At 58.0% G+C, this 57,671-nt stretch carries 42 protein-coding genes and 1 pseudogene (2 of these 43 only partly in view); 22 read left to right on the forward strand and 21 right to left on the reverse strand.

The annotated features are described in order from the left end of the window. On the reverse strand, positions 1–844 hold the 5' portion of the coding sequence (gene pssA / locus ACQR3R_RS07930; RefSeq protein ID WP_428271447.1) for a CDP-diacylglycerol--serine O-phosphatidyltransferase. 500 nt of this gene lie to the left of the window's left edge; only the first 844 of its 1,344 coding nucleotides appear in the window; its start codon is at positions 842–844; its stop codon lies beyond the left edge, outside the window. 162 nt (positions 845–1,006) lie between these two features. On the opposite strand from pssA, the gene ACQR3R_RS07935 reads away from it, so the two are divergent. Both ACQR3R_RS07935 and ACQR3R_RS07940 read left to right on the forward strand, forming a co-directional pair. Then, positions 1,007–1,483, forward strand: a complete 477-nt coding sequence (locus tag ACQR3R_RS07935; protein ID WP_428271448.1) for a DUF1348 family protein — start codon at positions 1,007–1,009, stop codon at positions 1,481–1,483. A 306-nt stretch (positions 1,484–1,789) separates the two neighbouring features. Continuing rightward, positions 1,790–2,569 carry a TSUP family transporter gene (locus ACQR3R_RS07940; RefSeq protein WP_428271449.1) on the forward strand — a complete coding sequence of 260 codons (780 nt, stop codon included), beginning with the start codon at positions 1,790–1,792 and terminating at the stop codon, positions 2,567–2,569. Here the strand turns inward: ACQR3R_RS07940 and nudC are convergent. Further along, positions 2,537–3,367, reverse strand: coding sequence for an NAD(+) diphosphatase (nudC, locus tag ACQR3R_RS07945; RefSeq protein WP_428271450.1), 831 nt, complete (start codon positions 3,365–3,367; stop codon positions 2,537–2,539). The genes ACQR3R_RS07940 and nudC overlap by 33 nt on opposite strands. A gap of 6 nt (positions 3,368–3,373) precedes the next feature. Further along, positions 3,374–4,186 carry a crotonase/enoyl-CoA hydratase family protein gene (locus ACQR3R_RS07950; protein ID WP_428271451.1) on the reverse strand — a complete coding sequence of 271 codons (813 nt, stop codon included), beginning with the start codon at positions 4,184–4,186 and terminating at the stop codon, positions 3,374–3,376. Positions 4,187–4,810: 624 nt separating this feature from the next. Here ACQR3R_RS07950 and glgA point away from each other — a divergent pair. The 13 genes from glgA to ACQR3R_RS08015 all read left to right on the forward strand — a co-directional run bounded on the left by glgA (position 4,811) and on the right by ACQR3R_RS08015 (position 23,829). Next, positions 4,811–6,331, forward strand: coding sequence for a glycogen synthase GlgA (gene glgA, locus ACQR3R_RS07955; RefSeq protein WP_428271453.1), 1,521 nt, complete (start codon positions 4,811–4,813; stop codon positions 6,329–6,331). 18 nt (positions 6,332–6,349) lie between these two features. Beyond that, a complete protein-coding gene (gene treZ, locus ACQR3R_RS07960; protein ID WP_428271454.1) occupies positions 6,350–8,146 on the forward strand; it encodes a malto-oligosyltrehalose trehalohydrolase in 1,797 nt (598 codons plus the stop codon). Further along, on the forward strand, positions 8,143–10,221 hold the full coding sequence (gene malQ, locus ACQR3R_RS07965) for a 4-alpha-glucanotransferase (protein ID WP_428271455.1): 2,079 nt from the start codon (positions 8,143–8,145) through the stop codon (positions 10,219–10,221). The genes treZ and malQ overlap by 4 nt, the downstream gene beginning before the upstream one ends. Next, a complete protein-coding gene (locus ACQR3R_RS07970) occupies positions 10,218–12,995 on the forward strand; it encodes a malto-oligosyltrehalose synthase (RefSeq protein ID WP_428271456.1) in 2,778 nt (925 codons plus the stop codon). The genes malQ and ACQR3R_RS07970 overlap by 4 nt, the downstream gene beginning before the upstream one ends. Before the next feature lie 21 nt (positions 12,996–13,016). Then, entirely contained in the window at positions 13,017–13,355 is a 339-nt protein-coding gene (locus ACQR3R_RS07975) for a DUF2934 domain-containing protein (protein WP_428271458.1), read from the forward strand. Positions 13,356–13,455: 100 nt separating this feature from the next. Then, positions 13,456–15,615 carry a glycogen debranching protein GlgX gene (gene glgX / locus ACQR3R_RS07980; protein WP_428271459.1) on the forward strand — a complete coding sequence of 720 codons (2,160 nt, stop codon included), beginning with the start codon at positions 13,456–13,458 and terminating at the stop codon, positions 15,613–15,615. Next, the gene (locus ACQR3R_RS07985) at positions 15,608–16,606 is read left to right on the forward strand and encodes an acyl-CoA dehydrogenase (protein WP_428271460.1); all 999 of its coding nucleotides are present in this window, start codon (positions 15,608–15,610) and stop codon (positions 16,604–16,606) included. The genes glgX and ACQR3R_RS07985 overlap by 8 nt, the downstream gene beginning before the upstream one ends. Then, a complete protein-coding gene (locus tag ACQR3R_RS07990) occupies positions 16,603–17,361 on the forward strand; it encodes a PIG-L family deacetylase (protein WP_428271461.1) in 759 nt (252 codons plus the stop codon). The genes ACQR3R_RS07985 and ACQR3R_RS07990 overlap by 4 nt, the downstream gene beginning before the upstream one ends. Next, a complete protein-coding gene (locus ACQR3R_RS07995; protein WP_428271462.1) occupies positions 17,358–17,957 on the forward strand; it encodes an SAM-dependent methyltransferase in 600 nt (199 codons plus the stop codon). The genes ACQR3R_RS07990 and ACQR3R_RS07995 overlap by 4 nt, the downstream gene beginning before the upstream one ends. A gap of 169 nt (positions 17,958–18,126) precedes the next feature. Next, on the forward strand, positions 18,127–18,885 hold the full coding sequence (locus tag ACQR3R_RS08000) for a PIG-L family deacetylase (protein WP_428271463.1): 759 nt from the start codon (positions 18,127–18,129) through the stop codon (positions 18,883–18,885). A gap of 117 nt (positions 18,886–19,002) precedes the next feature. Continuing rightward, a complete protein-coding gene (locus tag ACQR3R_RS08005) occupies positions 19,003–19,803 on the forward strand; it encodes an endonuclease/exonuclease/phosphatase family protein (RefSeq protein WP_428271464.1) in 801 nt (266 codons plus the stop codon). A gap of 220 nt (positions 19,804–20,023) precedes the next feature. Continuing rightward, a complete protein-coding gene (locus ACQR3R_RS08010) occupies positions 20,024–22,528 on the forward strand; it encodes an autotransporter outer membrane beta-barrel domain-containing protein (RefSeq protein WP_428271465.1) in 2,505 nt (834 codons plus the stop codon). A gap of 245 nt (positions 22,529–22,773) precedes the next feature. Beyond that, a complete protein-coding gene (locus ACQR3R_RS08015; RefSeq protein WP_428271467.1) occupies positions 22,774–23,829 on the forward strand; it encodes an autotransporter outer membrane beta-barrel domain-containing protein in 1,056 nt (351 codons plus the stop codon). Positions 23,830–24,124: 295 nt separating this feature from the next. On the opposite strand, the gene glgB is transcribed toward ACQR3R_RS08015, so the two are convergent. From glgB to ACQR3R_RS08035, 4 genes and pseudogenes are all read right to left on the reverse strand, one after another. Then, positions 24,125–26,356, reverse strand: a complete 2,232-nt coding sequence (gene glgB / locus ACQR3R_RS08020; RefSeq protein ID WP_428271468.1) for a 1,4-alpha-glucan branching protein GlgB — start codon at positions 26,354–26,356, stop codon at positions 24,125–24,127. Positions 26,357–26,358: 2 nt separating this feature from the next. Continuing rightward, positions 26,359–27,996, reverse strand: coding sequence for a putative maltokinase (locus ACQR3R_RS08025; RefSeq protein WP_428272603.1), 1,638 nt, complete (start codon positions 27,994–27,996; stop codon positions 26,359–26,361). 15 nt (positions 27,997–28,011) lie between these two features. Next, positions 28,012–29,700: pseudogene (treS, locus tag ACQR3R_RS08030) on the reverse strand (maltose alpha-D-glucosyltransferase); the annotation flags it as partial. Between the two features lie 100 nt (positions 29,701–29,800). After that, a complete protein-coding gene (locus ACQR3R_RS08035) occupies positions 29,801–31,798 on the reverse strand; it encodes a maltotransferase domain-containing protein (RefSeq protein WP_428271469.1) in 1,998 nt (665 codons plus the stop codon). A gap of 216 nt (positions 31,799–32,014) precedes the next feature. On the opposite strand from ACQR3R_RS08035, the gene ACQR3R_RS08040 reads away from it, so the two are divergent. After that, positions 32,015–32,182 carry a hypothetical protein gene (locus ACQR3R_RS08040; RefSeq protein ID WP_428271470.1) on the forward strand — a complete coding sequence of 56 codons (168 nt, stop codon included), beginning with the start codon at positions 32,015–32,017 and terminating at the stop codon, positions 32,180–32,182. 1 nt (position 32,183) lies between these two features. Here ACQR3R_RS08040 and ACQR3R_RS08045 read toward each other — a convergent pair whose 3' ends face one another. Then, positions 32,184–32,684, reverse strand: a complete 501-nt coding sequence (locus ACQR3R_RS08045) for an MgtC/SapB family protein (protein WP_428271471.1) — start codon at positions 32,682–32,684, stop codon at positions 32,184–32,186. A 129-nt stretch (positions 32,685–32,813) separates the two neighbouring features. On the opposite strand from ACQR3R_RS08045, the gene ACQR3R_RS08050 reads away from it, so the two are divergent. The 3 genes from ACQR3R_RS08050 to mapR all read left to right on the forward strand — a co-directional run bounded on the left by ACQR3R_RS08050 (position 32,814) and on the right by mapR (position 36,156). Beyond that, on the forward strand, positions 32,814–33,047 hold the full coding sequence (locus ACQR3R_RS08050) for a DUF3203 family protein (protein ID WP_428271472.1): 234 nt from the start codon (positions 32,814–32,816) through the stop codon (positions 33,045–33,047). A 195-nt stretch (positions 33,048–33,242) separates the two neighbouring features. Continuing rightward, entirely contained in the window at positions 33,243–34,670 is a 1,428-nt protein-coding gene (gene ccoG / locus ACQR3R_RS08055; protein ID WP_428271473.1) for a cytochrome c oxidase accessory protein CcoG, read from the forward strand. 76 nt (positions 34,671–34,746) lie between these two features. Then, positions 34,747–36,156: a GntR family transcriptional regulator MpaR gene (gene mapR / locus ACQR3R_RS08060; RefSeq protein WP_428271474.1), complete on the forward strand. Its 1,410-nt coding sequence runs from the start codon at positions 34,747–34,749 to the stop codon at positions 36,154–36,156. 393 nt (positions 36,157–36,549) lie between these two features. Here the strand turns inward: mapR and ACQR3R_RS08065 are convergent, their stop codons facing one another. The 7 genes from ACQR3R_RS08065 to tpx all read right to left on the reverse strand — a co-directional run bounded on the left by ACQR3R_RS08065 (position 36,550) and on the right by tpx (position 49,290). Next, the gene (locus ACQR3R_RS08065; protein WP_428271475.1) at positions 36,550–37,296 is read right to left on the reverse strand and encodes an SDR family oxidoreductase; all 747 of its coding nucleotides are present in this window, start codon (positions 37,294–37,296) and stop codon (positions 36,550–36,552) included. A gap of 77 nt (positions 37,297–37,373) precedes the next feature. Beyond that, positions 37,374–39,470, reverse strand: coding sequence for an EAL domain-containing protein (locus ACQR3R_RS08070; protein WP_428271476.1), 2,097 nt, complete (start codon positions 39,468–39,470; stop codon positions 37,374–37,376). 142 nt (positions 39,471–39,612) lie between these two features. After that, positions 39,613–41,094, reverse strand: a complete 1,482-nt coding sequence (locus ACQR3R_RS08075) for an efflux transporter outer membrane subunit (RefSeq protein WP_428271477.1) — start codon at positions 41,092–41,094, stop codon at positions 39,613–39,615. Further along, the gene (locus ACQR3R_RS08080; RefSeq protein WP_428271478.1) at positions 41,091–44,198 is read right to left on the reverse strand and encodes an efflux RND transporter permease subunit; all 3,108 of its coding nucleotides are present in this window, start codon (positions 44,196–44,198) and stop codon (positions 41,091–41,093) included. The genes ACQR3R_RS08075 and ACQR3R_RS08080 overlap by 4 nt, the downstream gene beginning before the upstream one ends. Next, positions 44,195–47,299, reverse strand: coding sequence for an MdtB/MuxB family multidrug efflux RND transporter permease subunit (locus ACQR3R_RS08085; RefSeq protein ID WP_428271479.1), 3,105 nt, complete (start codon positions 47,297–47,299; stop codon positions 44,195–44,197). The genes ACQR3R_RS08080 and ACQR3R_RS08085 overlap by 4 nt, the downstream gene beginning before the upstream one ends. Then, positions 47,296–48,597 carry an MdtA/MuxA family multidrug efflux RND transporter periplasmic adaptor subunit gene (locus tag ACQR3R_RS08090; RefSeq protein ID WP_428271480.1) on the reverse strand — a complete coding sequence of 434 codons (1,302 nt, stop codon included), beginning with the start codon at positions 48,595–48,597 and terminating at the stop codon, positions 47,296–47,298. Before ACQR3R_RS08090 ends, ACQR3R_RS08085 begins: the two co-directional genes overlap by 4 nt. Before the next feature lie 192 nt (positions 48,598–48,789). Further along, complete coding sequence (gene tpx, locus ACQR3R_RS08095) at positions 48,790–49,290, reverse strand: thiol peroxidase (RefSeq protein WP_428271481.1); 501 nt, start codon at positions 49,288–49,290, stop codon at positions 48,790–48,792. 480 nt (positions 49,291–49,770) lie between these two features. Here tpx and ACQR3R_RS08100 point away from each other — a divergent pair, with 480 nt between their 5' ends. After that, entirely contained in the window at positions 49,771–50,196 is a 426-nt protein-coding gene (locus ACQR3R_RS08100) for a YciI family protein (protein WP_428271482.1), read from the forward strand. A 99-nt stretch (positions 50,197–50,295) separates the two neighbouring features. On the opposite strand, the gene ACQR3R_RS08105 is transcribed toward ACQR3R_RS08100, so the two are convergent. The 6 genes from ACQR3R_RS08105 to ACQR3R_RS08130 form a co-directional block, all read right to left on the reverse strand. Continuing rightward, a complete protein-coding gene (locus tag ACQR3R_RS08105; protein WP_428271483.1) occupies positions 50,296–51,804 on the reverse strand; it encodes a bacteriocin immunity protein in 1,509 nt (502 codons plus the stop codon). Between the two features lie 92 nt (positions 51,805–51,896). Then, positions 51,897–52,172: a bacteriocin immunity protein gene (locus ACQR3R_RS08110; protein WP_428271484.1), complete on the reverse strand. Its 276-nt coding sequence runs from the start codon at positions 52,170–52,172 to the stop codon at positions 51,897–51,899. 2 nt (positions 52,173–52,174) lie between these two features. After that, on the reverse strand, positions 52,175–52,363 hold the full coding sequence (locus tag ACQR3R_RS08115) for an HNH endonuclease (protein ID WP_428271486.1): 189 nt from the start codon (positions 52,361–52,363) through the stop codon (positions 52,175–52,177). A 70-nt stretch (positions 52,364–52,433) separates the two neighbouring features. Next, positions 52,434–53,063 carry a DUF6392 family protein gene (locus ACQR3R_RS08120; protein ID WP_428271487.1) on the reverse strand — a complete coding sequence of 210 codons (630 nt, stop codon included), beginning with the start codon at positions 53,061–53,063 and terminating at the stop codon, positions 52,434–52,436. Positions 53,064–53,253: 190 nt separating this feature from the next. Continuing rightward, positions 53,254–53,529 carry a bacteriocin immunity protein gene (locus tag ACQR3R_RS08125; protein WP_428271488.1) on the reverse strand — a complete coding sequence of 92 codons (276 nt, stop codon included), beginning with the start codon at positions 53,527–53,529 and terminating at the stop codon, positions 53,254–53,256. Further along, positions 53,519–55,786: an S-type pyocin domain-containing protein gene (locus tag ACQR3R_RS08130; protein WP_428271489.1), complete on the reverse strand. Its 2,268-nt coding sequence runs from the start codon at positions 55,784–55,786 to the stop codon at positions 53,519–53,521. The genes ACQR3R_RS08125 and ACQR3R_RS08130 overlap by 11 nt, the downstream gene beginning before the upstream one ends. A 734-nt stretch (positions 55,787–56,520) precedes the next feature. Between ACQR3R_RS08130 and ACQR3R_RS08135 the strand changes: the two genes are divergently transcribed. Together ACQR3R_RS08135 and ACQR3R_RS08140 are read left to right on the forward strand one after the other, a co-directional pair. Continuing rightward, positions 56,521–56,817, forward strand: coding sequence for a DUF6124 family protein (locus ACQR3R_RS08135; protein WP_428271490.1), 297 nt, complete (start codon positions 56,521–56,523; stop codon positions 56,815–56,817). Positions 56,818–57,140: 323 nt separating this feature from the next. After that, on the forward strand, positions 57,141–57,671 hold the 5' portion of the coding sequence (locus tag ACQR3R_RS08140; RefSeq protein ID WP_428271492.1) for a hypothetical protein. The gene runs 261 nt beyond the window's last position; the window shows 531 of its 792 coding nt (coding positions 1–531); its start codon is at positions 57,141–57,143; the stop codon falls past the right edge of the window.

Genomic DNA, 57,671 nt, shown 5'->3' on the forward strand with positions numbered 1-57,671 from the left:
GGTTGATTTCGCGGGTGACCGACAATGGCAGGTTGAAATACGGCGTGCAGATGGTCAGTTGATGCTGGGCGCTGGCGATCAACTCGCCGATCACCCGGCTCAACGGATTGTTCTTGCCCACCCCGAGCAAAGGGCTGACGGACAAACCACTTTTGTCGGTGATACCCGTGGTGGTGTCGTAGGTCGCGTGTTTCAAACGGCTGCGCAGATCGCCAATATCGTTACGCAGGCTGCGAGTGGTCGGCAAGTTTGGCAAATCCAGGCGGTGCACCGCTTTTGAGGCGATAAGACCGTGCTGGATCAGGTGCTGCATCGAATCGGCCAATGCGCTGTTCTGCAGCAGGTGATAACGGTCATAACGGTACTTGTCGAACTTGTGCAGATAAACGTTGTTCAGGCTCGCACCACTGTAGATGACGCAGTCGTCGATCACGAAGCCCTTCAAATGCAGCACGCCAAACAGCTCGCGGGTTTGTACCGGCACCCCGTAAACCGGGACCTCGCTGGCGTGAGTGCGAGTGGCTTCCTGATACCAGGCCGAGTTGCCCGGTTGCTTGCCAGCACCGATCAAACCGCGCTGGGCACGCAGCCAGTCGACGACCACCACGACATCAAGTTGCGGACGCGCCAGTTTCGCAGCATGCAAGGCATCCAGCACTTCCTGGCCGGCCTCGTCCTGTTGCAGGTACAGCGCAACGATGTAGATGCGTTGTTTGGCGCTGGCGATTTGTTCCAGCAGGCAACGACGAAACTCGGCAGCGCCGGAAAGGATCGTGACGGCATCGGCGGTCAGCGGAAAACTGCGCAGTTTGGGCAGCAGGGAGCGTTTGAAAAGCGACGGCATAGGGCTCGCAATGGGTCGAATCCGAAGAACCCGAGAGCTTACACCATGCACGGGATCGGGTCTTCCCACCGCACGGCTCCTCGCCTGCAAAGCTTTATAAAAGCTGCTTGGCTTGAACCCGCACTCCGCCTATTTTAATCGCACCTACCGAGGATTCCTGACATGCCTGACGCTGACGTTCGCCCGCCATTGCCGCCGTTCACCCGTGAGTCGGCCATCGAAAAAGTACGCCTGGCCGAAGATGGCTGGAACTCCCGCGACCCACAACGCGTGTCCCTCGCCTACACGCTGGACACTCAGTGGCGTAATCGCGCCGAGTTCGCCCACAACCGCGAACAGGCCAAAGCGTTTCTGACCCGCAAATGGGCCCGAGAGCTGGAGTATCGATTGATCAAGGAACTCTGGGCGTTTACCGACAACCGCATCGCCGTGCGGTTTGCCTACGAATGGCACGACGACTCGGGCAACTGGTTCCGTTCCTACGGCAACGAAAACTGGGCGTTCGATGAGAACGGTTTGATGGCCCAGCGCTTTGCCTGCATCAACGACCTGCCAATATCGGAAAGCGAGCGCAAGTTCCGCTGGCCGCTGGGACGCCGGCCGGATGACCATCCAGGTTTGTCCGACCTAGGTCTGTAATCGACATTCGGCACCCACCCGGCAAATCTGACGGCGTGTTGAGTCATTGGCGTGCCCTGGTATCGATAGGTTCCAAGGGCAAGAGCCGCGAACGTGCCAGTAGGCAAGCGCCGGGTTTATCGGTGTTTGGCCGAATGTGCACTGTCGGCACAGAGCACGATTTGTTTAAAAACTGTTGGCCCAGCAACACTTGGCTCAGCCCTGCGTCACGCCCGCACGAGTCGCCGCCTGGTCTGGATGCAGGTAATATGTCGGCCCTTCCCGCAGCCGCTGGCTGCTTCGCGCCCAATTAAGTAAGCCGATTACATGCCTTTCGAACTCAGCGTTGACCTCACTACCTTGGCCGTTCTGGTGCTTGTCGCCTTCATTGCCGGATTTATCGACGCGATTGCCGGTGGCGGCGGACTGTTGACCACGCCTGCACTGCTGACCGCGGGCCTGCCGCCGCATCTGGTACTGGGCACCAACAAGCTGAGTTCTACATTTGGCGCGGCCATTGCCAGCCTCACGTTCTACCGACGCAAACTGTTCCACCCCCGGGAGTGGGTCCGCGCCATTCTCGGCACGCTGGTCGGTGCGCTGACCGGTGCCGGCGTGGCGCATTTCATGCCCGCCGAATGGCTGAACAAAATGCTGCCGGTGATCGTGTTTGCCTGTGGCCTTTACTTGTTGTTCGGCGGCACGCCAAAAACGCCGGTGGACAGCAACGCGCCCATCAAGAAGAAGTGGCAATCGACCCAAGGTTTCACCCTGGGTTTCTACGACGGCATCGCCGGTCCCGGCACTGGTGCGTTCTGGACGGTCAGCAGCATGCTGATGTACCCCATCGACCTGGTGAAGGCCAGCGGCGTGGCGCGCAGCATGAACTTCGTCAGCAACATCGCAGCGCTGTCGGTGTTTGTGTTTTCAGGGCAAGTGGACTGGATCATAGGCCTGAGCATGGGCCTGTCGGTGATGGTCGGTGCATTCTTCGGCGCTCGCTCCGCCATCAGTGGCGGAGCCAAGTTCATTCGCCCGGTGTTCATTACCGTGGTATTGGGCCTGACTGTGCGTTTAGCCTGGCAGCACTGGTTCAGCGTGGCCTAAGCGCCGCGCGACGTAGACATCGATCAGGTAGCGCGCAATCGAGCGTGACGCTGGCAACGGTGGCAGTTGGTGCACGTTGAACCACTGGGCGTCTTCGATTTCATCTTCCTGGCAAACAATCTCGCCGCCGGCGTATTCGGCATGAAAACCCAGCATCATCGAGTGCGGGAACGGCCAGCATTGGCTGCCCAGGTACTGAATATTCTTGACCTCGATCTGCACTTCTTCGCGCACCTCGCGAATCAGGCACTCTTCGGCCGACTCCCCGGGTTCGGCAAAGCCTGCCAGCGTGCTGTAGACCCCGCTGACAAAACGCGGTGAACGCGCCAGCAGTACTTCGTCGCCACGGGTAATCAGCACGATCATGCTCGGCGATATACGCGGGTAGTAACGCAAATCACAGGCTTCGCAATACATCGCCCGTTCCAGCGGCACCTGATGCGCGGGTTGCCCGCAGTTACCGCAGAAACGATGTTCGCGCGCCCAGGTACCAATTTGCGCGGCGTACCCCAACACTTTGTAAAGGGTGTGATCGCCGTCGAGCATAAAGGCCCGCAAACCTTTCCAGTTGCAACCCGGCACCTCTGCGGGGCTGCGCAGCTCCAGCAAATAAACCGGTTCGCCATCCAGATGGCCGATGCCGTGTTCAGCCAGAATTGCCAGGTCTTGTCGCTTTAACCAGTCGCGGGGAAACAGTGCGCCGTTATCGTCGAACAAAAAACCTTCGGGGCTGCGCGCTACCGCCCAACCGCCGGGCTGATCGGTGTCGAGTACTGCAGTGGTCCAGCGTGAAGTCATGTTTAATCAGTCCAGAAATTCGGGTTTCTGTTTACTCATATGCGCGGCCATGGCCACGCGCAAGTCGGTGGATTGCAGCATGGCAGCATTCCAGGTGGCGACGTATTCGAGGCCATCATCGATGCGATGATCTCGCATGTAGCTGATCATCTCCTTGGTGCCGGTAATCGCAATCGGCGACTTGCTGGCGATATCGCGTGCAATGCCCATGACACCTTCAAGCAGGATGGCGGCGTCCTGGTAGACGCGATTGACCAAGCCCATGCCGCGTGCTTCCTCGGCACCAAAGTTGCGCCCAGTGTAAGCCAGTTCACGCAGCATGCCGTCACCGATAATTCGCGGCAAGCGTTGCAGCGTGCCCACATCGGCGGCCATGCCGATGTCGATTTCCTTGATCGAGAATTGTGCGTCTTCAGCGGCGTAACGCATATCGCAGGCGCTGATCAGGTCGATGGCACCGCCCAGGCAATAGCCCTGAATAGCCGCCAGCACCGGTTTACGGCAGTTGTCGACGGCGTTGAAAGACGCTTGCAGGGCGAGAATCTTGCGGCGTAGCAACCGCGCATTGCGACCGACGTCCTTACCCAGTTCGTTGGCGACACCGGCCAGCATCATCAGGTCGATGCCCGATGAAAAATGCTTGCCTGCACCACTCAGCACCACTACCCGCACTTCGTCGGTGTCATCTACCCACTGGAATATATCGATGATTTCACTCCAGAACGCTGCATTCATCGAATTGATCTTTTCCGGGCGATTAATCTGCACATGGGCGATTTTGTCAGCCAGTTCGACGGTGAACGCGGTGTACTGAGACATGCTTATTATCCTTCGGCGGGTAAAAACGAGGCCGGAACTATACCAAGCGCTGGCGTTGCCCCGAGGCAGCGGTTCGGCCAAATCCGGGACTGAACGCGGCGCACCACTACAGTGCAAACAAATTGTCACACAACGCACTTTATTGTGACTTGCCGGTCACTTTATGAGACACCTATAAAAATAATGCTGCACTTCGTCGGTGCGTTTCCCCCTCAAAGCACAACACTCGTAACCTCTGGAAATAGATTGTCGAACAATTTGCCCGTCGGGGCTGGCCCGCTCTAGGTTCTGGCCTAGACTCATTTTCGCGGGGTGAAACCGGTCGGTCACAAAGGGCGAAAATAGTCGAAACTTTTGCCAGCCGCCGTAGGTCAGCTTAGGGGTAGGTGCAGTACGACTGGTGCAATCCTTGCAATGATAAAGCAAGCCATTCGGCTTCAACGCGTTGGCAGCGTTTGCTCACCAACGCGTAGCGCGTTTGCGCCCGGCCACAGGAATTGGCCACCAAACACCGCTGGTGCCAGACCAAGAATTAGATCAACAAAATGGGAGATACATATGATCAGTGCGGCTTTAGATGTTCAGGGAGAACGTGCTCATCAGCAGGTCGGCGAAACGAACGCCGTGAGTGCGCCAAGCTCCCAATCGATTCACGTGCCCAGTACCAAAGCGCTTACCCCGGTTGTCAGCCAGAACCCCAACCGCAAGCGCGTCTTATTTGTCACCTCGGAAATCGCCGACCTGGTCAAAACCGGTGGTTTGGGCGACGTTTCCGCCGCACTGCCGCGAGCGATGGCTCATTTGCACGACGTACGAGTGCTGATCCCCGGTTATCCGCAAGTGCTGCACAGCGAGAACCCGATTCATATCATCGGTGAACTCGGCGGGCACGCAGCGTTGCCTCCCTGCAAGATCGGGCGCATGGACATGCCCGACGGTCTGGTTATCTATGTGTTGATCTGCCCCGAACTCTACGAGCGCGAAGGCTCGCCCTACGGCGCCAACAATGGTCGCGACTGGCCGGACAACCATATCCGTTTCGCGCGCCTGGGCCTGGCCGCTGCCGACATCGCTGCCAATCTTGCACAAATTCACTGGTGCCCGGACCTGGTGCACGCCCATGACTGGCCTGCAGGTCTGGCGCCCGCCTATATGCACTGGCGTGGGCAGCGCACCCCTACCCTGTTCACCATTCATAACCTGGCTTATCAAGGTGTGACCAGCCTGGGCTCGTGCCCGGAACTGGGGATTCCGAACCATGCGCTACAGCAGGAAGGCATGGAGTTCTACGGCAAGATGTCGTTCCTCAAGGCCGGCATGGCGTATTCGAGCCACATCACCACGGTCAGCGCCACTTATGCCCAGGAAATCACCACGCCGGCTTTCGGCTGCGGTCTCGACGGATTTCTCGCCGCCAAGACGCAGCAAGGCCTGCTGAGCGGTATCCCCAACGGTATTGATGAAAGCTGGGACGCCGCCACCGACCCGCACCTGTTCTGCCCATTTGGCATTGGTGACTGGGAAGGTAAAGCGGTCAACGCCGCCCACGTTCGTGAACTGTTCGGCCTAAACGACTCTGAAGGCCCACTCTTCGCCGTGGTGTCGCGACTTGTGTATCAAAAAGGCCTGGACCTGACCGAGGCGGTGTCCGAATACATTGTCAAATCCGGTGGCCAGATTGCGATCATCGGTCGTGGCGAGCCGGAAGAAGAACAAGCCATGCGTGAATTGGCCCTGCGTTTCCCCGGGCAAATTGGTGTACGCATTGGCTTTAACGAAACTGACGCCCGTCGCATGTTTGCCGGCAGCGATTTCCTGCTGATGCCATCACGTTACGAGCCGTGCGGTTTGAGCCAGATGTATGCGCAGCGCTTCGGTTCGTTGCCGGTGGCACGTAATACAGGCGGTTTGGCAGACACCATTGAAAACGGCGTCACCGGTTTCCTGTTCGACGAATCGTCGGTTGAGAGCTACCAGGAAGCCCTGAGTCGCGCCTTCAAAGTCTTCGCTTTCCCAGGCCTGCTCAATGCCATGCGTTGCCGTGCCATGGCAGCACCGTTCAATTGGTGCAAAGCGGTTGAACCGTATGCCGAACTTTATGAGCGACTGGTGGCTAAAGCACTGGGGAAATCGAACAAACAGTAAGCAAAGAGGTTTTCAAAGATGCCGTTACGGACCCTTGAAACCTGGCCCCACGGCGCAATCATGCTGGACGCAGAACACACGCGTTTTGCCTTGTGGGCGCCAGATGCGTCATCTGTCAGTGTCGAGTTGGACTCGGGACAATCCTTACCGCTACCGCCGCAGGCCAATGGTTGGTTTGTGATCAAGACCCGATGCCCTGCAGGCACGCGTTACCGCTACAAAATCGACGGCGAACTTGAAGTGCCTGATCCCGCCTCCCGGGCTCAGGCCGGTGATTTACATCAGCAAAGCGTAGTGGTCGATCCCCTCGCCTATCGATGGAAACACACAGCCTGGAAGGGCCGCCCATGGAACCAGGCCGTCATCTACGAATTGCATGTGGGTGTGCTGGGTGGCTTTTGCAACGTCGAACAACATCTTTCGCGGCTCGCCGAACTCGGTGTTACCGCTATCGAATTGATGCCGCTGGCGCAGTTTCCCGGTGATCGCAACTGGGGCTACGACGGTGTTCTTCCCTACGCGCCTCAGTCATCTTATGGCACTCCCGAGCAGCTCAAGCACCTGATCGACACGGCTCACGGTGTCGGTCTGGCGGTTATTCTCGACGTGGTCTACAACCACTTTGGCCCGGATGGCAATTACCTTCATCACTATGCCAAGGGTTTCTTTCGCGAAGACAAACATACGCCTTGGGGCGCCGCCATCGACTTTCGCCGGCGCGAGGTGCGTGACTTTTTTATCGATAACGCGCTGATGTGGTTGCAGGAATACCGCTTTGACGGTCTTCGCCTGGACGCCGTTCATGCCATCAAAAGCCCTAACTTCCTGGAAGAGCTGGCCCTGCAGGTTCGTCGACAAACCGATCCGACGCGGCATGTTTGGCTGACGGTCGAGAATGAGCACAACGAGGCCAGCCTTCTCGAAGAATGCTACGACGCGCAGTGGAATGACGATGGTCACAACGCCTTGCACGTGCTGCTGACGGGCGAGACGGATGCCTACTATGCCGATTACGCCACTCACCCCACCGAGCAATTGGCTCGTTGCTTGAGCGAGGGCTTCGTGTTTCAGGGCCACGTGACTCAACACGGTACTTCTCGGGGCGAGCCTAGTGGGCACCTTGCGCCAACCTCGTTCGTGCTGTTTCTGCAGAACCACGACCAGATCGGTAACCGCGCGTTTGGCGAACGCCTGCACCAATTGGCCCACCCTCAAGCCGTGAAAGCGGCCACCGCGCTGCTGCTCCTGTCGCCGATGATCCCGCTGATGTTCATGGGCGACGAGTTTGCCGCCGAGCAGCCGTTTCTGTTTTTCACCAGTCATCATGGCGAATTGGCGGAATTGGTCCGCGAGGGCCGACGCAGCGAGTTCGCAGCCTTCAACGCGTTCGCCGACCCGGACAAGCGAGAGCGGATTCCAGACCCGAATGCGCGTCAGACCTTCGAGGCATCAAAGCCTGCTTTGACGTCCTCCGGGGATTGCGCCATGCACGACTTCTATCGCCACCTGCTGAAGATTCGCCATCAACAGATCATCCCGCATTTGTCTGGCGCGAAAGCATTGGGCGCCGAGGTATTGGCAAAAGGCGCCGTCAGCGCGCGCTGGCGGCTGGGCAATGGCAGTCAACTGCGCATTGACCTGAACCTCAGCGACACGCCAGTGGTCCACACCTCACAGGCAGGCGCTACGCTGTTGTTCGAACACCCGCCACAGTCTGCCGACCTACTGGAAAAGGGCAAACTTGCCCCGTATTGCGCGCTTGTCAGCCTCACGGCCGCGGCCCTTTTGCAACCCTTGGATGGAGAGCGCCAATGAGCGATGCGCAACTTGAAATACTGGCCAGCCGAGCTGGCTTGGCAGTCGACTGGATCGACGCCAATGGTCGCCCACAGAAAGTCGCTCCACCGGTATTACGCGCCGTTCTTACCGGCCTCGGCCACCCGGCCGGCAGCGCCCAGGAAATCGACGCCAGCCTGCTCGAACTGCAGCAGGTGCAACAGACTCGACATTTGCCTCCGTTGCTGACTGCAGACTTTGGCGTCGGCCTCGATCTGGCGCGTTATTTTGAGCCCGAAACCCCGTGCGAAGTCCTCCTCGAAGACGGTTCGCGACTCAACCTCAAACTGGACAGCGCCGCCGTCCTGCCCGGCATGATCCCCATCGGTTACCAGCACGTGAGCATCAACGGCCAGGCATTCACCCTGGCCGTGGCGCCAAACCGCTGCTACAGCGTTGGCGACGCCGTCGACAGCCCGATTCCCCGAGCGTGGGGCCTGAGCGTACAACTGTATTCGTTGCGTCGGCCCGGCGATGGCGGGTTTGGCGATACCCAAGCACTGGAGGAACTGGCCAGGGTTGCCGGCGAACGCGGCGCGGAAGCGCTGGCGATCAGCCCGCTGCACGCGATGTTCAGCAGCGATACGCACCGCTACAGCCCTTACTCACCGTCCAGCCGTTTGTTCCTGAACAGCCTTTACGCCTCACCGGGCGCAATTCTGGGAGAACGAGCACTGCGCACGGCGATTGATGCAACGGGCCTGGCAGCTGAGTTGAAGCGTCTCGAAGCACTGCCCCTGATTGACTGGCCGGTTGCCGCAGAAGCCAAACATCGAGTGTTGCAAGCTCTATACGAAGGCTTCGTACAGGGTGAACACCCGCTGCACGCTGACTTCAGCAGCTACCGTCATGCATCCGGCGAAGCGCTGGAAAACCATTGCCGTTTCGAAGCCATTCAAGAATCGCGTGCCGCAAAAGGTGAAAATCTGGACTGGCGCGAATGGCCGGAGCAATGGCGTGACCCACGCAGCGTCGCGCTGGCCGAATTTGCCGAAGAAAACGCGTCACGCATCGGGTTCTTCGCGTTCTGCCAATGGCTGATTACGCGCTGCCTGGAACGTGCGCAAGCCGCTGCGCGCAGCAGTGGCATGCGCATTGGTTTGATCGCCGACCTGGCGGTGGGCGCCGACGGTGGTGGCAGCCAGGCCTGGAGTCGTCAGGACGAATTGCTGGCATCGCTGACGGTCGGCGCACCGCCCGACATTCTCAATCGCAGTGGCCAAGGCTGGGGCATATCGGCGTTCGCGCCTGAAGGCCTGGTACGTAATGGGTTTCGCGCATTCATCGAAATGCTGCGCGCCAATTTCGCCCACGCCGGTGGCCTGCGCATCGATCACGTCATGGGCCTGCAGCGCTTGTGGGTGATCCCCAATGGCTCGCCCCCGCGCGATGGTGCCTACCTCTATTACCCGATTGACGACATGCTGCGGCTACTCGCGCTCGAATCCCATCGTCATCAGGCCATCGTCCTCGGTGAAGACCTGGGCACCGTGCCGGACGGCCTGCGTGAAAAGCTCATTGCCCGCTCGATCCTGGGGATGCGCGTGCTGTTGTTCGAACAGGACAACACGCACTTCAAATCCATACTCGACTGGCCGGACAATGCCTTAGCCACCACCAGCACTCACGATCTGCCCACGCTCAACGGTTGGTGGCATGGTCGTGACATCGACTGGAACGCCCGGCTAGGCCTGGTTGAAGCCAGCGGCGAAATAGAATGGCGCCACCATCGCGAAAGAGAACGCGAAGGCCTGCGGCGGGTGCTGAGCGAAGACCCTCAGAACTTCCGCGAAGAATCCCATGAAACCGATCAGGTGCTCGACGCCGCCACACGGTTCCTGGGCCACACCCGTGCGCCGCTGGTATTGCTGCCGCTGGAAGATGCACTGGGCATCGAACAGCAGGCAAACCTGCCAGGCACAACCAACACGCACCCTAATTGGTCGCGGCGCTTACCCGCAGAAAGCGAAGCATTGCTAGATGACCCGGACGCGGCGCGGCGCCTGGAACTGCTCGCGTGTGCGCGACTGCAGGCTGCCGAGCGTGACCAATGAACCGGGCGCTCACTCAACCGTTGCGCGCTACGCTGCGACTGCAATTTCATAAAGGTTTTACCCTGGATCAAGCGGTGCCGTTGGTGCCCTATTTTGCCAGTCTGGGCATCAGCCATCTCTACGCCTCCCCGTTGCTTGCTGCACGCGCCGGCTCCATGCACGGCTACGACGTGGTGGACCCGACCACCGTCAACCCGGAACTGGGTGGCGAAGCCGCGTTGCGCCGTTTGATCGGCACGTTGCGCGAACACGGCATGGGGCTGATCCTCGATATCGTGTCCAACCACATGGCCGTCGGCGGCAGTGATAATCCCTGGTGGATGGACCTGCTCGAATGGGGCCGTTTGAGTCCTTACGGCGAGTTTTTCGATATTCAGTGGCACTCACCCGACCCGCTGATGGAAGGCCAATTATTGCTGCCGTTCCTGGGCAGTGATTACGGGGTCGCCCTGCAGGACGGCACGCTGGCGCTGCGTTTCGATGCGCAACGCGGTGTGTTTTACGTCGAGCACTACGATCACCACTTCCCGATCAGCCCAACGAGTTACGGCGAATTGCTGGCAGCCGATATCGACGAACTCAAATCACTCGCAGATCGCTTCAGCGCGTTGAGCTACCAGACCGACGCTCATGGCCTTTCGGTGCCGTTGAAGCAAGCGCTGCGGGAGCTGGCGTGCGACCCGGCCATGCTGCAGGCAATTGAAAACAACCTGAAGGCTTACGACTCGCTCACCCCGGAAGGTTTCCAGCGTTTGCATCAATTGCTGGAGCACCAAAGCTATCGCCTCGCGAGTTGGCGTACGGCAGCGGACGATATCAATTGGCGGCGTTTTTTCGATGTGAATGAGCTGGGCGGCCTGCGAGTCGAGCGGCCAGCGGTGTTTGAAGCCACCCACGCGAAAATCTTCGAACTGGTGGCTGAAGGCTTGGTCGACGGCCTGCGCATTGACCATATCGACGGTCTCGCCGATCCGCGTGGTTATTGCCGCAAACTGCGGCGCCGGGTCGACAGCCTGTCACCGGATCGGCACTTGCCGATTTACGTCGAAAAAATCCTCGGTGAAGGCGAAACCCTGCACCGTGACTGGTCGGTGGACGGCACCACCGGTTACGAGTTCATGAACCAGTTGTCACTGCTGCAACACGACCCACAGGGCGAGCAAACACTCGGTGACCTGTGGAGCCGTTACAGCGAGCGGCCAGCCGACTTCCGCCAGGAAGCACAGCTGGCACGCCAGCAAATTCTCAACGGTTCGTTGGCCGGGGATTTCGAGAGTGTCGCCCAGGCGTTGCTGCAAGTAGCGCGGGATGACTTGATGACCCGCGACCTGACCCTCGGCGCTATCCGCCGGGCACTGCAAGAGCTGATCGTGCATTTCCCTGTTTACCGCACCTACATCAGTCCTCGCGGGCGCTTCGCTGAAGATGATGTGTTTTTCCAGCAAGCCATGGACGGTGCCAGGCAAACGCTGGGCGAGGCGGATTGGCCGGTGCTCGATTGCCTGGCGGGTTGGCTGGGCGGTGAACCCTGGCGCAAGCGGCCGGTTGGACGGCCGCGCAAAATGCTCAAGCACGCCTGCGTGCGTTTTCAGCAACTGACATCGCCCGCTGCCGCCAAGGCTGTCGAAGACACCGCTTTTTATCGCTCGGCGGTGTTGCTGTCGCGCAATGACGTTGGCTTCAGCACCGAGCAGTTCAGTGCGCCGCCCGAAGACTTTCACGCGGCATGCCTCAACCGCTTGCAAACGTTCCCGGACAACTTGCTGGCCACCGCCACCCATGACCATAAACGCGGCGAAGACACCCGTGCGCGGCTGGCCGTGCTGAGTGAGCGCAGCGCCTGGTATGCCGAGCAGGTGCCGCTGTGGCGCACCCTCGCCCGCCCACTTCGTGTTGACGATCAGATGCCGTCCGCTGGCGATGAACTGATTCTTTATCAAGCCATCCTCGGTAGCTGGCCTCTGGCGTTGCGCAGCGACGATTTGCCGGCCTTGGCGGACTACGCCAAACGCGTCTGGCAATGGCAACAAAAAGCCCTGCGCGAGGCTAAACTTTTAAGCAGTTGGAGCGCCCCCAACGAAGCTTATGAAAACGCGACGCAGGCGTTTATCGAGGCCTTGTTGTTAAACCCCGAAGGCGAATTGCTGCGTGCTGCGCTCGGCAAAGCGGTACGCACCATCGCCGCTGCCGGTGCGTTGAACGGTTTGGCGCAAACCTTGCTGCGCATGACCGTGCCAGGCATACCGGACCTTTACCAAGGCAATGACTATTGGGATTTCAGCCTGGTAGATCCGGACAACCGCCGGCCGGTGGATTACGCCAATCGACAGCAGGCCCTACACATGCCTCTTGATCTGCCGGGGCTGTTATCGAACTGGCGTGACGGGCGCATCAAGCAAACCTTGATTGTACGCACGTTGAACTGGCGTGCCGAGCATGCCGAGCTGTTTCAGCGAGGGACGTATCAGCCCTTGAAAATAGTCGGCAGCGAAGCACATCGCGTGCTGGGATTTGTTCGCGAATGGCAAGGCAAACGGGCGATCGTGATCGTCCCGATACGCTGCGCCGAGCTGCTGAAAAACAGTGCCGAGCCCAAGATTGACGCGCCGCTGTGGGGCGATACGCGGGTGATATTACCGTTCACCACCCCGGGCGAAAATCTGAAGGGACTTTTTTCAGGCGTCGCAGTCACACAAAACAGGGAGCTGAACATCAGCGCCGCGCTGGGGGATTTCCCGGTCAACCTATTTATCCAACTCTTCACCCAAGCTTGAGTTCAGTTCAGGAGTATTGCGATGAGTACCGACGACAAACGCGTTCGCGAATTTGCCTATCAGATCTGGGAGTCGGAAGGACAACCGGAGGGGCAAGATGCCCGCCATTGGGAAATGGCGCGCAAACTGGCTGAAGCTGAGGCGCTAGCCCCCAGCAAATCACCAAAGACTGCCGGCAGCAAAACCGCGGGCACCAAACCCGCCGCCAGCAAAACCGCTAATGGCAAAGCTGCCGAACCCAAAGCTGTGAGCAAGGCCAAGCCAAAGGCCAAGCCATCCGCCGCTGCTTCGGTGGTGCCACCCGGCGAAAAAGCTGCCGAGAAGAAGCCTCGCGGAGCGCGAAAACCGCCAGCCGTCTAACGCTCACTTTTTCGACCTGACTGAGTTCGTGGCGAGTTCGCTCGCCACAGAGGGCGCGTTCGCCCTGGAAAAACCAACACCCCCATTTGCAGGAGCATCTATGACAAGTCCAAAGAAAGCCGCGCCCGAGTCTCATGTCGAGGCCTCCAGAATTCGAGAAGGCCTGCCCTTCCCGCTGGGCGCGACGTGGGACGGCCTGGGGGTCAACTTCGCCTTGTTTTCCGCCAACGCCACCAAGGTTGAACTGTGCATCTTCGATGATGCTGGCGAAGTCGAGCTGGAACGAATCGAATTACCGGAATACACCGATGAGATCTACCATGGCTATTTGCCCGATGCGCACCCGGGGCTGATCTACGGTTATCGGGTGTACGGCCCTTATGACCCGGCCAATGGTCATCGCTTCAACCACAACAAGCTGCTGATCGACCCCTACGCCAAACAATTGGTGGGCGAACTGAAATGGTCCGAGGCATTGTTCGGCTACACCATTGGGCACGCCGATGCCGACCTCAGCTTCGATGAACGCGACAGCGCACCGTTCGTACCCAAATGCAAAGTGATCGACCCGGCTCACACCTGGGGCCACGATCATCGAGTGAGCGTGCCGTGGGACAAAACCATCATTTATGAAACCCACGTTCGCGGCATCAGCATGCGCCACCCTTCCGTCCCCGAAAACGTGCGTGGCACCTTCGCCGGATTGATGGTCGATGACGTGCTGGAACACATCCGCAAACTGGGCGTGTCGAGCGTCGAATTACTGCCGATTCATGCCTTCGTCAACGACCAGCATTTGCTGCACAAGGGCATGACCAATTACTGGGGCTACAACAGTATTGCGTTCTTTGCCCCAGACCCGCGTTACCTGGCAAGTGGCAAGATCGCTGAATTCAAAGAGATGGTCGCGCACCTGCACGAAGCCAACCTTGAGGTGATTCTCGACGTGGTCTACAACCACACCGCGGAGGGCAACGAGCAAGGCCCCACCCTCTCGATGCGCGGTATCGACAACGCGTCATATTACCGCCTGATGCCCGATGACAAGCGCTTTTACATCAACGATTCCGGCACCGGCAACACGCTGGACCTGAGTCACCCGTGCGTGCTGCAAATGGTCACCGACTCGCTGCGCTACTGGGCCACGGAAATGCACGTGGATGGCTTCCGCTTTGACCTCGCCACCATTCTAGGGCGTTACCACGACGGCTTTGACGAACGTCACAGTTTCCTCGTGGCCTGCCGTCAGGACCCGGTATTGCGCCAGGTGAAAATGATCGCCGAACCGTGGGATTGCGGTCCTGGCGGTTACCAGGTGGGCGGCTTCCCGCCAGGTTGGGTCGAATGGAACGACAAGTTCCGCGACACCGTGCGCGCCTTCTGGAAAGGCGATGACGGCCAACTCGCAGACTTTGCCAGCCGCATGACCGCTTCCGGTGAGATGTTTAACCAACGGGGTCGACGCCCGTACTCATCCGTCAACTTCATCACGGCGCATGACGGTTTCACCCTTAATGACCTGGTGTCGTACAACGACAAACATAACGAAGCTAACGACGAGAACAACCAGGACGGCAGCAACAACAACCTGTCCTGGAACCATGGCGTTGAAGGCCCCACTGACGACCCGGAAATCAATGCGCTGCGCCAGCGCCAAATGCGCAACTTCTTCGCCACGCTGCTGCTGTCCCAAGGCACACCAATGCTGGTGGCCGGTGACGAGTTCGCGCGGACCCAGGACGGTAATAACAATGCCTACTGCCAGGACAGTGAGATTGGTTGGGTCAATTGGGATTTGAGTGAAGATGGCAAAGCCTTGCTCAAATTCGTCAAGCGTTTGATCAAGTTGCGCCTGGCCTATCCGATCCTGCGTCGCGGGCGCTTCCTGGTTGGCAGTTACAACGAGGACATCGGCGTCAAGGACGTGACCTGGCTGGCCCCGGACGGCAGCGAAATGAGCATCGAGCAGTGGGAAGATGCGCATGGACGGTGCCTCGGCATGCTGCTCGATGGCCGGGCGCAGGAAACCGGTATTCGCCGCAAGGGCGGCGACGCAACGCTGTTGCTGGTGGTCAACGCGCACCATGACATTGTCAATTTCACCTTGCCGGAAGTACCGGATGGCGGTTTCTGGACGTGCATGGTCGACACCAATCAGCCATCGATCCGTGGCCAGGAACGCTTCGAGTTCGGCCATGAATATTCGGTGACCGGCCGTTCGTTGCTGCTGTTCGAACTGCAACATGAGGAAGATGAGTGAAATGGACCTCCAGGCGTTTCTTCAGCGTACGGCGCCTGACTACGTCGATACGCAGACGGTAGGACGCTGCTTGCGACAACTGCTCGAAGCGGGGCTGGATCAGCTCCCGCTACCGGGCAGTGGCCAGACGCTGCAACGTTTCCGCCGTCTGGCCGAGGTTGGCGGGCACGACCTCGGACTGTGCAAACTGTACGAAGGCCATACCGATGCGCTGGCAATCATGCAGCAAGTCGGTTTTGCGCCCTTACCGGGTGGCACGTGGGGTATGTGGGCGGCCGAACCGCCGCAAGCACGGGTTGAGGTCAGTGCTCAAGGCCCCACTACTGTTTTGAACGGGCGTAAAGCCTGGTGCTCCGGCGCACACGTGTTGAGCCACGCGTTGCTAACGGCTTGGGATGCTGAGGGTTGCCAGCAATTGGTCGCGGTGACGTTGCAACAACCGGGTGTCACCTTTTCTGACCAAGGCTGGCAAGCGGTGGGCATGGGCGCCACTGGCAGTGTCGACGTTTTATTCAAGGACGCTGCAGCGCTGACAGTCGGCAAGCCTGGCGCTTATCTGCAACGCCCAGGCTTTTGGCAAGGAGGTATTGGTATCGCGGCATGTTGGTACGGTGCCGCACGGAGTATTGCCGAACGCCTGCGCAGTCACTGTGCACACCGTGAAGAACCTCATGCCCTCGCCCACTTGGGTGCGGTCGACTGCGCATTGCACGCGGCCGCCGTGGTCCTGCGCGACAGTGCCCGAGTCATTGATGAACAACCGCAGGCCGATGCCGAGCTGTTGGCCCGGCGCGCACGCGCAGTGGTCGAACAGGCCTGCGAACAGGTCATTCATCACGTCGGCCGCGCCCTTGGCGCCGGCCCTTATTGCAAGGACCGCCAGTTCGCTCGATTAATCGCCGACCTGCCGGTATTCCTGCGCCAAAGCCATGCCGAACGTGACCTCGCCGCCCTCGGCCAACAATCAGTCAGCGAGCGGTGGACATTATGAAACCCAATCCGATTATCGGTCAGGGCACGCCCCTGCATTTATGGCAAACCTCCAGTCATCTGGCGCAGTTACCCGTCGTTGATATTCTCGAGTTGGTACCTGAAGGCAGCCGCGCGGTAATCATCGCGCCGCACCCGGACGACGAAGTACTCGGATGTGGCGGTTTCCTACAGTTGCTGGCCGACGCCGGTCGCCCATTGCAGTTGATCTCAGTGACCGATGGCAGCGCCAGTCACCCGGGCTCCGGACGTTGGCCGGTAGAACGCTTGAGTGCGGTGCGCCCGCAAGAATCGGTCGAAGCCTTACGCAGATTGGGGATGCCGTTGCACAGCCTTAAATGGCTGCGCGGCGGTTTCGCCGACAGTCAGGTCGCGGCACGGGAAACCGCGCTGTGTGAATTCATCGAGCGTCATCTGCGCCCCAATGACGTGGTGTTCACCACGTGGCGTGAAGACGGGCATTGCGACCATGAAGCCGTCGGCCGCGCCAGTGCCAAAGCGGCTGAACGCGTAGGCGCAGTGCTGCACGAGTTGCCGGTCTGGACCTGGCACTGGGCAACCCCCGAAGACAGTTTCGTGCCTTGGCACCGGGCGCGAAAAATCGCGTTGACGCCAAAACTGGTGGCACGCAAGCGACACGCCATTCATGCCTTCGCCAGCCAACTGGAAGGTGACCCGCACATTGGCCTGCCACCGGTGCTTGCGCCTTATGTGCTTGATCGGCTGCTGCAACCTTTCGAAGTGGTGTTCATATGAGCGTCGAGGATCGCTATTTTGACGGTTTGTTTGCCGGCAATGATGATCCGTGGGCGTTTCGTCAGCGCTGGTACGAGCAACGTAAGCGTGCAATCACCTTGGCCGCCCTGCCCCGGGCGCATTATCGGGCGATATTCGAGCCGGGGTGCGCCAATGGTGAGCTGAGTGCAGAACTGGCCACTCGCTGCGATCGCCTGGTGTGTTGCGACACTGCCGCAGCCGCCGTCACGCTGGCGCGCACCCGTCTGAGCCTGTTCGACCACGCCGAAGTGCGTCAAAGCCGCTTGCCACAGGATTGGCCGAGCGAACAATTCGACCTGATCGTGCTCAGCGAGGTCTGCTATTACCTGGACGCTGATGACCTGAAACACCTTGTCGAGAATGCTTCACAAGCGCTGACGGCTGACGGCCAATTGCTGGCGTGTCACTGGCGACCTCCTATTGAAGGTTGCCCGCTTAACGCCAGGCAAGTGCACGACATGCTGCATGAATACCTGCATTTGCCGCGTTTGGTGTTGCATCAGGAGGCTGACTTCCTGCTGGAAATCTGGAGCCGCGAGCCGCGTTCGGTGGCTGCGTTGGAAGGCTTGCGATGAACGAATGCTGCATTGGCCTGCGGTTTATTGACCACGCCAGATGAAAAAAACGGACCGGATCGAACATCGGGGCGACGAATAGCGTTACTTGAGCAATACTACGCCCGCGGCAATCCATGGTGTGGAGCGCTGCATGTTTGCAATAAACATAAACAAGGACGTCCGCCCGATGAAGCCCGTATCTATCAGCGAAGCCCATTCGCCCATCCAGATCTGGAACAGCGCCCCGCAACTCGACAATATCCCTGTCATCAATACTGAAACCCTGATTTGCGCCAACGCTCGCGCGGTCGTGATTGCGGCGCATCCCGGCGATGAAGTGGTGATGTGCGGAGGCTTGTTGCAACTGCTCAGCAGTTTGAACCATCCCCTGCAATTGATTTCGATTACCGATGGCAGCGCCAGTCATCCGGGGTCTCAACAATGGTCACAAAAACGCCTTAGCGTGTTTCGCGCCCAGGAAAGCGAGGAAGCCTTGCGTCGGCTCGGCCTGCCGATGCACAGCTTGAAGTGGATACGCGGCGGTTTTCCCGAGAATGCCTTGGCCCGGCGCGAATTGGAGTTGACCCAATTCATCACGCGATATTTACGCGCTGGCGATGTGGTGTTCAGTTCATGGCGCGAGGACGGTAACGACGATCAAAATGCGTTGGGTCGCGCCAGCGCCAAAGCGGCCGGCGACGTCGGTGCCGCGTTCAACGAAGTGGCTGTTTCAGCCTGGCATTGGCCGACCCGGGAAGCCACGCTGATCCCATGGCATCGAGCACGTAAACTACGTCTCGACACGTGGACCGTCGCCCGCAAGAGCCACGCCATCCATGCCTACGCCAGCCAACTCGATGGCGATCCTGCAATTGGCCTCGCCCCGTTGCTGCCGCGAGTGTTGTTGGACCGCATGCGATTGTCGTACGAAATCGTCTTCGTCTGAGCGCTTCGCACCCACGTATGCTGCCGTGGCCCCCCTGCAATAATGCAACCTGCTGGAACTGCACGCTCGCGGATCAGTCGCATGCTTAAGCAAGCCTGATTCATAAAAGGAGCGAACGTGACCAGCGAATCTACGCGGCAGGCCGTCGAGTCTTCGCCTCTGAACACTCCGCCGGCCATTCACAGGTTGAGGGTGTTGACGGTCAATACCCACAAGGGATTTACCGCATTCAACCGACGATTCATCTTGCCGGAGCTGCGTGAAGCGGTACGCAGTACCTCGGCCGACCTGGTGTTTTTGCAAGAAGTGGTCGGTGAGCATGAGCGACATTCCTCACGGCTCAACAATTGGCCGCAGACCTCTCAATACGAATTCCTGGCCGACAGCATGTGGAGCGATTTTGCGTACGGCCGAAATGCGGTCTACCCGGATGGTCACCATGGCAACGCATTGCTATCAAAATATCCGATTCGCGAATACCGCAATCTAGACGTCTCGATCACGGGGCCGGAGCGTCGAGGATTGCTGCATTGCGTGCTCGATGTGCCCGGCCACGCTGAAGTTCACGCAATATGTGTGCACTTGAGCTTGCTCGAAAGTCATCGTCAATTGCAGCTTGAATTGTTGTGCCAGTTGCTTGAGTCATTGCCGGAAAACGCGCCAGTGATCATCGCAGGGGATTTTAATGACTGGCAGCTCCAAGGGAATGCCACCCTCGCCCGTCGCGACTACCTGCATGAGGCGTTCGAACGCCATCATGGCAGTCCTGCAAAAACCTATCCGGCGCGTTTTCCACTGCTGCGCCTGGACCGGATTTATCTGCGCAACGCTAGCAGCCATGAGCCACGAATCCTCGGCAACAAACCCTGGACACATCTTTCTGACCACTTGCCGTTGGCGGTGGAAGTGCATCTCTGAAACGCAATTCTTGGCGCCTACCTGTCATTTGTGACAGTAGCTGCACAGTAAAACTGTTGATACGGTGGTGGCGACCGCAAGTGTTTTTTTGCGGATTTACGAGTCAGTAGCCTCGTTGACGAAGTTTTGAAGTCTCGCCAATCGCGCTGCCGAAGATACCTGTGCCACTTCACTCATGACGAGCGGAGCTCACGGTGTCGTTCACCAAGCGGAGAAGTGCATGAAGCTTCCGAACGAGTCGCCCCTGTCACGTAACACGGCCTGGACCGTTTCATTCGTGCTGTGTCTGGGCTGGTCGCAGATCAGCTATGCCAGTTGTACGCTAGTCCCCACTTCCGGCAACGACAGTTTCACCTGCGACAGCGGTACCAGTGGGACCTTGTCCGACCCAAACGGCAATAACACGCTGACCTTTCCCACCAACGGCACCGGACGCATCAACGGTAATGTCACATTTGGCGCGGGTAACGACGCGATCGAAATGAACTCCGGCACGATTGCCGGCAATGTCGATCAGGGCGACGGCGCCGACCGCATTCGCATTACCGCAGGCACAATCACCGGTTCAGTCAACCAGGGCAATGGCATCGATGATTTCGTGATGACGGGCGGTACTATTCAGTCGCTGGCACAAGGCGATGGGCGTGACACCTTTTTGATGACGGGCGGCACGATTACAGGAGCCTTCGAGGACGGTGATGTCGCCAAGCTGACTGGCGGTAAGATTGGCCGGGTCGACATGAAGCTCGATAATAATATTTTCGATATGTCAGGCGGCGACATTATCGGCAACTTGGTGACTGGGTTTGGCACCGATACCATCATCGTGTCCGGCGGCACCATCGGCGGCAATATCAGCGTCAGTGGCGGCAACGACAGCATTACCGTCACCGGCGGCGAAATTTTTGGCGAAGTCCGCGCCAGCACTGGCAACGACACATTGCTTTGGGATGGCGGCGGCATCATTCATTCGGCCGTCCTGATGGGCGAAGACAATGACCTTGTGACGCTGGCCAATCTGAATGAAAGCATTCTTTCGCAAACGCCCCGAATCGACGGTGGCAATGGCAACGACCTGCTCATTTTCGACAACACCACATCGGCCGGTGCGGCGCGGTACACCGGCTGGGAAACGGTCAACCTCAGCAATAACTCACGCTTCGACCTTGATGGCCCATTCGTCATGGGCGACGGCGGAACCGGCACCGGGGTGTTCAATGTCGATGGCACGAGCACGCTGACGTCTGCCCAAGGCAGCATCACGCCATTCACAGCAGGCCAATTAGTGACCCTGAACAACGCCGGCACGATCGATCTGACCAGTGGAAATTCCCGCACTAACGACACGTTAACGGTGCAGGGCAACTATGCAGGCAGCAATGGTCAACTGCTGCTGCAAAGTGCGCTCGGCGTTGACAACTCCCCCAGCGACAAACTGGTGGTCACCGACGGCACCCTGACCGGCAGTACCCAGATCAGCGTCGCCAATGTCGGCGGCGCGGGTGGCCTGACGCTGCAAAACGGCATTCAGGTGGTGCAGGCACAAGGCAGCGCTGTCAGCGATAACGGCGCCTTCTCCCTGAAAGCCCCGGTATCGGCAGGCGCCTACAGTTACTACTTGTTCAAAGGTGGCGTAACCGATGGCACCGCCAACAGTTGGTACCTGCGCTCGGCCGTTGTCGCACCTCTTGCGGCCGACATTCCGGTGCCGGTGGCGGCCCTGGGAACACCCACATTGCCCGCCGCCGTCGCTGGCGCTGCACCCATCCCGCTGTATCGCCCCGAAGTGCCGGTCTGGTCTGTGCTACCGCCCGCCGTTGCGCAAATGACCCTGGCCGCGCTGGGTACCTTTCATGACCGCCAAGGCGATCAACGCCTGCTCACCGAAACCGGAACCTTCGGCGCCGGATGGGGCCGTGTCTACGGTAAAAATTTCGATCAGACATGGGCCGGCACCGTGACGCCGAGACTGGATGGTTCACTCACCGGGTTTCAGGTCGGCAACGATCTCTACAGCTCGCAAACCTCAGGTGGACAAACCCAGCGCACCGGTTTTTTCGTGGGCCATACGCGCCTCCAAGGTGACGTCGATGGCTTCAACGAGGGCTTTCAAAGCCGTAGTGCCGGCAACCTGGACCTTGAAGGTGACAGTTTTGGCCTGTACTGGACGCTCATCGATCCTACAGGCTGGTACGTGGATACCGTGCTGATGGGCACTCGACTGGATGGCGACAGCCACTCCGATCGAGGCCTGAAGATCAACAATCGCGGTCATGCCATCACCGCCTCGGCCGAGGTCGGCTATCCGATTGCGCTGCAGGGCAACTGGGTGATCGAACCCCAGGCACAAGTGATTCATCAGAAAGTCTCCCTCGACAGCCAGAACGATGGCGTCTCGCGGGTTTCGTTTGATTCCGACGGTGCCTGGACCGGTCGACTCGGCGCACGCCTGAAAGGACGTTATGAGGTCAGCGGTCGTCCATTGGAACCTTATCTGCGGGCCAACCTTTGGCATACGTTGTCGGGCAATGACACGGTGACATTCGACGGGACCGACCCGATCAAAACCCAGCAGAAAGCCACCTCGGCTGACGTCGGCGCAGGCGTGATACTCAGCTTGGCCTCTGACGTAAGCGTGTATGGAGGCATTGACTACAGCAGTAATCTGGACAGTAATCAAATGCGCGGGCTGGCCGCGAACGCCGGCATAAGAATCAGCTGGTAGCTTTAAATCAGTCACTTGGAGCGCCTGAAATACACCGACCATTTATCGGCCATTTTCTTGACGCACAAGCAGCTGTCTTCTTAGCTAGACCTTACTACCCCCGGAAATTTCATCAGGGACAAGCCTCTGGACACCCGCTAAAACGGGAGGGCCAGTGGCTTGCCCTTACCCATTCGGTCGCCCCTCATTCGGGGTAGGAGAGACGCCAAAGCGAGATAACGCATGCGATTGCAAGGCAGACCCCCATGAAAACCTCACTCACCCAACAAGAGATCAAAGTCACCTTCTGCACCGTTTCCAGCTCACTCCTGCTGTGCTCATCCATGGAGCTACAAGCTTCACCTGCCGAAGAGCAAACGTCTCCCTGGTACCGTCAAGAGGTACCGACGCTCACCTTGCCCATTGCAGCCACGCGCTACTCCGGCTACTTCAGCCCGGCCCCTGATGTGCGAAGCTCAAGCCTGACCGTCGAAGCGGCAGCGCCCTCTGCGTGGGATCAGGTGTATGGGCAGGCTCAAACCGATTACCTGGCACTGGATTCGACGGCATCCAGTATCACGGGGGTCAAAGGCCCCGCGCTGCTCACCCTGCAAAGTGACAGTGGCCACACCCAGCGCCTGGGCTTGATCGGCGGCATCAGCCAGTTCCAGGTCAATAGCAATGGCGCGATAACCAGCCCGGCCTTCACCGATCCCAATACCGACACGCTCAACCTGCAAGGCGAAAGCCTGGGCGCCTATTGGAGCCTGACCGGTGCGCAAGGCTGGCATGTGGACTTGACGGCCAGTGGCGGAAGAGTCAACGGTTTCAGCCGTAATGACCAAGGCGTTCGGCAAGCGACCGAGGGCAGCGCGATGACGTTGTCGGTCGAAGGCGGTTTCCTGATCGGCCTGGGTGAAAACTGGGTGGTCGAGCCGCAGGCGCAACTGATCAATCAGCGCATTACCCTGGATACGCCCTACGCCGGTTCCGGCAATGCTTCGTCCACCGACCTGACGTCGTGGAGCGGTCGCGTTGGCGCGCGACTCAAAGGCAGTTACGACCTCAATGGCCTGCCGGTTGAACCTTACGTGCGAACCAATTTATGGCATACCGTCTATACCGGCAGCACCGTGACCCTGGACCAAGTCGACAAAATCAGCAGCGGTCGTAATTCATCGACGGTCGAGTTGGGTTTGGGATTGGTTGCCAGGGTCACACCGGCAGTCAGCCTGTACGTGAGCGCCGATTACAGCAGCGACGTCGATGACAATGATTTGAACGGGTTGATCGGCAGTTTGGGTGTGCGGATGCGCTGGTGAAGCCGAATCAGGACAAATCGCTTTTGTGGGTGGTCGGCCCAAATCAATGGCGTTTACGCAGGACCTGTAGGAAACCGGCTTGCCGGTGATGACGATTCCGAAGACGCCATCGCTGGCAAGCCAGACTCCTACGGATCGGCGGCGAAGACCGGAGTTGATCACCTCAACACAAACCTTAGGCGGTGCATGCCGAAATTGATGGCGTTTACGCATGACCTGTAGGAAACCGGCTTGCCGGTGATGACGATTCCGAAGGCGCCATCGCTGGCAAGCCAGGCCCATTACAGGTGTCAGATCAGCCTTCAGGTCGCAGGATCAACACTGCCAACGGCGGCAGGTTCAGCACCAGCGACAGCGGTTGACCATGGCTGGGTTCATCCTCGGTAAACGCCCCGCCACTGTTGCCGTAATTCGAACCGGCATACGTCGCCGCATCGCTGTTGATCACCTCGGTCCAGCGCCCGCCAAATGGCACACCAATGCGATAAGACTGGCGCGGCACCGGCGTGAAGTTGGCCACCACCAGCGCAGGCCGGCCATCCTTGCTCCAGCGCAGGAACGCGTAAACACTGTTGATCGCATCATCGCCGATCAGCCACTGGAACCCTTGAGGGGCGTCATCCTGCTCGTGCATCGCCGGCTCTTCGCGGTACAGCCGATTGAGGTCGCCGACCAGTTTCTGTACGCCCTTGTGTTCCGGGTATTGCAGCAGGTACCAGTCAAGTTGCTGGTCGTGATTCCACTCGCGCCATTGGCCGAATTCGCAGCCCATGAACAATAGTTTTTTGCCTGGGTGCGCCCACATGAAGCTCAGGTACGCCCGCAGGTTGGCGAACTTCTGCCAACGGTCGCCGGGCATCTTGTCGATCAACGAATGCTTGCCGTGCACCACTTCATCGTGAGAAATCGGCAGGATGAAACGCTCGGACCAGGCGTACACCAGGCCAAAACTGAGTTCGTTGTGGTGATGCGCGCGGTACACCGGATCCTGTTGGATGTAATGCAGCGAATCGTGCATCCAGCCCATGTTCCACTTGTAGTTGAAGCCCAGGCCACCTTGTTGCGTGCTCTGGCTGACGCCCGGCCACGCGGTGGATTCCTCGGCGATCACCAGCGCGCCCGGCGCTTCCAGGGCGACCACGTCATTGAGGTGCCGCAGGAAGTCGATCGCTTCGAGGTTCTCGCGACCGCCATGACGGTTGGGTACCCATTCGCCAGCCTTGCGCGAGTAATCGCGATACAGCATCGATGCCACCGCATCAACGCGCAGCCCATCGACATGGAAATGTTTAAGCCAATGCAGCGCCGAAGCCAGCATGTAACCGTGGACTTCGGTGCGACCGAGGTTATAGATCAGCGTGTCCCAGTCCTGATGGAAACCTTCCAGCGGGTTGGCATACTCGTACAGCGCGGTGCCGTCGAACTGCGCCAAACCATGGGTATCGGTTGGGAAATGCGCCGGTACCCAATCGAGAATCACCCCGATATCCGCCTGGTGACAGGCATTGACGAACGCTGCGAAGTCATCCGGCGAACCGTAACGGGCACTGGGTGCAAATTGCGAGAGCAACTGATAACCCCAAGAACCACCAAACGGGTGCTCCATGATCGGCATCAGTTCGATGTGGGTGAAACCCAGCTCCTTGACATACGGAATCAGGCGCTCGCCCAACTCGTGCCACGTGTATTGGCGAGCGACTTCGCCCAAATCATCCAGCTCGCATTGCCAGGAGCCGGCGTGCAACTCGTAAATCGACAGCGGCGCGGTTGAGCGCTGGCGTTCACCGCGCGACTGCATCCATTCGTGGTCCTGCCAATCAATGCGTAGCGGGGAAGCCACTTTCGAAGCGGTATCCGGTGGCAAGGTAGTAGCCAGCGCCATCGGGTCAGCCTTCAGCGGCAAAATCCCGTGAGCGCCCAGAATTTCGTATTTGTAGGTCTCACCTGCCTGCAGGCGCGGAATGAACAGCTCCCAGACACCGCTCGGATGGCGCAGCCGCATCGGATGCCGACGACCGTCCCAGTTGTTGAAATCACCCACCACTGAAACCCGTTTCGCGTTCGGCGCCCAAACGGCGAACCGCACCCCGTCGATGCCATCGACGCTTGTCAGCTGTGCACCCAGGCAACTGCTGAGATCACGGTGATTACCTTCAGCGAACAGGTACAAGTCCATCTCGCCAAGTAACGGGCCGAAGCTGTAAGGATCTTCACTGGTTTGCTCGCCACCGGCCCAACGGGTTCTCAGCAGATAAGGCTGCGCGCGGTCGAAGTGGCCAACAAAAAGCCCGGGGGTTTGTGTGGCTTCAAGGTTGCCAAGCTCCTCCCCGGAATCTTTGGCAATGACCTGTACGCTCAACGCGTCCGGCAAGTAAGCGCGAATGTATTGGCCACCGGCGTCATCGCCATGCGGGCCGAGTATTGCAAAAGGGTCGGGATGTTCGGCGCGTACCAGTGCGTCGATGTCCTTCCATGCGGGCAATAATGCCTCTTCAGCGTGACCCTGTTCCTTGTTCGAGAAACTCATGACTACTCTCCATCAAGTTCGGAAAAGGGTTTAAGCCCACTTAATAATCCATATAAACCATGCAACGGCACGGGCAACCAGGTCGGGCGGTTTTCCGCCTCATACGCGATCTCGTAAGCCGCTTTCTCAAGACCGAACAACGCCAGCGCTGCGTCCTCGCCTTCCGGATCTTGCCACGCATGAGCAAGACTAGCTGCCGCCAGCCGATAAGCGTCGACAAACGCCTGACGCGCCTCACTCAGGTAACGGTCAGCGACACGTTGGCGCGCAGCACGCGCATCGACGCTGTTGTCCACGTTATGCACATTGATCGCCATCGCGGCAGCGTAGTCAAAAGAACGCAATACGCCACTCACATCTTTGTACGGACTGTGCTTGCCACGTCGTTCATGCAGCGGGCGTGCCGGTTCGCCCTCAAAGTCGATCAAGTAAGCATCACCCTTGATCACCAGCACCTGCCCCAAGTGCAAATCGCCGTGCACCCGGATCCGCAAACCGCCCGCGGCCTTTTTGCCCAGCGCCTGGACATGGCCAAGGATGGCTTTTTTGTTGTCCAGTAAATGACTGACCAGCGCCGTATCCGTCGGGTTCAGTTCACTTTGATGCTGTTTAAGCAACTTCAGTGCGTGCTCCACCTGCGTGGCTACATCCTTGGCCGAGGCCAATGCGTCTTTTTGCGTGGTTACTTGCGGTGCAAAATCTGGATTGTCGGTCGGCGCGGCCAGTACTTCGTGCATTTCACCCAGGCGCTGGCCCAGCATGCCGGCAAAATCCTTCAGCTCACCCAACGCGTTGTAATGTTGTTCCTGCTCGGACATGGCGTCGGCGAGTTCGTCGCGCAGCGCACGCTCCAGGTTATTTTGCGTCCATTCCCACGCATCGCCCTGATTGCTCAGGTAACCTTGGGCGATCATCAACAAATTATCTTCGCCTGTGGAATCACGACGGATAACCGAACCGAGCAACGGTGAGATATTGCGGAAATTGGCTTGTGTCAGGTACGCGCTCATCTCCAGTTCCGGGTGCACGCCCGAGGCGATCTTGCGGATCAGTTTGAGCACCATGCTGCTGCCGACGACGACCGAACTGTTGGATTGCTCGGCAGACAGGTAGCGCACTTCCGACTCCGGGCCAAGACCCAGTTTTGCCAACTCGGCGGTCGGTTCAAAACGAATTTCGCCGTCGTCGCAAGACAGTACCGTACTGTTCTGCATGCCTTGCAGCACGGCCCGGATAAACGTCTCCAGACTGAATGCATCGGTGATCAAACCAACCTGACGCACACGCCGTACACGTGACAGCGCCAATTGCTGCGGCAACGCAGCACTCACCTGGTCTTCAGAAATAAAGCCAAACGGCAATTGATAGCGACTGGTTTGGCCGGCACTGGTGACGTCTATTTCGCTTAGCAATACAGGATGCTGCGCGTCACCGAAGCGCACGCCGTAGGCAATTTTGACCTGCTCGATGACCGCGTCCTTGCCCGCAAACCAGCGACGATTTTGCAGCCAGTTCGGCAAAATAGCCTGCTCCAGCGCGCCTCGCGACGGGGCTTCGAGGAGTTCCTCCATGCGTTTTTTCAGAACCAGGGTGGTGAAATCGGGCAAGCTTTGTGCAGGTTCCACGTGCCAACTCGGCATCTGGTTTTCTGCTGCCAGTACGAACCAATAGAAGCCATACGGCGCCAGTGTCAGCAGGAAATTCAATTGGCCGATGGGTGGAAAAGCGTTACCGCCGAGCATTTCCACGGGCACCATCCCGACATAAGCCGACAGGTCCAACTCGGCGGCTTGCGCACTGCGCGACACGTTGGCCACGCACAGAATGATTTCGTGTTTGCCATCCGCCCCGGTGAATTCGCGAGTGTAGGCCAGAATCCGCCGGTTGCTTGGCGAGAGCATTTTTAAGGTTCCGCGCCCAAATGCCTTGGATTGCTTGCGCACGGCGAGCATGCGCCGGGTCCAGTTCAGCAGCGAATGCGGGTCGCCGGCCTGGGTTTCAACGTTGACCGACAAGTAACCGTATTGCGGGTCCATGATCGGCGGCAATACCAGGCTCGCCGGATCGGCACGGGAAAAACCACCGTTACGGTCGATGGACCATTGCATCGGCGTGCGCACACCGTCGCGATCGCCGAGGTAGATATTGTCGCCCATGCCGATCTCGTCGCCGTAATACATCGTCGGCGTTCCCGGCATCGACAACAGCAGGCTATTGAGCAGTTCGACGCGGCGGCGATCACGTTCCATCAACGGTGCAAGACGGCGACGAATGCCGAGGTTGATCCGCGCCCGCCGGTCCGCTGCGTAGTAGTTCCAGAGATAGTCGCGCTCCTTGTCCGTGACCATTTCCAGCGTCAGCTCATCATGGTTGCGCAGGAAAATCGCCCACTGGCAGTTCGCGGGTATCTCCGGTGTCTGGCGCAGAATGTCGGTGATCGGAAAACGATCTTCCTGCGCCAGTGCCATGTACATCCGTGGCATCAACGGAAAATGGAACGCCATGTGGCATTCGTCACCGTTGAGGCCTTTGGCATCGGTGTCGCCGAAATACAATTGCGTGTCTTCCGGCCATTGATTGGCCTCGGCCAACAGCATGCGGTCGGGGTAATTGGCATCGATTTCGGCACGGATCTGCTTGAGCACACTGTGTGTCTCCGGCAGGTTTTCATTGTTGGTGCCATCGCGCTCGATCAAGTACGGAATCGCGTCCAGGCGCAAGCCATCAATGCCCATGTCCAGCCAGTAACGCATCACCGACAGCACGGCTTTCATGACTTGAGGGTTGTCGAAATTCAGGTCTGGCTGATGCGAGTAAAAACGGTGCCAAAAGTACTGGCCGGCAACCGGGTCCCAGGTCCAGTTGGATTTTTCGGTGTCGAGAAAGATGATGCGCGTGCCGTCGTATTTTTGATCGTCATCGGACCAAACGTAAAAGTCCCGTGCCGCAGAGCCTGGCTTGGCTTTGCGTGCGCGCTGAAACCAGGGGTGCTGATCCGAAGTGTGGTTGATGACCAACTCGGTAATGACCCGCAAGCCACGTTTGTGCGCCTCTGAGATAAACCGTTTGGCGTCGGCCATGGTGCCGTAATCGGCATGCACGCCACGGTACTCGGCAATGTCGTAACCGTCATCGCGTCGCGGCGACGGGTAAAACGGCAGCAGCCAAATGGTGTTGACGCCCAGATCGGCGATGTAATCGAGTTTGGCGATCAGGCCGGGAAAGTCGCCAATCCCGTCATTATTGGAGTCGAAAAAAGATTTAACGTGAACTTGATAGATCACCGCGTCCTTGTACCAGAGCGGGTCTTTGATGAAGGTGGCTGCCTTGGGTTTCTTCGCCATTTGAAACTCCTGCTGAAATCGGGTTAACCGCCCTGGCCGAGGGCCTTCCCACGTCGTGCCTGGGAAGGCCGCCAGAGGAAGCTTTAGGTCCGTTCGTGTCTCAAGAGGTCGTGATTCGCCAGATCCCGAACGGCTGATGCGCCGGGTCGATGCGCATGAACTGATACTTGCCATACCAAGTCCAGCGATGGCCGCTCATCAAGTCTTCACCTTGGGTGTGAGCGTCATCGGGCAGGCCCATTTCCCACAATGGCAATTCAAAATTCGCCTCTTGCACGTTATGCGGGTCGAGGCTAACGGCCACCAGAATGAAGTTGCTGCCATCGGCGCTGCGCTTGCCGAAGTACAGAATGTTGTCGTTCCAGGCGTTGTAGAGCTTCAAACCCAAATGCGTGTGCAGCGCCGGATTTTGCCGACGAATGCGATTGAGCTGAGCGATTTCGGCGATGATGTTGCCCGGCGCGGTGTAATCCCTGGGGCGAATTTCATACTTCTCGGAGTTGAGGTATTCCTCTTTACCCGGCACCGGCGCCGCTTCGCACAATTCGAACCCTGAGTACATGCCCCACAGGCCCGAGCCCATGGTTGCCAGGGCTGCGCGAATCAAAAACCCGGCGCGCCCGGATTCGTGCAGGAACGCAGGATTGATGTCGGGGGTGTTGACGAAAAAATTCGGGCGAAAGCATTCGCGCCACGGTGACTCGTTCAACTCGCTGAAATAGGTGGCGAGTTCATACTTGGTATTGCGCCAGGTGAAATAGGTATAGCTCTGGGAATAACCGACCTTACCCAGACGCGCCATCATCGCGGGCGTGGTGAAGGCTTCGGCGAGGAAAATCACCTGCGGGTACAGCGCTCGCACATCGGCGATCAGCCACTGCCAGAACGGCAACGGTTTGGTGTGCGGGTTGTCGACGCGAAAGATGTTAACGCCCTCCTCGACCCATCCGACCACGATGTCGCGCAACTCCACCCACAGGCTCGGGATAGCATCGGCCGCGTAGAAATCGACGTTAACGATGTCCTGGTATTTCTTCGGCGGGTTTTCGGCGTACTTGATCGTGCCGTCCGGGCGCCAGTTGAACCAGCCGGGATGCTGCTGCAGCCATGGGTGATCCTGCGAACACTGAATAGCGAAATCGAGGGCTATTTCCAGTCCATGGTCCGCCGCTGCGGCCACCAGCCGCCGGAAATCCTCACGCGTGCCCAGCTCTGAATGAATCGCCTCGTGGCCGCCCTCGGCACTGCCAATCGCGTAGGGGCTGCCCGGATCGTTGGGGCCTGCGGTCAGTGAGTTGTTCGGCCCCTTGCGGTGGCTGCGGCCGATGGGATGAATCGGTGGGAAATACAACACATCGAAACCCATGTCCTGAATCATCGCCAGCCGCGAGTGCACGTCATTGAACGTGCCGTGACGCGCAGGATCGTCAGTGATCGAGCGCGGAAACAACTCGTACCAACTGGCGAACTCCGCGAGCTCACGCTCTACGTCCAATGGGTATTGCGGGCTGATACTCAGGTAAGCCCGATGATCAGCCTGGGTCATCAGGTCGGCGCTATTGGGGTGCAGAAACAACGCCACCTGCTCGGTTTCGAGCAGCCCGGACAACTCATGGTGCAACGTTGCGAGTGCTTCGCTGAGTGGCCCCTCGCTACGCTCTGCGGCTTGCTGTACCTGGGTGCGCCCTTCCTGCAGTTCAAGGCTGATGGGTACGCCAGCGGTGTGCTTCTTCTCCAGCTCATAGCAAAAACTGGCGAATTGATCGATCCAGGCCTCGACGCAAAAAACGCAGCGGCCCTGCTGCTCTACGCGAAACTGGCCTTGGAAGCCGTTATTCCCCAGCTCGCCCATGACTTCGCTGCGCCAGGTTTCTTCGCCTTCCATGCGCCAACGCACGCGGACGGCCAATTTATCGTGGCCATCGGCAAACACCTTGCTGGTGACCACCACATCCCGCCCAACCACGCCTTTGACGGCAAACTGCCCGCCATCCAGGACCGGCATGGTGTCTTCAATCGCGATACGCGGTAGCAGCAATGCCTGCGACAGCGGCATATGAGGGTTGTAATCAAGCTCTGAAGGTTTTTCAGCAGTCATCGAGCATCTTTCCTTTACGCCCCATGGACGCTCTAGTACTTGGCCGTCATTCGCGCGAAGCCTGCGGCCCGGGAATAAATTCACTTAGTTTCCGAGCAGCAGGCGCCGCTAAAAGTTCACCGGCATTTACCTGCACCTCTGGGGAATCAAATCCTGTGCAGGGTGGTCAACAAACTTAAGCACGACTTACGCCATGTACCACTGGAGGCTTGACCGATGACCATCCCAATCCCGGCTGAGACGCCTGATCCCAACATCGATAACCCGACAATTCCGCCGTCCGAACCTGAACCGGTTCCCGAGCAGGAACCGCCGGGAACCACACCGCCGCCGCGCGAAGAGCCACCGACCACCATGCCGCCGGTGATCGTTAAACCGTTGTGATTTACGGTGTGTGATCCTTGTCGAGGATCTTCACGATCCTCGGCATTACACTGAACACCAACAGTGCCAGCAGTGTGCTGAGCACGGCGGTTGACTCACGCCCCATACCGGCCGCCACCCCAATCGCGGCGGTCATCCACAACCCGGCGGCAGTGGTCAGGCCTTTTACATGGCCTTCGTCGCCCCCGGTGTTTTTAAGAATGGTGCCAGCGCCGAGAAATCCGATGCCGGCGATCACCCCTTGCACCACACGGCTCATGGCGTCCGCCTGCGAACCCGACATCTGCGGCACCAGCACAAACAGCGCAGCGCCCAGCGCCACCAGCATGTGTGTGCGCACCCCGGCAGCCTTGCCCTTGTGTTCACGTTCAAAACCGAGGATGCCGCCCAATATCGCCGCTATCAGCAGTCTTACGGTTATACGTGTCAGTTGTGCAGCGTCCCCGATGTCGGCGAATTCCGCCTGCAGGGTTACCCAGACTTCATGCCACCACGCATTCATCGTGCAATCCTTGTGATTGTTAGGTATCGACAGAAGCATGGACCGCGTCGACCATTAATCGGTTGCACAGAACGATAGCGGTGGAATGCGCCCTAACGAATTAGAACCCGTAGAAAAAAGGACATCACCATGACTGTGCGCATCGAACAACAGACCTGCTTTTTCACGACCGAAAATGGCGAAGAGATTCGTCTGTGCCCCGATGTCACCATCATTACCGACTCGGACAAAGCCATGTCGGCCGTGGAACTCAATGGCAAACGCCTCTACATCACCGAAGCAGAAGCCGACGCGTTAACCGTAGCAGGCGCGGTGGATGGGCGTAAGCATTTGAAGGCCACCGACAGTGATTCGGTCATTTGAATGACCCGCATCAACACACAGCGCGAGCGCCTGATATAGCCGTTCACGCCTTGCTTATGCAGGTGCTTCAAGTTGTCGCAGCCAGCGGATCAGCGCTCATCTGATCCGCTTTTTATTGCTGTACCTGAGTCTGTTATGCAATCAGATTGACGCTCATAGTGCCTCGGCCTGATGGAGGCTGATGAGCGAAAGACCATGAGCGATAGAATTCCCGTCCGAACCCTGGAACCCGCGGCATTCATAAAAAACGAGCCTTTGCTTGTCAGGAAAAAGGCCAAGTCCACCGATTCGATGATCCACACCCGCAGTTTTACCGGCCTGTTTCGCACCTTGCGACTGAGCGGTACGGGACTGCTGTTTTTGTTGTTTTTTGGTACGGTGTGGTTGAACTGGGGTGATCGCCAGGCAGTGCTGTGGGATCTTTCCGAAAGCAAATTCCACATCTTCGGCGCAACGTTTTGGCCGCAAGACTTCATCCTGCTGTCCGCGCTGCTGATCATTGCCGCATTCGGTCTGTTTGCGATCACCGTGTTCGCCGGCAGAGTGTGGTGCGGTTACACCTGCCCGCAGAGTTCCTGGACCTGGGTGTTCATGTGGTGCGAAAAGCTCACCGAAGGCGAGCGTAACCAGCGCATCAAACTGCAGGCAGCGCCATGGGGGCTCAACAAGTTGATGCGCCGCGCCGCCAAACACACCTTGTGGCTGGCCATCAGTTTGCTCACCGGCCTGACCTTTGTCGGCTACTTCACGCCGATCCGGCCACTGGCCGAAGAACTGCTGACCTTGCAAATGGCGGGCGTCAGTCTGTTTTGGGTGCTGTTTTTCACCGGCGCCACCTATATCAACGCCGGCTGGCTGCGTGAGGCGGTGTGCATGCACATGTGCCCGTATGCGCGGTTCCAGAGCGTGATGTTCGATAAAGACACCCTGACCATTTCGTACGACGTGGCACGTGGCGAAAACCGTGGGCCGCGTAAGCGTGAGGTCAAGCCTGCAGACGTGGGCCTGGGTGACTGCATCGACTGCCAGGTCTGCGTGCAGGTTTGCCCGACCGGCATCGACATCCGCGACGGTTTGCAGATGGAGTGCATCGGTTGCGCCGCGTGTATAGATGCCTGCGATTCGATCATGGACAAAATGGGCTATTCCCGTGGGCTGATCAGTTACACCTCGGAGCACGAATTGCAGGGTGGCAAGACGCGTTTGCTGCGGCCGCGATTGATTGGCTATACGGCGGTGCTGCTGGTGATGATCGGCGCCCTTGCTTTGGCGTTGGTCGAGCGGCCGATGGTCTCGCTGGACGTCAGCAAGGACCGCGGCCTGTTCCGTGAAAACAGCCTGGGCCAGATTGAAAACATCTACACCCTGAAAGTCATCAACAAGACCCAGCAACGTCAGGATTATCGTTTGACGTTGCTCGACGGCGATGGCTTCCAGTTGCAGGGCAGGACCGAGCTCAGTCTGGCCCCGGGCGAAATTGTCGATGTGCCGGTGTCGGTGGCGATGACTGCCGAAAAACCTGCCGGCAGTTCGCAAACGATTTATTTCAAAATCGTCGACAGCGATGAGCCTGACATTTACAGCGTGGCCAAGAGCCGGTTTGTTGCACCCATGAATCGTTGAGCCATTAAACTACCTGTGGTGAGGGAGCTTGCTCCCTCACCACAGGTAGTCCACACCGTTGACCCTAGGCACCTCGATGAAACGCTACGAAAAATTCGCCGACGACATCGCTGAACTGATCCGCTCCGGCGTCCTAGGCCCAGGCCAGCGCGTGCCTTCTGTGCGCTACGCCAGCCAGACTTACGGCGTCAGCCCGTCCACCGTGTTCCAGGCGTATTACCTGCTGGAGCGCCGTGGGCTGATTCGTGCACGGCCGCGTTCGGGCTACTTCGTCAACACCCATGCGCCCAGTCCGTTCTCGGAACCGGTGATCAGCAGCCAGGTCAACGAGTCCACCGAGGTCGACGTCAGCGAGTTGGTGTTCTCGGTGCTCGACTCGATCAAGGACCCCACCACCGTGCCCTTCGGCTCGGCGTTCCCCAGCCCCGGACTGTTTCCGCTGCAACGCCTGTCACGTTCGCTGGCCAGTGCCTCGCGTGAAATGGACCCGCGCATGGTCGTCACCGACATGTCGCCGGGCAACCCGCAACTGCGTCGACAAATTGCCCTGCGTTATATGGTCGGCGGCCTGATGCTGCCCATGGAAGAACTGCTGATTACCAACGGCGCGCTGGAAGCACTGAACCTGTGCTTGCAAGCGGTGACCGAGCCCGGCGATCTGGTCGCTATCGAGGCTCCGGCATTTTATGCCTGCCTGCAAATACTGGAACGGCTGAAGCTTAAAGCCGTGGAGATCCCGCTGCACCCACGCGACGGCATCGACCTTGGCGTGCTCGCGCAAACCCTGGAACGGCACCCGATCAAGGTGTGCTGGTGCATGACCAGTTTCCAGAACCCGATGGGCGCAACCATGCCCGAGGCCAAGAAACAGCAATTGGTGGAACTGTTGCGCAGCCATCAGGTGCCACTCATTGAGGACGATGTCTACGCCGAGTTGTATTACGGCCAGCAGGCCCCGAAACCGGCCAAGGCATTTGATACCGAAGGTCTGGTGATGCATTGCGGTTCGTTCGCCAAGAGCCTGGCCCCGGGTTATCGCATCGGTTGGGTGGCGGCCGGACGCTTTGCGCAGAAAATCGAGCGGCTGAAACTCATGACGTCGCTGTGCGCGTCAATGCCAGCGCAGGCCGCCATCGCCGATTATTTGCAGCACGGCGGCTACGACCGGCACCTGCGCAAATTGCGCTATGCACTGGAAGAACAACAAAGCGCAATGCTGGCCGCGATCGCCCGGTATTTTCCAGCGCAAACTCGCGTCAGTCAGCCAGCAGGCGGGTATTTCCTGTGGCTGGAGTTACCGCAGCAGATGGATTCGTTGAAGTTGTTTCAGATGGCGTTGGCACAAGGCATCAGCATCGCGCCGGGGCCGATTTTTTCGCCGACGCAACGCTTCAGGAATTGTATTCGGTTGAATTACGGCAGCCCTTGGGATGAGGCGTCGGAAAAAGCGATGGAGACGTTGGGGCGGATTGTGCGGTCGTTCTGACAGTCGTTTTAACTGTTCCGGCCTCATCGCGAGCAGGCTCGCTCCCACAAGGTTCGGTGGTGTCCATTACGAGTTCACAACCATCCAATGTGGGAGCGAGCCTGCTCGCGATGCGGTCTGCTCCCACAGGATTCGGTGGCGTTCACACAATACGAGTTCACAGCCATCCAATGTGGGAGCGAGCCTGCTCGCGATGCGGGTCGCTCCCACAAGATTCGGTGGTGTTCACACAATACGAGTTCACAGCCATCCAATGTGGGAGCGAGCCTGCTCGCGATGCGGTCTGCTCCCACAAGATTCGGCGGTGTTCACACAATACGAGTTCACAGCCATCCAATGTGGGAGCGAGCCTGCTCGCGAAGACGTCAGGTCACGCGATGCAGTTCCGGAGGCTTAACGCCCACCACCCAGGTCCACAAAGGTGCCGGTGGCATACGACGCCTTGTCCGACAGCAACCACACGATCGCTTCCGCCACTTCATCCGGCCGGCCGCCACGCGCCATCGGGATGCCTGACTCCAGTTTGCTGACGCGATCCGGGTCGCCGCTCAACGCATGGAAATCGGTGTAGATGTAACCGGGACGCACGGCGTTGACCCGAATACCCTCGCCGGCCACTTCCTTGGACAAACCGATGGTGAAGGTGTCGAGCGCACCTTTGGAAGCAGCGTAATCGACGTATTCGCTAGGGGAGCCCAAACGCGAGGCCACCGAAGACACGTTGACGATGCTGCCGCCCTGCCCGCCATGCTTTGGCGACATGCGCAGGATGGCGTGCTTGGCGCAAAGAATAGGCGCCAGGACGTTGGTTTTGAGAAGTTTGAGAATACGAAATTCGGACATTTCATCGACGCGGGACTTGTGCCCGACGGTACCGGCGTTGTTCACCAGCGCAGTGACCCGGCCCAGTTCGGTGTCTACGCGGTGGAACAGAGCGATGACCTCGTCTTCGATGCTGACGTCAGCGCGAACAGTAATGGCTTGCGCTCCCAACGCCCGAACTTGCTCGAGCACGCTCTGCGCAGCCTTTTCATCGGACTGGTAATTGATGCAGATCCGATACCCTTGCTCGGCGGCCAATAGCGCCGTGGCGGCACCGATGCCGCGGCTGCCGCCGGTGATGACGATGACTTTGTCCATGCAGGCTTTCCCCAATTCAAGCGTAAGCAGTCGGGGCCAAATATAACCGCCATCGCAGGCTTTTGCATGGGGTCAGATCAAACACACGCTTTTGTAGCGACAGCCAACTGCTCGCCACGGTGGATATCAATCATGAAACGGTCGGCCGGCAATGGATGCCCCAGCAAGTAACCCTGTAGAGAATTACAGCCCAGTTGTGTCAGGAACTCCTGCTGAACACCGGTCTCTACGCCTTCGGCGACAATTCGCAACCCCAATGCCTGGCCGAGCGCGACGATAGCGGACACGATGGCTGCGTCATCGCTGTCACGCTCCAGATCACGAACAAAACCACGGTCGATCTTCAGTTCATTGGCCGGGAGTCGCTTGAGATACATCAAGCTCGAATAACCCGTGCCAAAGTCATCGATAGACAAGTCAACGCCCATTTCCGACAACTCCTGCAGCACCGTCATGCTCGCATCGGCATCGCTCATGGCGGTGGTTTCGGTGATCTCAAGGGTCAGGCTGTTGGCCGGCAGATGGTGAGTGGCCAAGGCCTTGGCCACACTTTGGACCAGCCCCGCATGGCAGAACTGCAGCGCAGAAAGATTGACCGCAATACGCCAGTCGGTATAACCCAGCACATACCATTCGCGCATTTGCCGACACGCTTCATTCAGCACCCATTCGCCAATCGGAATGATCAGGCCGGTTTTCTCCGCCAGGTCGATAAATTTGTCTGGCAGCAATATGCCTTCGGTGGGGTGTTCCCAACGCAGCAACGCCTCGGCGCCGACGGGTCGGCCATTACTGGCGTTGAACTTGGGCTGGTAATAAAGGCTGAACTGCTGATGGTCGACGGCGTTGCGCAAGTCTTGCAACAGTTGCAACTGCTTGCGCGCATTACTGTTCATCGAAGCGTCAAAGAAGCTGTAGCCGTTTTTGCCCGCACCTTTGGCGTGGTACATCGCCGCGTCAGCGTTCATCAGCAATTCATGCGCGGTTTCGCCGTTACCGGGGTAAAGCGCGATGCCGACGCTGGCGGAAATCTGCAAGTCATGTTCCGCGACCCGGAACGAGCGTGCGATCAGGCCCACTTGACGCGCCGCGAGGTTCAGGGCGTCATTTTGTTCGACGAGTTGCACCAGTAATACAAACTCGTCGCCACCGATACGCGCCAACGTGTCATGACTGCGTAAATCCTCTCGCAGCCGCATGGCAACTTCTCGCAACAACAGGTCGCCCATGTGATGCCCGAACGCGTCGTTGACCGGTTTGAAGCCGTCCAGATCGATGAACATCAAGGCAAAACAACCACCCTGCGCTTTCACCACCAACATTGCCTGATCAATGCGATCAGCCAGCAATACCCGGTTCGGCAGGCCGGTCAAGGTGTCGTGCAAAGCGAGTTGCGTTAGCTCACGGTTGGCTTCTGTCAGCGACAGCGCAAGGCTCGCGGTGCGGGCCTCCATGCGTGCATCCAGAATCGAAGTCAGCAAGGCGATGCTCAACACCGCGAGCGTGGTGATCAGCACCACATTGTCCAGGCCCTTGCCACTCAGGCCGGAGGCCGCAGCGCCGCAGAAACTGCCATCGACGAAGCGTGCAGCGGCCATCCCCGTGTAATGCATGCCGACGATGGCGAAGCCCATGATGACCGCCGCGCCGCCTCGAATCAGGCCAACATAAGGCGTGTGCTGGCGCAGCCTGAAAGCAATCCACAAGGCCGCGCCAGACGCACCTACCGCGATCAACAACGAGGCGCTGAACAGGGTCGGGTCGTAATCAATGCCGGGTTGCATGTGCAGCGCAGCCATGCCGGTGTAGTGCATGGTGCTGATGCCGGCGCCCATGACCACCGCGCCCAACAGCAGTTGCCACGCCGGTAATCGGGGTTGGCTGACAAGCCAAAGGGCAAAACCGCAGGACAGAATCGCAATCAGCAGCGAAAGAATGGTAGTCGCAATGTCATAACCGAGATCAAACGGCAATTTGAACGCGAGCATGCCAATGAAATGCATCGACCAAACGCCAACACCCATGGCGAAACCACCGCCCGCCGTCCACAACTGAACCGCTCGGCCCTTGGCCGTGGCAATCCGTTCGGTAAGGTCGAGCGCTGTGTACGAGGCAAGGATTGCGACACACAGTGAAATGATAACCAACGTGGGTGAATAGCTACCGATAAGCATGTGACTTCCCGCGACTGCCCTGCGTACTGCTTCCATTCTCGTAGGGCAAATTGGGCGATTGTACTGATTCCGTAGATGAACGCACTTACAAAATAATCAAAACGCCACCAACTCTCGGAAACGGTTATTTGATGGCCGTTGCTTACTCGCTTTCGCGGGCATGCAATTCGCCATCCCAGCCACCACCCAGTGCGGCGATCAACTGCACGCTGGCAATCAAGCGGCTTTGCGTCAGGCTGAGAATACTGCGTTCATTGTTCAATGCCGTGGCCTGAACGACCACGACGTCGATGTAGGCAATCAATCCAGCCTTGTATTGATTCTGGGTCAGGCGCAACGAGTCGCGGGCCGCATCGAGCGCTTGTTGCCGTACGCCGTATTCGGTTTCCAGGACCTTGAGCTGAACCAGGTAATTTTCAACTTCGCGGAAGCCATCCAGTACGGTCTGGCGATACTTGGCGACGGTTTCATCGTAGGACGCCTCGCTGCGATCGACTTCCGCCGAGCGTTGCCCGCCATCAAACAACGTGGTTGCCAATTGGGGGCCTACCGACCAGAAACGGTTAGGCAGGCTGATCCAGTTGGCATAGGTACTGCTGCTATAACCACCGTTCAGGCTGAGCGTCAGGTCCGGGTAATACGCCGCTTTGGCGACGCCGATATTGGCGTTCGCCGCCATCACCGAGCGCTCGGCAGACGCAATGTCCGGGCGACGTTCCAGCAATTGCGAAGGCAAGTTCAGCGGCACCTCTGGCAACACCGGGATGTTCTTGGTTTCCGCCAGGCTGAATTCCGCGGGTGGTAGCCCGACCAGTACCGCAATTGCGTTTTCGAACTGGGCACGCTGCCAGATCAGGTCGACCATGTCGGCTTCGGTGCTCTTGAGCTGGGTCTGCGCCTGAGCCACCGCGTCCTTGCCCGAAACACCCGCACGATACTGGTTTTCGGTCATTTTCAATGAACGTTGATAGGCGTCGACAGTGGCTTCCAGCAAGCGCTTCTGCTCGTCGATGACCCGCAATTGCAGGTAGTTTTGCACCAGCTCCGATTGCTGGCTCAAGCGCATGGCGGCCAGGTCGGCAAAGCTTGCCTCGGCGTTGGCGGTATCGGCTTCGAGGCCACGGCGCAATTTGCCCCAGACATCGGCCTCCCAACTAACACCGGCCTGTGCACTGTAGGTGTCACGAATGCCGCTTGAAGAACTGCTCAAACTGGAACTGCTGCTGCCTGTGCCTTGGCTGGAGCGGTTTTTCCCGACGGTGAGGTCCACCGTGGGGAAAAACGCGCCACGCGCACTGCGGACCAAGGCTTGCGCCTGACGGTACTGGGCTTCGGACTGGGCCACAGTCTGGTTGGCGCTGTTGAGTTTCTCGACCAGGCCATTCAGTTGTTGATCGCCGTACAATTCCCACCACGCACCGCGTGCCAGCGAGTCGCCGGGATTGGCCTGACGCCACCCGGCCGCTTCCTTGTACTGCGCCGGCGCCGCCGTTTGCGGACGCTGGTAATCCGGGCCGACGGCACACGCACTGAGCATGGCCACGCACAGCGACAGGCTCAACAGTCGAGAACCACGGGCCATGAACACGGGTGCAGCCAGTTTGAAAAGCGAACGGTCAGTCATAGCGGAGTTTCCAGAGCAGCATCGGTACGCACTCCACGCCAGTGATTGAAGCGGTGGCGCAGCTTGTCGAGATAGAGGTAAACCACCGGGGTGGTGTAAAGGGTCAGCACCTGGCTGACGATAAGACCGCCGATGATGGTCAGGCCCAATGGCTGACGCATTTCAGCACCTTCGGCACGGCTCAGCAGCAGCGGCAACGCACCCAGGATCGCTGCCAGTGTCGTCATCAAAATCGGACGCAGGCGCTGCAGGCAAGCGCTGCGAATCGATTCCAGCGGGCTCATGCCCTGATGCCGTTCGAGTTGCAAGGCGAGGTCGATCATCAAAATCGCGTTTTTCTTCACCACGCCGATCAACAGGAACAACCCGAGCAACGATATCAGGCTGAACTCGCCGCCCAGCGCATAGATCGAGAGCAACGCACCGACGCCCGCCGATGGCAACGTGGACAGAATCGTCAGCGGATGAATGTAGCTTTCGTACAACACGCCCAGCACCAGGTACACCGCCACCAACGCGCCAAGAATCATCCACGGCTGGCTCTTTTGCGTCGCCGCAAAGGCATCGGCGGTACCGGCCATTTTGATGATCACGTCTTCCGGCATGCCAAGCTTGGCAATGGCCCGCTCAATGGCCGCAGTCCCCTGCTCCACCGTCACGCCTTCCGCCATGTCGAACGAAATACTTTCGGAGGCGAATTGGCCTTCATGGCTGACGCGATCGTCCTGCAGGCTGTTTTCGTAATGGGCAATGGTCGACAGCGGGATCCGCGCACCGTCGGCCGTGATCACCTGCACCTGCTTGAGGGTAATCGGGTCTTGTGCGTATTTCGGGTTGACCTCCATCACCACCTGATACTGGTTGAGGCTGTCGTAAATCGTCGAGATCTGCCGCTGGCTGTACGCGTTGTTGAGCACGGCGGTGACCATGTCCATGTCGACGCCCAGGCGTTTGGCCTGGTCGCGATCAACGATCAACGTCACTTGCTGCGCGCCGCGACCTTCACGTGCATCTATCGCTGTCAGCTCCGGCAAGGCCCGAAGTGCGGTGACGACTTTCGGGTACCACAGCCGCAACTCGCCCAGATCAGCACTTTGCAGGATGTACGAATATTGCGATGTGGTCTGTTCTCGACCGCCACCAAACTGCAGGTCCTGGTCGGCCATCAACATCAACTGCGCACCGGCGACTTTGGGCATTTCCTTGCGCAAGCGTTCGATGACTTTTTGCGCAGAGACACCTCGCTCCTTGATCGGCTTTAGGCGCACCAGCATGAAGGCGTTATTGGTGCCGTTGGTGCCCCCGATGAACCCGGCGACACTTTCGACCGCATCATCCTTGAGCACCGCACGCCGGAAGATTTCCATCTTCGGCTGCATCACACTGAAGGACAACCCATCGTCACCCCGCACAAATCCGATCAACTGGCCAGTGTCTTGCTGCGGCATAAATGTCTTAGGAACAACAACATACAGCGCAATGTTAACGCCGACTGTCACGATCAGGCTGAGCAACGTCAGCCGTCGATGACGCAGCACCCAATCGAGACTGGTGGCGTATTTGCCAACCATCCATTCATTGGCCCGGCGACTGCCGCGCTGCAAACGGTTTTCCTGGCCGGGCGTATGCGGCTTCAACCAACGCGCGCACAGCATTGGCGTCAGCGTCAGCGAAACCACCAGCGAAACCACGATGGAGGCCGCCAAGGTGATGGAAAACTCGCGAAACAGGCTCTCGATAATCCCGCCCATGAACAGGATGGACAAGAACACTGCCACCAGCGAGACGTTCATCGACAACAAGGTAAAACCCACTTCCTGCGCGCCAAGGTAAGCGGCTTTCATCGGCGGCACGCCCTCATCGATATGCCGGGAAATGTTCTCCAGCACCACGATGGCATCGTCCACCACCAGCCCGGTGGCCAGAATCAGCGCCATCAGCGACAGGTTGTTCAGCGAAAACCCATAGAGGTACATCACCGCAAACGTCCCGACCAGCGAGACCGGTACCGCAAGGGTTGGGATCAACGAGGCACGAAAGTTACCCAGAAACAGGAACACCACCAGAATCACCAGTGCAACGGCGATCAACAAGGTCATTTCCGCTTCATGCAGCGTTGCCTTGATCACCGGCGAGCGGTCCATGGCCAGGTTCAACTTGACGCTGGCCGGGAGCACCGCTTGCAGCGCGGGCAATTGCGCCTTGATCTCGTTGACTGTCTCGATGATGTTGGCGCCAGCCTGCCGGTTGATCACCAGCAGCACGGCCGCGTCATTGTTGAAGAAACCGCTGTTGTAGCGATCTTCGACGCTATCGCTGACCTTGGCCACATCCTTCAGGCGCAGCGCTGCACCGTCGGCGTAGTGAATGATCAGTGATTCGTAATCCTTGGCTTTTTCCAGTTGATCGTTGGCCTGGATCTGCCACAAACGCTGGTCATCCTCGACCGAGCCTTTCGGCCGGCGCACGTTGGCGTTGGCGATGGTGTTACGCACATCATCGAGCGCAACGCCGTACTGGTTGAGTGCCTGCGGCTCAAGTTCAATGCGCACCGCCGGCAATGAACTGCCGCCGATTTGCACTTCGCCCACGCCCTGCACCTGCGACAGGCTCTGCGACAGGATGGTCGAGGCCAAATCGTAGAGTTGGCCTTTTTCCAGCACGTCCGACGTCAGCGACAGCACCATGATCGGTGCCTGCGACGGGTTGACCTTCTTGTAGGTCGGCATGCTGCGCATACCGCTCGGCAGCAAGTTGCGCGAGGCATTGATCGCGGCCTGCACTTCACGCGCCGCGCCGTTGATATCGCGGTCAAGGTCGAACTGCAAAATGACCCGGGTCGAGCCTTGGCTGGAACGGCTGCTCATGGTGTTGACCCCGGCGATAGCGCCGAAGGAACGCTCCAGCGGTGTCGCTACGGTAGAGGCCATGACCTCGGGACTCGCACCGGCCAGGCTGGCCTGGACCACAATCACCGGGAAGTCCATTTGCGGCAGCGGCGACACCGGCAACAAACCGAAGCTCACGCCGCCCAGCAACATGATCGCCAGGCTCAGCAACATGGTCGCGACCGGGCGCTTGATGAAAGGTCCGGACAGGTTCATGGCTGCTCTACCACTTCCACGCGTTCAGTCTTGTGGCCCCAACGCCGGCCGAGGCGGTCGAAATACAGGTAGATCACCGGCGTGGTGAACAACGTCAGCACCTGACTCACCAACAGCCCGCCGACCATTACCAGGCCCAGTGGCTGACGCAACTCGGCGCCAGAACCCGTGGCCAGCATCAATGGCACGGCACCAAACAAGGCTGCGAGTGTGGTCATCAGGATCGGCCGGAACCGCAGCAACGCGGCTTGATAGATCGCCGTTTCGGGGTCCATGCCCTGATTGCGCTCAGCGTCGAGTGCGAAGTCGATCATCATGATCGCGTTCTTCTTGACGATGCCGATAAGCAAAATGATGCCGATGATCGCAATCATCCCCAGGTCATTGCCGCTCAGCAGCAGCGCCAGCAAGGCGCCGACCGCGGCCGAGGGCAATGTCGAGAGAATGGTGATGGGGTGAATGTAGCTCTCATAGAGCACGCCGAGCACGATGTACATGGTGACCACTGCCGCCAGAATCAGCAGCAAGGTGCTCGACAACGATGCCTGAAAGGCTTCGGCTGCGCCCTGGAACTGGGTTTGCACGCCAATCGGCATACCGATGTCTTTCTGCACCTGATCGATAATGTCTACCGCATGCCCCAGTGCCACACCGGGCGCCAGGTTGAACGACATCATTACCGCCGGGAACTGGCCGATATGGGTAATCGCCAGTTGTGCCTGGCGCTGCTCGACATGCGCCAGGCTGGACAGGCGTACTTGCCCGCCATCGGTGGTCTTGACGTGAATCTGGTTCAGCGCATCCGGGCCGATCTTCTCGCCGGACTGAGACTGCAGCACCACTCGATACTGGCTGGCCTGCGTGTAAATGGTCGAAATCTGCCGCTGACCAAAGGCGTCGTACAGCGCATCGGTAATGTTCGATACCGACACACCCACGCGTGATGCCGCATCGCGGTCGATCACCAGGAACACTTGCAAACCCTTGTCTTGCAGGTCACTGGCAACATCGGTCAGCTCCGGCCGTTGGGCCAGGGCCTCAACCAGCCGCCCGCTCCACAGGCTGAGCAATTGCGAATCCGGCGATGACATGCTGAATTGGTACTGCGTGCGGCTGACACGGTCTTCGATGGTCAAGTCTTGCACCGGCTGCATGAACAACCGAATGCCGATCAACTTGTCGACTTCCGGTTGCAGACGGGCAATCACCTTGGTGGCACTGAGGTCGCGATCATTGTGGGGCTTGAGGTTGATCAGCATCCGGCCACTGTTGAGCGTCGCGTTATCACCGTCCACGCCGATGTAGGACGAAAGGCTTTCGACAGCAGGGTCTTGCAGGACGATTTTCGCCAGGGCTTGCTGACGTTCACTCATCGCGGCGAAGGAAATAGACTGCGGAGCTTCGGAAATGCCCTGGATGACCCCGGTGTCCTGCACCGGAAAGAAGCCCTTGGGCACGACCATGTAAAGGAACACCGTGAGCGCCAAGGTGCCGATGGCAACCATCAAGGTCAGCGGCTGATGCTTGAGCACCCACTGCAATTTGCGCCCGTAAGCGGCAATCATCCAGTCGATGGTGGCGCCACTCGCCCGGTAGAAACGGCCCTGCTCTTCTTCCTTGGGCTCACGTTTGAGCAAGCGTGCGCACATCATCGGCGTCAGCGTGAGAGACACCACCAGCGAAATCAGGATCGCCACCGCCAATGTGATAGCGAATTCGCGGAACAAACGCCCCACCACGTCGGCCATGAACAGCAGTGGGATCAGCACCGCAATCAGCGACAGCGTCAGGGAAATAAGGGTAAAGCCAATCTGCTTGGCGCCCTTGAGCGCCGCATTCAGCGGTGTTTCGCCCTCTTCGATGTAACGCGATATGTTCTCCAGCATCACGATGGCATCGTCCACCACAAAACCGGTGGCGATGGTCAGGGCCATCAAGGTCAGGTTGTTCACCGAGAACCCGGCCAGGTACATCACGCCGAAGGTGCCGATCAGCGACAGGGGCACGGCGACCGATGGAATGATGGTGGCGCTGGCACGCCGCAGAAACAGGAACGTCACCATCACCACCAGGGCAATAGCGATCAGTAATTCATGTTGCACGTCGGTGACCGAGGCGCGGATGGTTTGTGTGCGATCGGTCAGCACGGTGACGTCGAGGCCGGCCGGCAGGTTATCGGTGATACTCGGCAGCAAGGCCTTGATGCGGTCGACCACCTCAATCACGTTGGCGCCGGGCTGACGCTGGATGTTCAGCAGCACCGCCTGATTTTCATTGGCCCAGGCTGCCAGACGCTCGTTCTCGGCGCCGTCGACGATTTCTGCCACATCCTTGAGCCGCAACGGCGCGCCATTGGCGTAGGCCAGGATGAGGTTGGCGTAATCCTTGGGTGACGTCAGCTGATCGTTGGCGTCGAGCATCGACACCCGGGTCGGGCCGTCGAAGTTGCCCTTCGGCTGGTTGACGTTGGAGGCGCCGACCAATGTGCGTACATCCGACAGGTTCAGGCCGTTGGCTGCGAGTGCCTCCGGGTTGACCTTGATGCGCACCGCCTGACGCTGGCCACCGGCAATGCTGACCATGCCGACGCCGCTGATCTGGGCGATTTTCTGCGCCATGCGCGTATCGACCAGGTCATTGAGTTTGGGCAAGAGCATGGTCTTGGAGGTGATCGCGAGCGTCAGCACCGGGGTATCGGCAGGGTTGACCTTGTTGTACACGGGCGGCGCCGGCAGGTCTTTGGGCAGCAAATTGGTCGCGGCGTTGATCGCGGCTTGTACCTGTTGCTCGGCAACGTCCATGTTGATATCGAGGCTGAAACGCAGGGTCAGCACCGATGCTCCGCCGGAACTGGTGGAGGCCATTTGCGTCAGGCCGGGCATTTGCCCGAATTGACGTTCCAGTGGCGCGGTAACAGCGCTGGTCATCACATCCGGGCTCGCGCCGGGGTACAGCGTCATGACGCGGATGGTCGGATAATCCACCTGCGGCAATGCCGACACCGGCAGCAAGCGGTAGGCGATGATGCCGGCCAATACAATGGCCAGCATGCTCAGGGTCGTGGCGACCGGGCGAAGGATGAACAGCCGCGAGATGTTCATGCGCCGCCCTTTTTCGCCTTGTCGGTAGCCGACGCGTCAGGTGCAGCAGCGGCCGACTTGCCTTGCAGGTGTTCGGTCGGCGTGGTTGGCACGTCGTTGCTGTCGTTGACCACCTCTACGTCGCTGCCCTCTTTCAAGCGGTCGGTGCCTTCCAGCACCACGCGATCACCCGCGGCCAGGCCTTCAGTGATAACGGTGTTTGTGCCGTCGCTGGCGCCGACTTTCAACTGAACAATCTTGACCTTTTTGTCGCCGTCCAGTGCGTAGACAAATGTGCCATTGTTGCCGAACTGAATGGCCGCCGAAGGCGCGAGCACAACGCCTTTCAAGGTGTCGGCCAGCAAGTGCACGTTGACGAACTGATTGGGAAATAGCGACTGGTCGCGGTTGTCGTAGCGAGCCTTGAATTTCAGGGTGCCGGTGGTGACGTCAATCTGGTTATCCAGGCTCTGCAACACGCCGTTGGCCTGCAACTTGGTGTCGCCGCGATCCCAGGCTTCGGCGGGCAATTTGGCACCCGAGTGATAACGCGACAGCACCGTGTCGAGGGTGTTTTCGGGCAGGGTGAACACAACGCTGATCGGTTGGGTCTGGGTGATGATCGCCAGCGCCGTGGTGTCGTTGGCAGCCACCAGGTTGCCGACGTCCAGTTGGCGCAAGCCGACACGGCCGCCGATTGGCGCACGGATCTTGGTGAACTCAAGGTTGAGCTTGGCGTCGTTGACCGCTGCCTGGTTGGTCTTGACCGTGCCCAGGTACTGGCCGACCAGCGCTTCGGCGGTGTCCAGGGTTTGCTTGGCAATGCTGTCTTCACGGTACAGGCCACGATAACGCTCGACATCGACCTGGGCGTTTTTCAGTTGGGCCTGATTCTGCAGTAACGTGCCTTCAGCCTGGAGCAAGGCATTCTGATAAGGGCGCGGGTCGATTTCCGCCAGCAGGTCACCGGCCTTGACCATTTGCCCTTCTTCGAAGGAAATCTTCATCAACTCGCCACCGACGCGGCTGCGCACATTGATGGTATTGAGCGCGGTAACGGTGCCCAGCGCCTTGTAATACAACGGGAAATCACCCTTGACCGCAGGTGCCACGCGGACCGGAATCGGCCCGGTCGACCCACCAAAACCTGGGCGCATGCCTCCGGCCTTGCCAGTGTGCCCGGCGGTGGCTTTCGGTGCTGCACCCTCTTTATGGGCACTGCCTGCTGGCCAGAATTTCCAGCACAGGAAAGCGATCACCAACAGGACAAGCAGGCCGAAAAGCCAGCGACGGGGATGACGGGAAGCGGAGGATTGCATTGAGTGATCAACCATGGGCGCGGGGGCTTCTTTTACGGGAGGCTGAACGATAAGCACTGTCGGTCATTAAGCAAAGCGGCTTTACCGGCTATTTACCTTCGGCTTACGTATCAGGATGTTTATCTAAGACACTGAAGCACAAATGAAAACGGCCTGGACAGTGCCAGGCCGTTAACAATTGTAAAGCTGAATTTATTTCAAAACAGCCAGTGCAGCCTCGTAGTTTGGTTCTTCAGCGATTTCCTTGACCAGTTCGCTGTGCAACACATTGTCGTTTTCGTCCAGCACCACCACCGCACGGGCGGTCAGGCCGGCGAGCGGGCCGTCAGCAATCGCAACGCCGTAGTTCTCGATGAATTCACGACCGCGCAGGGTCGACAGGTTCTGTACGTTCTCCAGGCCTTCGGCACCGCAGAAACGTGCCTGGGCGAACGGCAGGTCAGCGGAGATGCACAACACGACGGTGTTGGCGACGTCGTTGGCTTGAGCGTTGAACTTGCGAACCGACGTGGCGCAGGTTGGGGTGTCGACACTTGGGAAGATGTTCAGCACTTTGCGCTTGCCGGCAAAGCTTGCCAGTGTCACGTCGGACAGATTGCCGGCAACCAGGGAAAAGGCTGGTGCCTTGGAACCGGCTTGTGGCAATTGGCCGTTGACTTGAACCGGATTGCCTTTAAGGGTGACTTGAGCCATGAACGGAGTCCTTCTGAACGTTGATGTGGAGAAATCGTCGAGGCCGAAGTTAATCACGAAATGGCCCGGCGACCTACCGTCAGATGCAAATTGTGAAGCCTCGACGCAGAAATTGGATACAACCTGTTTAACGACCAATGCACAACTCTGTGTTATCCGGGTTTGCCCACGAAGTAACCGGAACATCCAACACTCATGCTGGCAGACAGTACGCCATCGCGAGCAGGCTCGCTCCCACAGTGGATCAGTGTCGAACACAAATGTCTCAGCTACCCCAAACCCCATGTGGGAGCGAGCCTGCTCGCGATGAGGCCGGAACATCCAATACTCATGTTGGCAAACCGTCCCCCATCGAAGGACAGCTCGCACACAACACCGGGTCAAATCGCCTTTAGCGAAATAGTGTTGGCAGCGCTGTCGATTCAGCCATTCGCCAATCGACTAGACAGTGAATCATTCAAATCCTGCGGAGACACCACCATGCGATTCATGATCATTATAAAAGCCAGTAAAGACTCCGAAGCCGGCGTGATGCCCAGCGAAGAACTGATGACCGCAATGGGCAACTACAACGAAGAACTGGCCAAGGCTGGCTTACTGCTTGCAGGCGAAGGCCTGCACCCCAGCAGCAAGGGCTCCCGCGTGCGATTTTCCGGCAACCAGCGCACCGTCATCGACGGCCCCTTTATCGAAACCAAGGAGCTGATCGCCGGGTTCTGGTTATGGCAGGTCAAATCGAAAGAAGAAGCCATTGAATGGGTCAAACGCTGCCCAAATCCGATGCCGGGTACTGAGCCCGAAATCGAAATTCGGCAAGTGTTCGAGATGGATGACTTCGGCCCGGAGTTGACGCCAGAGCTTCGCGAGCAGGAAGAGCGAGTGTTTGGAGCGTCGAGAAAGCAGTGAGTCACTCGACACAGCCAGAGAAAAACACAGACGCCAATTGATGACGTCCGGGGTATTGCTCACCGCCACGGACGTCATCTGTCACTGAAAGCGCACCGGTTAAACCGGGTATTCATCTCGGTTTCTAAACATCAGATACACAGGTTCCACGCCTGATTCATCCGGAAAAACAACAATATAATCGTCAAAACGAAGCTCATCTTTATAAATCAAGGGCTCCAGTAACGGCACCGGAGCCGATTGTACAAAGCCCAAACGATTGATTGGAGGCCGGCTGATTGGCGAACTGATTTGGATCGGCAAAGGGGCAGTCCAGTTGACGGTGATAGGCGCGGGGCCGTCAGTGGTGAAACTGAAACCATTGGATTGCTCATTTCGCAACGCAGCTCTCACCCGAACGCTGGGTGCCGGACTCGTGCCCTGAAACGCAGTGATATAAACCTGCAGCAGTTGTTTTACCTGGCGCATCCCTTGAAACATCGTCCCAGGCGTGGCATCAACCAAGGCAGAATTCATCCTGATAGGCATATGCACCTCAGCCTTGATTGCCGCAAGGTGTTGCCAATCCAGACCTTCGAGGACCAGCAGCTCAACCAATGGCACGCTGATACCGTAAACCTCGGTATCAGCACGACTGGAGAACAAAAACTGCAGTACGACAGCACAATCGATTTTTTCGGACGGCTCTCCGGCTATTTTCTGCCAAATAAACTCGCCTACCGCTGAACGTATGGATTTTTGTAACGCATTGAGTTGAGCGGGATGTAACACCAACGGCCCAGCAGCCAATAAAATATCAGGGCTATTGCCGGCAAGCGACAGCGACGCGGTAACCGCCGAAGGACTGTGCCCCGGGCCGACACCTGCTCTGCCTCGAGCACTAATCAATTGCTCCAATAGCCCGATCAACAATGCTTCTGCGTCTTGGTATAAAGAGGCGAACCGCTGGGTATACGTTACTAGCCGCGGAAAATAGTGATCTTGAATGGCTTTGCACTGCTGAACCTGAGCATGCCACTGCGCTTCATCGGAGCGTGCATAAGAGAGGTTGCGCTGTGTGCCGTCCATCACCAGATTTGCACTCCTTTTCCAGAACTCCATTTTTCTGAAAGCGGTATGCGCTTCATTCCGGACATGCTCCACGGCTCGAATGCGCGTCTCCAACGCTACGGCTCTGGCATCAATACTCTGCTCACTGCGTTGTTGTTCGATACCTTCGTCGAAGTCTCTAAATTCAGTGTCGAGAGCTTTCTCCGATGCGGCGCCGTCTGCGCTAAGTTCCTGTAGTTTGGCAAGGTTTCGGGCGGCGGCAGACAGTGATACAGCAGGCCTGCCAACAGGCGGAAAAGTTTCATCTTTAAACGCTGCTGTCCCTCGCTTGTGATGCCAGTTCATCACGGTAGATACAACCAGTTCTGGACTGTTCGAGATGGACTCCTCTTCAGGATAAAACAGCAAGTCCGCCCCCTGAGGATGACCAACAATCTGATCAAAATGATTGATCAGCCGGTCATGCTCCCGCTTGGGCAAATCGACAGCCCAGATGCGGCGTACCAAAAACTGAAATTCTGATGCGGTGTAATCCTTTAGTGTTGATTTAAGTTCCATCTTGGTTTCTCCCTTGATACTTTTTATACAGTCAAGCGCTGTGGCGCTCGCTCGCTTGAGGCTTGAGCGAGCGACACTAAAGGCTGAGTGAGCTATTCAGGCTTGAAGCCGGGCTTGTTATTAGCTGCTCGCCATTCTTTTATGACCCTTAGCACGTCTTCTGGTGTGCTTTCACATCCTTCCTCGGGGAAAAAAATTAAGTCAGAGCGATTAGGATGTTCAGTAACCAATTCGAAATGCGCCACCCCTTTATCTATGAAATCTTCAAATTCATCCGCAGACAAATCGTGCCTTTTTTTATAGAGACTTCGCAGAAACTCTAAAAACTCTGACTCTGTATAGTCTTCAAGACTCTGTTTAATAATCATCACTAATTTGCCTTTCTATGGAGGTTAATATGTCGCTTCACAGTCAAAACCACCAAATTATCCATATCGTAAACTGCGCCTCCTTGAGCAACTTCTAATAGATGATGTAGCTCAAGCTCTACTCTGCCTCCGTATTGCTGAACACCGAGGACGTGCAATTGGGCGGCGGCCGCAGATAACGAGCGCTCCACCGAACAGGAAGCGGCTAGGCATCGCAATATAAATATGGCTCGTTATTGGCCGCACACCATTTCTGGAATTTCAGGGATGACCTTTATCCATCAAGGTAAAGACCAATGTTTTCACTTCCATGGCTGCGGTGTATTGAAAGACGACTTTTATGCCCGGATAGAAAGCGGGATCCAGTTGATAGGATTCCCACCCACCGGTTTGTCCCATGGGCTCAGGCATTCTTATGGGGCCCCTTGCTTCCATTGGTTCACCAAAAGTCTCATGCACATCGGACTGAGCCATCCCGCTAGTGAATGGCTCAGGAAGGTAGCCTTCATACTCAATTGTCGACGGGGTAGTTTTCCTAAGAGTTACAAATAAAGCTTCGAATCGTTTCGAATCTGCCCAGAAGGACATTGATATTCCGTGTGCAGGGGTCAAATGCAAATTATCGCGTCCAGGGTATAGTTCCTTCAACGGTTGACCATCAATTACCCCAAGGCGGACTAATTCATCATAGTTTTGGCCCAAGCAACCGATTGCTTTCTCAATATTTATTTTGCTCATCAATACCATCCTTGATAATTGCGCGACTGGAAAACTCAAACTGCAGCACCGGGCGCACTTTTCGCGTTCAGCCGGCTCACCTGAAGTGTTTTGAATAAACTGCAAGTTTGCACCTTGAGGGCGGCCAACTATTTGATCGAAATAATTGATCAACCAATCGTGTTCCTGTTGGGCATTTCAACGGCCGTGATCCTTTCGACCCGCGCCTTGAATTCTGACACGGTGTATTCCTTGAGTGTTGGTTTAGGTTCCATCTTGATTTCTTCTCTTGATACTTTTTATACAGTCAAGCACTGTGTCGCTCGCTTGTGGCTTGAGCGAGCGACACTAAAGGCTGAGTGAGCTATTCAGGCTTGAAGCCGGGTTTATTATTAGCTGCTCGCCATTCTTTGACCTCTTTCAGAACCCCTTCGGGAGTGTCTTCCTGATGGGGCTTGGGATAGAAGATGACATCTGAGCCGGATGGATGCTCGGTCACACGTACGAAGTGAACTAAAAGGCGATCTAAATGGGCCTCCAACGCTTTACCCTTCAACCCGTCGGGGTATTCTCTAAAACCTTTTAGAAAAAACAAAAACTCAGATTCGGTGTATTCATCCAGCTTATTTTTAAAGATCATTATTTTTTCTCTCAATGTGCAGTTCTATATGACGCCGGGGCGTAACGACCGATATGTTATCAATACCGTAAACATCTCCACCCATAGCAATTTCAATGTCGTGATGAAGTTCGAACGTTTTACGCCCACCACGTTGGTCGGCAGAAATGGAGAATGGAGAAAGTCCCCCGCGCATTCTGGTTAAGTTGTCGATAGCAAATTGCTTACGCAATATCACATCCGCCGCCACAGCCCTCCAAAACGCTTCTCTAAATCGATGAAAATTCGCGAACTCCTTTCCTCTCAACTGATCAGCAATCTTAGCGGGTATTGGCGCCCCCGCTCCTCGCGCAGCTTCACCCAACAATACCCCCGAAGTGACCTGCCCTACTCCGCTCGCGACGCCCGGATCATCCCGCCGATCACGAAACAAGGCATCGGGTGATGGCAGCTCCATGTCCCCGGGAAACCCAGGAATACTCGCACCCATCTCGCCTTCGTCAACAGCCGGAAACGTCTCGTTTTGCGGTAGGACGGGGATGGCCGGGGTGCCCGGATAAATCAATGGGTCGGTAGGAGTGATCGGCGATGTCGTCGAGCCGAGGTGTTCGCTGCCCGGTGGGACCAACGGTTTCCAGCTACTGGCCGGGGGAATGGGCCAAGGAACGACTGCCGGTATGACGCCGACCCATCCTTCGGCACTGTTTGGTGTCTTGATGCTTATTTTGTCGAGGTTGAAAGGATCGCTCCAGAACTCTGGCCGTTCCTGGTATCGCAGTTCGAACTCACGGTTTTCACCGATCCAGGTATTTTTTGGGGCGTAAGGCGCAAAACCTTGTTCGATGCGTTTTTTGTTAACGGCATCAAATGGAGCTCCGAGTGCACGGTATTCACCCAGCGTGCTCCACAGCGTTTTGTCAAAGGCTTCGAACGAGGTGAATTCCCGGCCTCGATGATGGTTGCCGATCTGGCTTGGGATAGCGGCGCCCTGTGCCTGGGTAGCCGCGCTCCACCAGTCCTTCGCTGTGGCTTGTCCCGTTCCGGTGACAACACCCGTGCCCATCGGCGGCACGTTGAAGGACAGATAGATGGGCTCCATGCCGGGCACACAGACAATGCAATCCTGGATACGCAGGTCGACACCCGCCGGAATGTCTTGTAACTGCGGTTCAGTCACCCTCAACACAGTCGCGCCAGGTGCGCTCGAAGGCGTTGTAACATCGGCGGCGAACTGTATCTGCCTGCTCGGTGAGCCGGGAATTTCGGCCAGGTAAACACTGGTAAGGGGATCAAGTACTGCGTTTACCACCGGCACCCGGGAATCGATGTCCCCTCCGGTCTTGGTGACAATGATCGCAGTACCCTGTGCAACGGCTATGGGTTTGAGCCGGTATTCGGCCTCTACCGAACCGCCCTTGTCAGCGATTGTTTGCAGCTCCCGATGGTCGTGAAGGTCAAGTGCCGACGCCGGAATGCCGACCGCGTGAAACAAGCGACTGCGCTGTTCAGGGGTTAACTCACCGTTACCCAACTCAGATGGGTAGGCAATCGCGCCAATAAATATGGCGACTTGGCTGAGGGTGAGAGTCCCTAATACTCCGCCAGCGATGATCACCGAGCGCTTTACGCCCAGCGTCAATACATCGAAGCTGCCTGGGACCGATACCCCGTAGCCACTGACAAGCACCGATGTAGCAGACATCGACAACTTCGGATAACTAACAGTGTTGGCCTGCTTGATCCGTTCAATGCGTATGTCTTGATCAGACTGTTGTTTGAAGCGAACGCGCACATCACGCTGCTCGGCATACAGGCGTCTGCGCTCTTGCCCCTGCCAAATGATCGTCTGCTCGGCATGACGCCTGGCCAAGGCTCTGGATTGTTCTGTCAGGGCGGTTACTTGCGTTGATAGAAATCGCGCTAGATGGGCGGCGGCATAGGCGTTTTCCCAAACTTGATGGCCGTGGGCGAGCGAATCACCAAACTGGTCTAATCGCGCCAGGTAATCATGGGTGGAGCGCGAGAGCGGATCGTGCCCATCGAACGAATAAGCCAGTGCGGTATTTGCGTGAATCTCTGCGGTTTTATGGGCGATCTGCCTGTCGACCTCGGCCTGCTCTTTCTCGGTGCGATACAAGTACCAGCGGCTACCCGCATTAAAAGAGTCAGGGCGCAGACTGTCCGAAATTGAATGCTGAAGCGATGAAGTGAGTTGCTCGGCCCTGGCGGCAAAACGCCGGTCGGCCTCCGCTCTGGAAGCGCCATGACGCTGAGCCATTCCCGCGAGCATTTGCTGACGCGTCTGAGCCCTGGCCTGCTCCTGAGCGCGAGCGACTGTTTCAGCATGTGCTCGGGCCTGCTGCTCTCGAAATTCCCGCAGGGCTCTTTTGCGAGCTGCTCTGGTTTTCGAGCTGGGACCACCGAAATTCCCCGAAGCCCCGACGCGATTGCCACCGCCACCACCTCCGCCACCCCCCGAGCCACTGCCAGCGGCGGGCGGTCCGTGCCTGATCACTACCTCACCTGACGTTCCATCGTTTAATCGTTGTGCCATACAGTTCTCCTTGTCTGTATGGCCAAGCGTGTCGATGTGTGACGGGGCAGGTGCGGTACATAATTACAGGGCTTGGATTAGCGTGTTTCGGGGTGTTTCCAGGTGATTCACCGTCGTGATGTTTTGAATCAAAGTGCCATCTTCCAGGAGGCTACAACACCTTGCTCCATTGCCTACAACCAAGCCAGAATCCGCCGGCTTGTGTGGCTGTAGGGGCGTCGGTAACTTGTTCGCGTCACTGATTCCCAGTGATCGGGTTTAGTAGCCCGGCCAAGGTAAGTACGGTCGCATGAGTATCGTCATTCAGGTTCACACCTGCGCTTGATGGTAGCTGTGTGCATGGCGTTCTCGGACGCGCCGGTTTTTGCCTGCCTTACCGGTCTACTAACTTGCGCACAGCTGCCACCCCTTCGTTTAGTAGCGAGATGGTTTCGGCCCAACTACTAAGGTAAGCAACGATGAAAAAACCTACGCCAAATCCGCCGGGCTCCGTCCCGCCGCCCCTCGCCTCGTTCGCCGACATCCAGGCCACCCCACGTCACCCCAGCACCCTGTTCACCATCGACCCGACACTCGCTACCGAAACCCTGCTCGCCCACGCCTGCGAGTCGCTGGCCTCGGCGAATGTGATGGCAACAGATCTGGCTGGATTTTTGGAGGGGCCGCATCGCAATACCCTGCTGGGCATTGCGCAAGTGATCATGCTGGGCGAACTGGCCGTCAATCGCGCTTTGGATCAACTAGATCCACCTTAGAAAATGGCCAGCACACGCCGGTTAATGTTCTTCGCAGGCAAGTCGAATCGCCGCCCGCATGCGCCTGCAGGCGGCCGCGGCTTGCCTGCGTTTATGTTGAACACACCTCTCCCGCCAAGCCCCTGATAACTATTAACTTTTTAGTACACAGAAATAAGTTGAACGGGTACACAAAACGATAGAATTAATTCCTTCGACTGGATAAACGGTAGTTAACTGCTAGCTTCAACAGACGAGTCCTACAGGCTAATCGGAAAGAGCTTACGTAGTAACGGCCATCAAGTGCCAAGTCATCCAATGAGCCACGAAGGAACCGGGCGATCATGACAATTAAATCGGGTGTATGCGCCTTTTTATGGGTGGCATCACTGGCGCCTGCTGTTTGTGCCTTTGCAGACAACGCCGAAGAAGCCAACAAGAGTAACAACCCGCTCAACCTGGCGCCCGGCGTCAACCTCCAGGATTACTACACGCCCAAGCTTTACGACACTAACGTGCACACCAACGATGCGTTGCTGCGCGGTACCCTTCCCATTGCCCCCAACGACTTCATCGGCGTTCCACAATTACTGCGCGCCACTCTCCCGATCAGTACCCGTCCCGATCCGCATAACGGCTACAGCACCGGTATCGGCGACCTGAACCTGTTTGATATTTTCTTGCTGAAAACCGACGGCGTGCAGTTGGGCGTCGGCCCGCAGATCACCGCGCCCACCGCCGCACAGGATGAGCTGGGCACCGGCAAGTGGCAGGCAGGCCTGGCGGCCATCGCCATCGACTCCTCGCCGCGCGGTTTGCTCGGCGCGCTGGTGCAATACCAAAGTTCTTTTGCCGGCGACCATGATCGTGCCCAT

This window comes from Gordonia sp. IEGM753 (assembly GCF_050321825.1).
In the GTDB taxonomy this organism is placed as follows: domain Bacteria; phylum Pseudomonadota; class Gammaproteobacteria; order Pseudomonadales; family Pseudomonadaceae; genus Aquipseudomonas.

Bases quoted from the DNA above. Each gene is read 5' to 3' on its own strand.
- glgX (WP_428271459.1), top strand. From the start codon at position 13,456: ATGACAAGTCCAAAGAAAGCCGCGCCCGAGTCTCATGTCGAGGCCTCC.
- glgB (WP_428271468.1), bottom strand. From the start codon at position 26,356: ATGAGTTTCTCGAACAAGGAACAGGGTCACGCTGAAGAGGCATTATTG.
- ACQR3R_RS08105 (WP_428271483.1), bottom strand. From the start codon at position 51,804: ATGGAACTTAAATCAACACTAAAGGATTACACCGCATCAGAATTTCAG.
- ACQR3R_RS08080 (WP_428271478.1), bottom strand. From the start codon at position 44,198: ATGAACCTGTCCGGACCTTTCATCAAGCGCCCGGTCGCGACCATGTTG.
- ACQR3R_RS08125 (WP_428271488.1), bottom strand. From the start codon at position 53,529: ATGATCTTTAAAAATAAGCTGGATGAATACACCGAATCTGAGTTTTTG.
- ccoG (WP_428271473.1), top strand. From the start codon at position 33,243: ATGAGCGATAGAATTCCCGTCCGAACCCTGGAACCCGCGGCATTCATA.
- ACQR3R_RS08090 (WP_428271480.1), bottom strand. From the start codon at position 48,597: ATGCAATCCTCCGCTTCCCGTCATCCCCGTCGCTGGCTTTTCGGCCTG.
- ACQR3R_RS08065 (WP_428271475.1), bottom strand. From the start codon at position 37,296: ATGGACAAAGTCATCGTCATCACCGGCGGCAGCCGCGGCATCGGTGCC.
- ACQR3R_RS07950 (WP_428271451.1), bottom strand. From the start codon at position 4,186: ATGTCTCAGTACACCGCGTTCACCGTCGAACTGGCTGACAAAATCGCC.
- ACQR3R_RS07995 (WP_428271462.1), top strand. From the start codon at position 17,358: ATGAGCGTCGAGGATCGCTATTTTGACGGTTTGTTTGCCGGCAATGAT.
- treZ (WP_428271454.1), top strand. From the start codon at position 6,350: ATGCCGTTACGGACCCTTGAAACCTGGCCCCACGGCGCAATCATGCTG.
- ACQR3R_RS08000 (WP_428271463.1), top strand. From the start codon at position 18,127: ATGAAGCCCGTATCTATCAGCGAAGCCCATTCGCCCATCCAGATCTGG.
- ACQR3R_RS07985 (WP_428271460.1), top strand. From the start codon at position 15,608: ATGAGTGAAATGGACCTCCAGGCGTTTCTTCAGCGTACGGCGCCTGAC.
- ACQR3R_RS08110 (WP_428271484.1), bottom strand. From the start codon at position 52,172: ATGATTATTAAACAGAGTCTTGAAGACTATACAGAGTCAGAGTTTTTA.
- ACQR3R_RS07970 (WP_428271456.1), top strand. From the start codon at position 10,218: ATGAACCGGGCGCTCACTCAACCGTTGCGCGCTACGCTGCGACTGCAA.
- ACQR3R_RS07990 (WP_428271461.1), top strand. From the start codon at position 16,603: ATGAAACCCAATCCGATTATCGGTCAGGGCACGCCCCTGCATTTATGG.
- nudC (WP_428271450.1), bottom strand. From the start codon at position 3,367: ATGACTTCACGCTGGACCACTGCAGTACTCGACACCGATCAGCCCGGC.
- mapR (WP_428271474.1), top strand. From the start codon at position 34,747: ATGAAACGCTACGAAAAATTCGCCGACGACATCGCTGAACTGATCCGC.
- ACQR3R_RS08010 (WP_428271465.1), top strand. From the start codon at position 20,024: ATGAAGCTTCCGAACGAGTCGCCCCTGTCACGTAACACGGCCTGGACC.
- malQ (WP_428271455.1), top strand. From the start codon at position 8,143: ATGAGCGATGCGCAACTTGAAATACTGGCCAGCCGAGCTGGCTTGGCA.
- ACQR3R_RS08015 (WP_428271467.1), top strand. From the start codon at position 22,774: ATGAAAACCTCACTCACCCAACAAGAGATCAAAGTCACCTTCTGCACC.
- ACQR3R_RS08035 (WP_428271469.1), bottom strand. From the start codon at position 31,798: ATGACTGCTGAAAAACCTTCAGAGCTTGATTACAACCCTCATATGCCG.
- ACQR3R_RS08070 (WP_428271476.1), bottom strand. From the start codon at position 39,470: ATGCTTATCGGTAGCTATTCACCCACGTTGGTTATCATTTCACTGTGT.
- ACQR3R_RS08135 (WP_428271490.1), top strand. From the start codon at position 56,521: ATGAAAAAACCTACGCCAAATCCGCCGGGCTCCGTCCCGCCGCCCCTC.
- ACQR3R_RS08025 (WP_428272603.1), bottom strand. From the start codon at position 27,996: ATGCCGAGTTGGCACGTGGAACCTGCACAAAGCTTGCCCGATTTCACC.
- ACQR3R_RS08085 (WP_428271479.1), bottom strand. From the start codon at position 47,299: ATGAACATCTCGCGGCTGTTCATCCTTCGCCCGGTCGCCACGACCCTG.
- ACQR3R_RS08075 (WP_428271477.1), bottom strand. From the start codon at position 41,094: ATGACTGACCGTTCGCTTTTCAAACTGGCTGCACCCGTGTTCATGGCC.
- ACQR3R_RS08050 (WP_428271472.1), top strand. From the start codon at position 32,814: ATGACTGTGCGCATCGAACAACAGACCTGCTTTTTCACGACCGAAAAT.
- ACQR3R_RS07940 (WP_428271449.1), top strand. From the start codon at position 1,790: ATGCCTTTCGAACTCAGCGTTGACCTCACTACCTTGGCCGTTCTGGTG.
- ACQR3R_RS08045 (WP_428271471.1), bottom strand. From the start codon at position 32,684: ATGAATGCGTGGTGGCATGAAGTCTGGGTAACCCTGCAGGCGGAATTC.
- ACQR3R_RS08100 (WP_428271482.1), top strand. From the start codon at position 49,771: ATGCGATTCATGATCATTATAAAAGCCAGTAAAGACTCCGAAGCCGGC.
- ACQR3R_RS08130 (WP_428271489.1), bottom strand. From the start codon at position 55,786: ATGGCTCAGCGTCATGGCGCTTCCAGAGCGGAGGCCGACCGGCGTTTT.
- ACQR3R_RS08040 (WP_428271470.1), top strand. From the start codon at position 32,015: ATGACCATCCCAATCCCGGCTGAGACGCCTGATCCCAACATCGATAAC.
- tpx (WP_428271481.1), bottom strand. From the start codon at position 49,290: ATGGCTCAAGTCACCCTTAAAGGCAATCCGGTTCAAGTCAACGGCCAA.
- ACQR3R_RS07975 (WP_428271458.1), top strand. From the start codon at position 13,017: ATGAGTACCGACGACAAACGCGTTCGCGAATTTGCCTATCAGATCTGG.
- ACQR3R_RS07935 (WP_428271448.1), top strand. From the start codon at position 1,007: ATGCCTGACGCTGACGTTCGCCCGCCATTGCCGCCGTTCACCCGTGAG.